Raw genomic sequence first — 56,356 nt, 5'->3', positions numbered from 1 at the left:
CGCGTTTGCAATGCGCGCGGCTGAATGGACCCTGCACACGCTGGTGCAAAGGCCATGCCAATCGGGGGCGGATTCGGCGCGAACCCGGCAGCGCCTTGACTGGCGTGCGCTGCGCGGCTTTTCCACGAATCCGGCCGACACAATCGGTCGGCTCCCGGCCAACAAGCGTCCATTTAAATAGGTGTAGGACCCAACACATTCAGGCGGGTCCTCTTACGTTTTCCATTCACGTTAATTAGCGCGCCACACCGCTCGCAAATGAGCGTTGCACGCCAACAGATCGGCGCGATTTCTGTTGGTCTCTTACTGACATCTGTCTGTTCAGAAAACCGCTCGATCGGCCGCGAAGCCCGTGAACACGGGCTTTCCGGCAGCTGGCCCAGATGATGCAAAAGCTGTCGCAACAGTGTTGGAAATGCGAACGAGGCCAGCCATGAACACCCAAACGCTCGATACCCGCGACGACGAACCGCAATCCGCAGCCGCTTGCGACACCACCTCATCGACGATCGATCTGCCGATCGGCGCGCATCTGGTTACGCAACGCAATGGCTACGAACATCACGGCATCTATGTCGGCAACGGCCGCGTCGTGCACTACTCGGGCTTTGCGGGGTCCGCGCATCCCGGCCCGGTCGAGGAAGTCGAACTGTCGCGCTTCGCCGCCGGCCATGCGATGTCGGTTCGGGCGACGCCGAGCGCGATCTACGTCGGTGCCGAAGCAGTGCGCCGCGCGCGCTCCCGCCTCGGCGAAAACCGCTATCGCCTGCTGACCAACAACTGCGAACACTTCTGCGCGTGGTGCCTGCTCGGCGAAAGCCGCAGCGAACAGGTGGATTGCTGCCTGCGCCATCCGAGCGCGGGCGTGCGCGCACTGCTGTGCCTCGTGAAGGCGTTTGTCGACAGCGGGGCGAGGAACGATCACCGCGTGGCGCAACTCGCGCAAGTCGCGTGATTGCAGCGCGCCGGGAACGGGACGATTCGAGGAGAACATCATGGTTGCCGCGGAAAAGAGCTTGCACTGGGCCGTCGACAAATGGCTCGCGCCCACGCCGTCGATGCCCGCGCGAGTCGTGCGGTTCTGCCATCGCGCGTCGCAACAGCAACGCTATGTATGCGTGCAGGCGTTGAAGCCGGAAGGATTGCTGTCGATCTTCTTCTTCCGCCACGGCGACGGTTCGTGGAACGTGTTCCCGCCGCAAGCCGAGCGGCCCGCGATGAACGGGCACGGCCGTACGGCCGGGTAAGAAGTCATGCGTGACCTGCCGTGGCCGCTTCCCTGGCGAGCCACTGACTGAACAGCAACATCGCCGGCGTCATCGGCTTGCCCTTCAGGCAGGTCAGCCAGTAGCTGCCCGCTTTCACCTCGACGTCGAACGGGCGCACCAGCCGCCCGGTATTGATCTCCCGTTCGAACATCAACGCGGGCGCGAGGGCGATGCCCGCGCCTTGTATCGCCGCCTCCACCATCAGCCGCGACGAATCGAACACCGGTCCGCGCACCGGACGCGGCGCGATGCCCGCGGCCGCGAACCAGTTCATCCAGTCGTCCATCCGGTACGAGCGCAGCAGCGTTTCGTTGGCGAGATCGTCGGGCCGCGTGAGGCGCGCGGCGATCTCGGGCGTGCAGAGCAGCGCGAGCGGCGCGTCGAGCAGTTTGGTGGCGAGCGAGCCGGGCCAGGTGCCGTCGCCGAAACGGATTGCGAAATCGAGGCCTTCGGTCGCGAGATCGACGAGGTTGTTGTTGGTCAGGAGCCGTAGTTCGACGAATGGATGCGCTTCGCGAAACGACTTCAGGCGCGGCATCAGCCAGCCTACCGCGAACGTGCCGACCACACCGACCGTCAGCACCTCGTGGAAATGCCCGCCGTCGAACTGCTTGAGTACCGCCTCGATACGATCGAACGCGTCGGACAGCACCGGCCGCAGTGCGAGTCCTTCATCGGTCATCGCGAGGCCGCGCGGCAAACGCTTGAATAGCGCGGTGCCGAGCCGCTCCTCCAGCGAGCGGACCTGCTGGCTGACCGCGGCCTGGGTCACGTTCAGCTCTTGCGCGGCGCGCGTGAAGCTCAGATGCCGCGCTGACGACTCGAACGCGCGCAGCGCGTTCAGCGGGAGATACGGTCTCATGGTGCAGATACAAGATTTTCTTGTGAGTGGGCTAACTTATCACCATCGGCCCACTTCGCCGACTCCCTGGCTGTTATTTCGCCAGTCGAATTGTGCGACACTAGGGCCACATCGACGGGGGCAATCGCACGCCCGGCGCCGCGCGAGGCGCGCGGCGCCGCGTCGGCAATCAAGGGCCGGCAACTGTGAGCAACGGTGAATGGCCGCCGCGGGTTGCCTCGATGTAGGTAGTGAGAAGTTGACTGTCCAGATGGAATGCTCGACATGTTCTGCCGACGTTCGTCCAGGTAAGCCGTCGGCTCGTACAACCTTGCATCAGTGCCCTCGATCGGGAGTCCGCTATGTCCGTGTATGTTCTGGCCTTGCTCATCGGCGTCGTCGCCGGCCTTCGCGCGATGATCGCCCCCACCGCCGTCAGCTGGGCAGCGCGCCTGGGATGGCTGCCGCTGCAAGGCACGTCGCTCGCGTTCCTCGGTGCCGCGGCCACGCCGTATATCTTCACCGTGCTGGCGGTCATCGAACTGATCACGGATCAATTGCCCGAAACGCCGAGCCGCAAGGTGCCGCTGCAGTTCGGCGCGCGCGTCGTGCTCGGTGCGCTGAGCGGCGCGGCGATCAGCGGCGCGCATGGCGGCCTTGCGGGCGGCATGATCGTCGGGGTGCTGGGCGCGGTGGTCGGTGCGGTAGGCGCGGTGATCGGCACGCTCGGCGGCGCGAAGGTGCGCAGTTCGCTCGCGAACATGTTCGGACGCGATGCACCCGCGGCGCTGATCGAGGACGTGGTGGCGATTCTCGCCGCTGCGTTGATCGTCGTGTCGATGCACGGCTTCTGATACTCCAAGCACAAACGCGAACGCGGCGGCACGCTCTGCGCGTCGCCGCCGCGTTCGGTCGCTGCCTGCCGCTTATTGAACCCGGGCGATTCGCGCGGCCGGCGCGACTTGCTTGACTGGCGCCGTCGCCGCCGTCGAACCTGCCGCCACCGGCGGGATCAGCTTGCCTTGCACGAGCAACTGAAGCGTCTTCACCACCAGAATCGCGATGATCGCGTTTGCCACCACGAACAGGACCGGCGCCGCGAACTCGATCGGACCGGTCGCGCCGCGTTCGACCAGACGCAGCGCCATCGTCGGCAATGCCGCTACGCCGAAGCTGAACGCCCAATAGCCGGGCACGAACGCCTGCTGGCGAATCCACGGCAGCAAACGCAGCAGCATCAGCGCTTGAAACAGGCCGTAGCCGAGCAGCGCGAAGGCGAACAGATCGGGCGTGCCGCTCGTGAGGCTCAGATACGCGACACCACCGACGACCGGCGGCGCCAGTTGCACGCCGAGGGTCGGGCGCAGCGCTTCGGGCAGCGGTTCATGCACCGCTGCGCGATGCAGGATCATCGATTCGAGCGCGAGCCACGCCAGCATGCCGCCGCCGAAAAACAGCTCGCCCAGTTGATGGAAGCCGAATGCGGCCGAGCTCGTCGCCGCGACGAAACCCGCACCGACCGTCGGCAGATAGATCGCCGGCGTGGTCAGTTCGGGCTTGCGGCCGCCTTGCCACAGCCGGCCATGTAGATAGACACCGAGCCCCAGTTGCGCGACCGCCGCGACGCCGTATAGCGTCAGCGCGAGGGTGTGCGCGTACGGCTGCAGCAGTTGCGCGGCGAGCAGCGTCGAGATCGGCGCGAGCGCGACGAACGACGACTGCACCGGATGGTCCAGTTCGGCGCGCGCGTCGGCGGTCTGCGCGAACCACTTGTGCGCGTAGGCGAACAGAATCACGACCCAGACGGCGAGCGCCGCCACCGTCACCACGCTGCCCGCTATGGCCGGCAAATGCCACAGGCGGATTGCCACGCGCCACAGGTTGGCAAGCGCCAACGAGCCCACCGCGATACTGAAGAAGCCAGCGGGAACCGCCCCACGATTGCTGTTCATGACGACCTCCGGAAGTTGCGTCGCGCTGCGCGTTGCTGGCTATGCGCGATCGATGGCGTACTGTAAAAGGCCTCGGAGATTCGCAGAACGCTGCAAACGCTCGACAAATGGCGCGAGCGTCTCAAGCTGTGTTTTTAGCGGGAAAAGAGGGAGAGAAGGCAGGCAGGGGAGCCTGCCGTCAACCGCCCATGCGCACCAGCATCGCCAGCAGCTGGTCGAACGAAAGCGGCTTGCGCGCGTAGGCGATATGCGGATTGGGCTGCACCGGAATGTCCGACGCGGCGCTGCACAGGATGATCGGAATGTCGCGCAACTCCGGGTCCTCATACAGCGCCGCGCACAACTGGATGCCCGACATGACCGGCATCATGCAATCGGACACGATGATGCCGGGCCGGCTCGAGCGGACCAGTTCGAGCGCGACGGCGCCGTTCGACGCGGTCCGCACCGCATAGCCGTGTCGTTCCAGCAGCAGCCGCCACACCGTGAGGATGTCGAACTCGTCGTCCACCACCAGAATGGTTTTCATGGCGGCTAGGTTTTTCGCCGCGATTGCAGCGTGGCCGACAGGCCCGGCGTCGATTGGATGCCGGCGGCGCCGGGCGAGCCCTCGATCACGTCGAGTCCTTGCGACGAAATCGACAGTTCGCGCAGTGACGTGTCGTGCGCGCTTTCGCGTTGCTTGACCACCGAAATCATGCGCCGCAGTCCTCCTTCTGTCTCGGCGTAGCGCAGCAGCACGAGGTTTTCGGTCAGCGCCGACACCCGCACGGCCTTCGCGTGGCCCGGCTCGCTGTACAGCGGCAGTTCCTCGGTGATGAGCGTCGTGACGGCCGCTTCGCGCAACTGATGCAGCAGTGCATTGAGGAACAGGCCGAAGCGCTCGGTGCGCAACGCCGAATCGCGAAAGCCCTCGACGCCGTCGATCACGATGCGCGTCGCGCCGGTCTGCTTGACGGTGGCGAGCGCTTTCGCCGCGATTTCGTCGATGGCGAGTTCGATCGCCGGCTGCCAATGCACGATCAGACGGCCGTCCTGCCACGCATCGGCAAGCGGAATCGACACCGCTTCGGCTTTGCCGACGAGCCGCTGCGGACCCTCGTAGAAGCCGAGATACACGCAGCGTTCGCCGCGTGCGAGCCCGGCCGCGAGGAACTGCAGGCACAGCAGCGTCTTGCCGACGCCCGACGGGCCGATCAGCGTGGTCGTCGAGCCTTGCGCGAAGCCGCCGCCGAGCAGATTGTCCAGATGCGGCAAGCCGAAGCCGAGCCGTGCTTTCAGATCGACGGGGCCCGGTTGCTGCGCGCAGTGTGCTTCGAGGCGCGGGAACATCAGCAGCCCGCTGCCGGCGATGCGAAAGAAGTGCTTGCCCATCCGGTGATCGCGCGCGCGCATCTTGTGCACTTCGATCTCGCGCGCGCGGCGCATGCCGTCGTGATAGCGGTTCAGCTCGATCAGACCATCCACCAGCGTGTGCTCGGGATGCGGCTCGTTTCCCGACAGCGGCGCGAGCAGCAGCGTCGTGCAGTCCATCGCGGCGACCAGCGCGTTCAGCTCGTGGATGAACTTCGACAGCGACAGCTCGGTTTCGCTGAATTCGCGCGCGCTGCGAAAGCCGTCGATGATCATCAGGCTCGGCCGGTAGTCGTAGATGCTCGACGCGATCAGCTTCAGGAAACCGTCGAGACCGTCCTGCATCAGCTCGTGATAGCCGGACACGAACAGCATCTGCTGCGCGACCGCGGTTTCGTCGAAGAAGCTCAGGCCTTTCAGGTGACCGAGCAGCTTGTCGTGCGATTCGGCGATCAGCGTCATGTACAGCACTTTCTCGCCTTGCCGTACCCGGTGAAAGCCGATCTGGCTCGACAGGATCGTCTTGCCGGCGCCAGCCATGCCCTCCAGCAGATAGACGCCGCCGCTCACCAGACCGCCGCCGAGGATTTCGTCGAAACCAGGCACGCCGGTTTCGACATTGCGTCGGGCCGCGTTAGGCCGGGCCGCGTCAGGTCGCGCCGCGTCAGACAGGCGAGAGGTGTTGGATGCGTCGGTAGTCATTGTCGAAGGGTCTTTCAAAGTGCAAGCGACGGCTGGTCGTGACGGTCCTGTGCTGAACCCCGTCGAGGCAGCAATCGCCGTTCCCGCTTGCGAGCGGCGACGCCTCACGGCCTGAGAGCCCCTTGCACGCGACATGACGGAGAGCACGTATACAATTCGGCAGCGCCTGATTCCCGCGGGCTTTCACCCGCCTATTTGCCAACCAGTCCAACCCATGCCGAATTCGACCCGGGCCTTTCTTCTCGGTCCGCTCCTTAAAGGCGTTTCACGCTCCTTCTATCTGACGCTGCGCGTGCTGCCCATCGGCATGCGCGATCCAATCGGCCTTGCATATTTGCTCGCGCGCGCCGCCGATACCATCGCCGACACCTCGCTGATCGCGCCGGGCCAACGCCTCGAATTGCTGCTTGCGTTGCGCGATCAGGTCAACGGCGTGGCCGTCGATAGCGCGCCGTTCCAGCGCATCGCCGCCGAAGTCGCGGGTCAGCAGACGCAGTCGGATGAAAAGCTGCTGCTCGAATCGTTGAACCCCGCGCTCGACGTGCTCGCGCAACTGAGCGAGTCCGACCGCCACGCGGTGCGCGCAATCGTCACGACGCTGACCGAAGGCATGGAATTCGATTTGCGCACGTTCCCCGACGAACGCTCCGGCCAGATCGCGGCGCTGCGCGAATACGACGAACTCGATCGCTATACGTATCTGGTCGCGGGCTGCGTCGGCGAGTTCTGGACCACGATGACTTACGCGCACATGCCGGGCACGCTGAAGGAACCGCCCGACACGATGACGCAGCGTGGCGTGCGTTTCGGCAAGGCACTGCAGATGACCAACGTGCTGCGCGATTGCGGAAAAGACTTGCGCATCGGCCGCTGCTATCTGCCGCAGAGCATGCTCGAGCGTCACGCTCTAAGCGCGCGCGATCTGCTGCAACCGGCCAATTCGATGCGCGCGCGGCCGCTGCTCGTCGAACTCCTGCGCAAGACGCTCGATCATTTCCGCGCGGCGCTCGACTATACGCTCGCGATTCCGGCGAGCGCGGTGCGCTTGCGGCTCGCCTGCCTGTGGCCGATCCTGATCGGCCTCGACACTTTGCTGCTGCTCGCGGATAACGACGCGTGGCTCGATCCGGCGAAAGTGTCGAAGGTGACGCGCGGTGACGTATATCGGATCATCGCGTCGTCGCTGCTGCTGGTGCCGTCGAATGCTTTGGTGCGCAATGCGATCAATAGCCGCATCGCGCGGATCGAGGCTCGTCTGCAGGCATAAACGATTTATTCTGGATCATTGAAACGTCAACAATCGGGAAAGCCCTAAGCCACTGCATTCGCGCTTCGCGTTAGTCTTTTCGAAAAGGAGACGAACCCATGCGACAAGCGTTCAATATTGCGTTGGTGCTTTTGCTTGGCTATTTGATGGCGGATCGGGCGTTGATGCGTGCGCAGGCGGGCGAGGTCGGCACGATTACGTGTCACCAGGGCGCGGCGCTCGTCAAATCGCAAGCGTTGAAAAAGGGCTTTGGCGACGCTGGCGCGAGCGCGCAGAGCGAGAGCTTCCTGTCGAGTTGCCTCGTGACCGGGCGTGGCCAGGTCGGCGATCTGATCGCACGCGAGTGAGCGCCGGCAGCTGAGGATTCGTCGCGGCGCACGCATAGCGCCGCGAAAAAGCGCCCAGACCGTGAAGGCCCGGGCGAAGTCATCGGGAGCCCGATGACGGAGGTAACACATATGAACTGGCCCGCGCTCGGAGATACCCGAGCAGCGGGCCAGTTCATTTGAATCGGGGCGCGCGTCGCAAGGACGCGCTATCGCTTACTGACCGAAGTAGACCGACTTCGGGCCACTCGTCGGAGCCGCACGGCTCGTTTGGGTCGTACCGCTCACTACACCACCGAAGCCGGTAGCGGCTTGGCCGACGCCGTTTTGCGCGTCGACGCGGGCTTGCGCAGCCTGGATGTCAGCCGGGTAGTGCGGGTCGGCGAGACCGGGTTGATAGCCGGCCTTTTCCAGCTGGACCAGCTCGGCGCGCACTTGAGCGCGGGTCACGGGCTGGTTGGCTTGCGCGAAAGCAGCGACCGGAGCGGCGACAGCGACAGCGATGACAACGGCTTGAATCAGCGATTTCATGATACTTACCTCCAGTTCAGGGTTTTTTGTCTTGCTGCGAACTTGCTTGTTCGTAGTCAGTGATTGCATTGTAATTTGGTGAACTTGGCAGAGTAAGTCACGATGCAGGTAATGTTTGTTGCGAGAATTGATACAAAAGTGCGGAACTTTCAGGGTTAACGCGTAGGCTTTCGTTGCGTCGCCGCCGCGGTGCGGAGTGCTACTTCTCCGACACAGGACTGACGGGCGAGGGCGTTGCCGTTGCCGGTGGCGCCGGATCGTTTCGCGCGCTGCCCGGCGTCGCGGCACGCACCGATTGCCGCAAGCGCGTGAACGCCTGGCTCGTGCGCGCATCACGCTGGTCGCGTGCGTCGTAGAAGTCTTTGCTGAGCCACTGGCCGAGACTCATCATCAGCGAGCCCAATGCGCTCTTGAAGCGCACCCACGCATTGCCGGTGCGCGCCAGTTGCGCGGCCGCGTCGACCGAGTCGGCGGCGAGCCGGTCCAGTTCCGCGTGCAGAAAGTCGGCGAAATGATGCAGGCCATGCTGATTGCCATTCGACGATTTGCGCTCCAGCTCGACGTGCTCGGCAATCAGCGATTGATTGGGCACGCGAATAAACGGCGGCGTATCGGCGCGCGCGCCGCCGTCATGGCGAATCGCCACACCGAGGTTCGCGGATGCCGCGGTGCGCTCGCCGAGCGGCGGCATTTGCCACTTGTCGCACAGGTACTTCAACAGGCTGCAATGATCGAATTGTTCGTTGCATACGCCGGCTTCGCACCACGGCGACACGAGGATCGCGGGAACGCGCACGCCGAGTCGTTTGAAATCGAAGCTCGTGGTATGGCCGTCGGGTGCGACTGCGTCGGCCGGCGGCGATACGTGGTCGTAGAAGCCGCCGTGCTCATCATAGAGGACCACCAATAACGTGCGCTCCCACAGCGCCTGATTCGAGCGCAGCGCATTGTAGGTATCGGCGATCAGCTTCTCCGCCTTCATGATGTTGTGCGGCGGATGATCGTCGTTCTGCGCTTCGCCGAAGTACTTCGGCTCGATCAGCACGAATTGCGGGAATTGGCTGGCGGGTCCCGCTGCGTCTTCGAAGAACTTGTCGAAAGAGCGGTAATTCGCGAGGTTTTCAGCGCGTCGCTGGTTCTTCAGCAGCAGTGACGCGGGGAAGTCGTAGAAATAGACGCTCCATGTTTTGCGCGCGACGTTCAAGCGATCGAAAATCGTGTCCTGATCCTGCTCGGTGTACCAGCGTGGATTGAGTCCGTCGAGTCCCGAAGGCATGTCGATCTCGCCTTTCGACGTACCCGTGAGCGCGAAAAAACGGTTCGGCCACGTCGGCCCCGGCAATGAAGAGAACCACCGGTCGCACACGGTGAATTGCGAACCGAGCGTGTGCAGCGCGGGCAGAAAGCCGAGCGGGTAATAGCCCATCACGTCTTGCCGCGCGACCAGGCTGCTCTTCGGATAGTCGTTGACGAACGAACGCACGAAGCCGCTGTTGTCGGCGGCGATCTGATCCATCACGGCCTTGTGCTCGTGATTCGGATCGTGCTTCATCTGCCGCTCGCGCGTCGCACGCGGATAGAAGGTATGGCCTTGACCGTCGGCGTTCGATTTGCCGGCCGCGTTGCGCACGCCGTCCAGTTTGTCGTGCACGGCGTCGAGGCAGCCGAGCATCTGGTCGAACGAGTGATTCTCCATCAGCAGCAGCACGACGTGTTCGATCGGATCGTGCTGCGCGTTCGGCTCGACGTCACTCATCTTTATCGCTCCACTCGGGACGGGATGGATTTCGCGTTGCCAACTTAGCGCAAAACGCGGACTGGCGAAAGAGCGCTGGTTTGCAACGGACCTGCACGCGACGCTCGGCGTACCTCGTCGCGTGCATGATTGGTTCAGCCTCGCATCGACTCAACTGCCGCCAGAGAAGATCGGACCTTGCCCGCCCGGCGCGAACGACGGGAAGTGGTCGCCGGACGGCGCGACCGCCGCCGGTGCATGCGCTCCCGGCTGTGATGCCGGTTCGCGCAAGGTCAACGCGCTATCGGCCGTGATCGGCACGCTCGGCTTCGCGAGCAGCTCGGTCTTGCGCATCGAGCCGACCGACGTGCCGAAGTAATAGCCGATGATGCTGATCCATGCGGTTCCCAGCGCACCGACGATCACGTTGACGAGATCCTTGTTGGTGCCCGGCAGCGGCTGAAACGCCATCAGCAGCAGAATGCCGAAGAAGCCGGTGGTGACGGCCATCGCGAGCACCTTCGGGACCCAGTCGCGATTGGCGACACCCATCGCGCGTGCGTTCGCGGTGTCGCTGGTGGCGATGCGGGCCATCTCGGCGTCGTGCGCGAGGCTCGACTGCGCGGCCGTCACCATCAACTGCTGCAATTGCAGCGAGTTCGCGGTTTCGGCCTGGCGAAGTTTTTCGAGTGCGCCGGGGTCGTTCAACGCGGGTTCCACGAAGGCCGGGTCGCTCGGCGTGCCGAGCGCGTGCGAGATGATCGCGGCGGCGGCGCTCACGCCGAGGCCGACCGGACCACCCACGAGCCCGGCGAGAAGCGGGGCGGTGCTGCTGATGTTCGTCGCTACTTTGGTCCAGTCCATCATGCTGCTCCCAGGAGAAGATTGGCTGCCATGCGTTCGGTCCAGCCGCGGCTGAAACTCGGCCACGAATGCAGGTTGCGCAGGTACCGCAGACGATACGCGGCGAAGCGCATCACGAACTTCATCGGATCGGCGTTCTTGACCGCATCGAGCGTGTCGGGGCCGAACTTGCCGTCTTCCTTCGCGCCGGACGCTTTCTGCATCCACAGCACGACGAGGCCGCCGTTGTAGTTCGCATCGAAAATCTGGAAGGCCACGCGCGGGTCGAGTTCGTCGAGATGCAACGGGTCCCAGTACCTGCGCTTGGCGATCTGATGGGCGGTTTCGAGCGGCAGGTCTTTCATCGCGCCGTTATAGCCCTCGCTGCGCGCGACGCGCGCCGTTACACCCCACATCGTTTCGCCGCCCGGATCGGCCGGATTGAAGCTGTACCCGCCTTCGTTTCCGATCAAGGCTTTGAATGCATCTTCGAAACTGTCCATCGAACTGTCTCCTGTTCGGCTGTGTTGCCAACTCAAATGGCGATGCGTGCGGCTCAGGCCGCTCGCATCGCCTGTCCTACGGCGTCGCGTACCGTGTCGAGCGAGGCTCGCAGCGAGTACGACGTCATCGGATTCGAAACGGGCTTGACGCGCGGCTCAGGCCTCGATGTCCGGGTGTCGGCTTCGTCGGGCGATGCGTCCGTCGACAGCGCCAGCTCGCGTTCGCGCGCCGACAGCGTGCCGGCGTCGAGCTGCAATGCCTGTGCATACTTGCGCGCGGCCTCGCGCAGAGCGCCTTTGTGTTCCAGCGCGCGGCCCCATTCCGCATAGGACGGCGCGAGATCGGGCCGCAACGCGACGGCGCGCGAGAGCTTGTCGATGGCTTCGTCGTAGTGGCCGGTCTTCACGAGCGCCTCGGCCCAGTCGTGCAGCGTGTCGACGGATTCCGGGTTCATCTCGGCGGCCCGCCTGAATGCGTCGAGCGCTTCGCGGTCGTGCCGGTTCGTATGCAACAGCACATCGCCGAGCAGCCGCAGGTTTTCAGCGGTGCGCGACTTTTCGTTCGCGCCGGCTCGCAGTTCCTTGAGCGCATCGTCGATGCGGTTCTGCTGTTCGAGCGCGATGCCGAGACTCGCGCGCAGCACCGCCGAGTCTTTGTACTGCGACAATGCTTCGCGGATCTGCTGCTCGGCTTCTTTCGAGCGCTGCTGACTGTCGAGCAACCACGCCTTGCCCGCGACTGCCCATTGGGCCTGCTCGGATGAGGGCAGCGCGAGGACTTCGTCATAGATCCCGACGATCTCGCGATAGTCGCATTGCGCGAGCGAACATTTGGTCTTCTGCACCTGGGTGAACAGATGACTGGCGAGGATGTTGGGTTCGGCGAGGCGCATCGCCGTGATGGCGATGTCGTGCACGAACTTTTCGAGGTCGCGCCCTTCGAACGGCACCGTGCTTTCGCGGCCGTTGAACGGGCCGTGTTCTATCTGCACGTGCGCGATATATGAATCCGCGCTGTTGTTGGTCTTCGTGATGCCGACGTGCACGGCGACATCTTCGCGCTGAAGCACGCCTTTGATGAAGCGCACCGTCGTCGCATACGACATCTCCTGACCCGGGATCTGGATGTCCTGCTGCGCGTCGTTGCTGGTCATCGTGTCGTGCGGAATCGATTCGGCGTCCCGCCCGATTTCCTTCATCGCCGACATGATCCGCTCGGCCAGAAAGTTCGACGAATAGCCGCGCTCGGTCAACGTTTGCGGCGTCTCCACCGGCGGCACCAGCAATTGACGCGTGAGCACGCCGCGCGCGACGAGGCAGATGGAACCGATCGTCAGCAAGATGACCAACCACGGCAACACATAGGGCCAGAGGCGCTTCGGCCCGCGACCGATCACACTGGCGGTATGCAAGCCGAACAGCACGAATCCGCTGGGATGATGACGATGGCGGCGATTCGCGGCGTTGGCGCGCAGGACCGCACCGCTGAACCCGTTCATCGACCGACGTTGACCCTGTGCACTCGACATGACCCACCTCGCTTCGATCGGCGATCAATGTTGGCGATCGCCCGACTTGCGCGGTGGGTATGCATTGAGCGTGCCATGCCGCGGGAAACGGACTTGCAGGCGGCCGTTGGCTTCTGGTGAGGGGATTGAAAGAAAGAAGTGTCGCGGGCTGGCCAACCTATCGGCAAAAACAGTTTGCCGGCGGGAGACAGGATGCGGGTTGGCAAACAAAAATGCCGCTCAGTCCAGAAGACCGAGCGGCATTGGTGAAGCGAACTACTGTTTGAGGACTTGCGCAGCGGTGGCTTAAACCGAACTCGGCCGCCATTTCAACAATCGATGCTCGACCGCGGTCAACAGGTAGTCGGCGGCAAGCGCGACCACCGCCAGCACGATCATCGCCGCGAACACGCCGCTCGCATTGAACGCGCCCTGCGCGGTGGAGATCAGCAAGCCGATGCCCTGCTTCGAGCCGAGAAACTCGCCGACCACCGCGCCGACCAGCGCGAAGCCGAAGCTCACGTGCAGGCTCGCGAGAATCCAGCTGAGCGCCGACGGAATCACGACCGAGGTCGTCACCTGACGGCGCGACGCGCCGAGGATCTGCGCATTCGCGATCATGTAGCGGTCCGCTTCGCGCACGCCCTGGAACGCGTTGGCGAACACCACGAAGAACACCATCACGACCGCGAGCGCGACTTTCGACGCCATGCCGAGCCCGAGCGCGATCACGAACACCGAGCCGAGCACGACGCGCGGAATCGAGTTGGCGATCTTGATGTAGAGGCTGAACACGTCGGAGAGCAGCTTGTTGCGGCCCAGTACGATGCCGCAGACGATGCCCGCGACCGAACCGATGATGAAGCCGAGGCCTGTCTCTTCGAGCGTGACCCACACCTGCGTGAGCAGCGGCCCTTGCGACGTGCCGTTCACGAACCAGTCGACGATCTGTTCGAAGATCGCGCTCGGCATCGAGAAGAAGAACGGGTCGATCCACTTCAGGCGCGCGGACAGCTCCCAGCCGCCGAGCACGACCACGAGCACCAGAATGCGCAGCGAAATCACCAGAACCTGGCGCTGGCGGATCTTCTTCTGCGCGATACGCTCGACGTGGGCGAGCGACGCGGCGTCGATGCCCGCGGGCATCATCTGTTGAGAGGGTGTAGACATGTTTGCCGTTCCTTGATTAACCGATCTGCACTTCTTCGCGCAGGTCATGCCAGATATCGCGCGAAATTTCGATGAAACGTGAGTCGTAGCGGATCTCCGACGTGACACGCGGTCGCGGCAGATCGATTTCGTAGACTTTCTTCAGCGTAGCGGGGCGCGCGGTCAGCACGAACACGCGGTCGGCGAGCGCAATCGCTTCCTCGAGGTCGTGCGTGACGAACACGACCGAGCCGACGCCGCCCCACAATTGCAGCAGCTCGTCCTGCATCAACGTGCGCGTCTGCATGTCGAGGGCCGAGAACGGCTCGTCCATCAGCAGGATTTCCGGCTTGTTGATGAAGGTCTGCGCAAGCGCGACGCGCTTGCGCATGCCGCCGGACAGTTGATGCGGATAGTGCTTGCCGAACTTGTCGAGGCCCACGCGGCGCAGCCATTCGTTCGCTTCGTCGTAGGCGGCCGATTTCGAACGGCCACGATAGAGCGGACCCGCCGCGACATTGTCGAGCACCGAGCGCCACGGAAACACCGCATCGGCCTGGAACACGAAGCCGATGCGCGGATCGATGCCGTCCACCGGCGCGCCCATCACGCGCACTTCCCCGGTGGTCGGCTTCAGCAAGCCGGTGATCATGCTGAGCGTGGTGGACTTGCCGCAGCCGGTCGGGCCGACCACCGCGACGAACTCGCCGCGTGCCACCGACATGCTGAAGTCGCGCAGCGCGATCGTGGCCTTGCCGTCCGGGGAAATGAAACGGCACGACACGTTGCGCATTTCGATCGCTGGCGTCTCGCGTGACATAGGTTGATTCATCGGCGGGTGCCTCGCAGTTCTGTGAATATGAATGAAGCGTTACTTCGACGCGGTCTTGACCGGCGCCGACAGGAAGTCGTTGGTGTAGGTCTTGGCGAGGTCGATATGCTTGCCCTTCACCGACGGATTGAATGCGGACAGCACCTTCAGCACCGTGTCCGGGCCGTCTGCGGGCATCTTGCCGTCCTTCGTGAACATCGGCAGCGACGCCTTCAGCGCGCCCACGTACAGGTCCTTGTTGTTGCCGTAGTAGTCCTTCGGCATTTTCGCGGCGATGTCCTCGGCGCTATGCGTCGCGATGAAGTTCAGCGTCTTCGCGAACGCGTGCGACAGCTTCGCCGCGTCGTCCTTGTGCGATTCGGCCCACGCGCGCTGCACGTAGAAGCTCGACGCGGGGTAGGTGCCGCCGAGTGCGGCGCGCGTGCCTTCCACGGTGCGCATATCGACCAGCACCTTCGCGTCGCCGGTCTTCAGCAGTTGCGAGACGGTCGGCTCCGTGGTCATGCCGGCGTCGATGCGGCTTTGCTTGACGGCGGCGATGAAGCTGTTGTCCGCGCCGACCGGCAACATCGTGTATTGCGTCGACGGCACGCCTGCGCGCTGCGCGAGGTACTGCGTGAGGAAGCTCGTCGACGAACCGAGGCCGGTCACGCCGAGCGTCTTGCCTTTGACGTCGGCCATGCTCTTCAGCGTATCGGCCGCCTTTGTCGAGACCATTTCGACTTCGCCCGGCACCTGGCCGAAGACGACCAGCGCCTGCACTTCCTTGCCCTTGCTCTGCAGGTCAATCGTGTGATCGTAGAAGCCGACCACGCCTTGCACCGCGCCCGCGAGCAGTTCGTTCTCCGCATCGACACCGGCCGGCTGCGACAGGATCTCGACGTCGAGGCCTTCGTCCTTGAAGTAGCCGAGCTGCTCGGTGAGCTTGGCCGGCAGATAGATGATCTTGGTGGCGCCGCCGACCATGATCGTGATCTTCTCGGCGTGAGCGGCGGCCGAAGCTGCGGCAAGGGCGAACGCAACTCCTGACACAACGGCAATCTGGCGCAAGGTACGCATGAAGCAGTCTCCTTAGGTGGGTCGCCGCAATCGGAGCGCGGCGCTTTTCTGGGTGAATGGCAGCGATTATAGAAACGCGAAACCTTCTGCCAGCTTTCGGGGTTTGGCGCAAAACATGGGTGTTAACCCGACGAGGCGCCGACGAGGCGCCGACGACGCGCCGACGCCGCGCCGACGCCGCGCCGACGCCGCGCCGAAATTTCGCGCCAATCGCCGCCGCACTCGCGGCAGCCACTGGACGTATGCTGTAAACCACACTTCACGCGCGCAGACCCCTTGTTTTAAGGCACAATCGACGACCTGACTTTTGCCGTTCCCGCCATGAAGCTGCTGCTGATCGAAGACAACCCCACGCTTGCACACTGGCTCGCGAAGATGCTGGAGCAGGAAGCCTTCGCGCTCGACGCCGTGCAGGACGGCGACGAAGCCGACCGCCTGCTGCGCACCAATCACTACGACGTGATCCTGCTCGACCTGAACCTGCCGAAGCTGTCCGGCAAGAACGTGCTGCGCCGGCTGCGTCAGCGCGGCGACGCGACGCCGGTGCTGATCCTGACCGCGAGCGGCTCGATCGACGAGAAGGTGGAACTGCTCGGCGCCGGCGCCGACGACTATCTGGTGAAGCCGTTCGAAGTGCGCGAGCTGATCGCGCGCATCAAGGTGGCGATCCGGCGGCAGTCGCCGTCCAAAGCGAGCGAGGTGGTGTGCGGCGACCTGTCGTTCGACATCGACACACGGCAGTTCACGCTGAAGGGCGCGCCGCTGAACGTGACGCCGCGCGAGCGTTCGGTGCTCGAAGCGCTGATCCTGCGCCTGGGCAAGACGGTGACGAAGCCCGCGCTCGTCGATGCGATCTTCACGCTCGCCGACGAGCCGAGCGAAGACGCGGTCGAAATCTACATTTCCCGTCTGCGCAAGAAGCTCGATGGCAGCTCGGCCGCGATCGTCACGCTGCGCGGGCTCGGCTATCTGCTGCGCAAGCGGGAAGACGACCAGTAACGATGTCCAATAGTCTGCGCATACGCCTGCTGTGGTGGCTGCTGGTGCCGCTCGCGCTCTATGTGTTCGTGACCGGCAAGACCGAGTACGACAACGCGCGGCACACCGCGAATCTGGTGCAGGACAACCAGCTGGTCGCGTCGGCGCGAATGATCGCGGGCGAGGTCGAATGGAGCGACGGTTTTCTGCGTGTCGATGTGCCGCCCGCCGCGCTCGAGATTTTCGCGTCGCCATATCGCGACCAGGTGTTCTACAGCGTACGTGTCGACGATGGGCGGCTGCTCGCGGGTACGCCTGATTTCCCGCCGCGCCCGCTGCGCGCGCCCGACGTGCCGGATTCGTACTACACCGAGTTGCACGGCCAGCAGGTGCGCGCGGTCGACATCGTGCGATTCATGTACGACAACGGCGCGACGCGCCCCGTACGCGTGACGGTCGGCAAGACCGTGCGCTCGCGCGACGCGATGACTCAACAACTGTGGCGGCCGCAACTCGTGCGCCAGCTCGAAATGATCGCGCTGGCAGTCGCACTCGTTTGCATCGGGCTCACGTTCGAGCTGCGCCCGTTGATGAAGGTGAAAGACGAAGTGGCCGACCGCGATCCGATGCAGCTCGAACCGATCCGCGTCGAGCGTCTGCATTCGGAACTGCGGCCCATCGTCGATGCGATCAATCAGTGCATCGCGCGGCTAGGCGTGCAGGTGGCGGCGCAGCGGCGCTTCATCGCGGATGCCGCGCATCAGTTGCGCACGCCGCTCACGCTGCTCGGCACGCAACTGCAATTCGCGCGGCAGCAGGAAGGCCTCAATCCCGCGCTCGACGAAGCGCTTGCCGCGATGCATCGAAGCAATCGTTCGATGGTCGGTCTCACCAACAAGCTGCTGTTGCTCGCGCAGGCCGAGGCCGCCGACAACTCGCAACTGGCGATGGAACGCGTCGATCTGGTGCCGCTCGCAATGGAGGTCGTCGAAGATCTCGGGCTGCTCGCGCAGGCGCGTGAAATCGATCTTGGCGCGGAATTGCACGGCGTGGCGCCGGTGCTCGGACATCGCGGCATGTTGCAGGCACTGATCGCGAATCTCGCCGAGAACGCGATTCGCTATACGGGCAGCGGTGGCCATGTGACGGTCGCCGTGAGTGCGGATACCGAGGCCAATACGGTGACGGTCAGGGTGACCGACAACGGTCCGGGCATTCCGGCCGAAGCGCGCAGCCGCGTGTTCGAGCCGTTCTTTCGCGCGTCGACGGATACGGAAGGCACGGGCCTCGGTCTGGCGATCGTGCGCGAAATCGCGGACGCGCATCACGGCGAGATCGTGCTGAAGGCGGGCGAGGGCGGCAAGGGCGTGGATATCGCCGTGACGTTTCCGCGCGCGACGCCGCAGTGATCGGGATAAACCCGAGGTTCGCGCAACAGATACGGCCCTGAAAGCATCGGGAAGGGTTCGCCCCTTCAGAATCACGGGCGGGCGACCCGCGCGGCGCCCAGAGCAAGATAACGGAGACACCCGCAATGAAGCTTTCCCCGACGCGTTTCTCGCGCGCGGCCTATGCCGCCGTCGCGGCGTCGCTCGTCTTGTGCGCGCTCGCGAGGCTCGCGACGCCTGCGCACGCCGCCGCGCCGGAGAAACTCGCGATCATGGTGGGCGGCACCAACAAGCTCATCTATCTGCCGGCGCGTCTTGCCGAACAGCTCGGCTATTTCAAGGCGGAAGGGCTCGACGTCGAACTGCTGTCGCAGCCGACTGGTATAGAGGGCGAGAATGAAATGCTCGCCGGCGCGGTGCAGGGCGTGGTCGGCTTTTACGATCACACGATCGATCTGCAGACACGCGGCAAGGAAGTGAAGACGATCGTCGTGTTCAGCCAGGTGCCGGGCGAAGTGCAACTGGTCGCGGCGAAGTCGGCCGCTTCGATCCGCAGCATGGCCGACGTGCGCGGCAAGACGCTCGGCGTGACCGGACTCGGTTCGTCGACGAGCTTCCTCACGCAATACCTCGCACAGCGCGCGGGCGTGCCGTCCACGCAATACACGCTGCTGCCGGTCGGCGCGGACAGCAGTTTCATCGCGGCGATGCGGGAAGGACGCATTCACGCGGGTATGACGACCGAGCCGACCGTCACGCAGCTATTGAAGGCGGGCGACGCCAAAGTACTCGTCGATATGCGCAACGTCGACGGCACGCGCGCCGCGCTCGGCGGCACGTATCCGGCGTCGAGCCTCTACGTGCAAAGCACGTGGCTCGACGCGCATCCGGACGAAGCCGCGAAACTCGCGCGCGCATTCGTCAGGACACTGCGCTATATGCATACCCACAGCGCGGAACAGATCGCCGCGCAGATGCCAAAAGAAGACATCGGCAACGACAAGGCGCTGTATATCAGCGCGTTGCAGGCTTCGCTGCCGATGTACACCGTCGACGGCAAGATGCCCGCCGACGGTCCGCAGACGGTGCTGAAGGTACTGTCGAGTTTCAATCCGGCGGTGAAGGGGCGGTATATCGATCTGTCGCGCACCTTCACCAACCAGTTCGTCTCTGACGTCAAGCCTTGAAAGCGGGCTGACCGCGTGGGTCGCATCGAGCACAAGAGGATCGGCACATCGTGTTTTCAGGCAGTTTGCGCGGACGCTTGTTGTGGTGGCTGCTGTTGCCGCTGGCGGCATTCGTCTCCATTTCAGTCGTCATTTCATACCGGTTCGCGCAGAACACCGCGGACCTGGTGCAGGACCATGCGCTGCTGTCGTCGATGCGGATCATCGGCGAGGATGTCGACTGGGACAACGGTTCGGTGTCGATCCAGATTCCGCCGGCCGCGCTCGAACTGTTCGAATCGCCGGAACAGGACACGGTTTTCTATCGCGTCGAGGCGGGCGGCCATCGTTTGCTCGCGGGCATCCCCGAGTTGCCGCTGCCGCCGCATGTGAGCGACAAGCCCACGCTTTATGCCACCCATTTCGCCGACGGCCGCGCGGCGCGCGCGGTCGCCTACGCGCGGCAGCTTTACGACTCGGGACATACCGAGGAAGTGATCGTCGCGGTCGCGAAGATGGAGGGCTCGCGCGACGCGATGGTGTGGCGTCTGCTGCGGCCGCAATTGTCCGGCGAAGTCCTGACGCTGGTGCTGGCGATGGTGTTCGTCTACCTCGGCCTGACCTTCGAACTGCTGCCGCTGATGAGGGTGAAGGACGACGTCGCCGATCGCAATGCGTCGCAACTCGAACCGATTCGCGTCGCGCGTCTGCACGTCGAGCTCAGGCCGATCGTCGATGCGATCAACCAGTGCATCGCGCGAATGGGCCAGCAGGCCGCGACGCAGCGTCAATTCATCTCCGATGCAGCACATCAGCTGCGCACGCCGCTCGCGCTCCTGGTCGCGCAGATCCAGTTCGCGCGGCAACGCGATAGCCGCGACGCCCCGCTCGACGAAGCGCTCGCGGGCATGCACAAGAGCAGCCGCAAGTTGACCACGCTGACCAACAAGCTGTTGTTGCTGGCACAGGCCGAGTCGGCCGCGCCGCTGAGCGTGCCGGAGCGGATCGATCTGAGCGCGTTGATCGCGGGCGTGCTGGAGGAGCTGATCGCGTTTGCGCAGTCGCGAGAAATCGATCTGGGCGCGGAGCTGGAAGACGGCCTGTACGTGACCGGCGACGAAGCATTGACCGCGGCCCTCGTGACCAATCTGGTCGACAACGCGCTGCGCTATACGCAGGCGGGCGGGCGCGTCACGGTGCAGACGCAGCGGCGCGACGCGATGGCGATCGTGCGCGTAATCGACAACGGACCCGGCATCAAGGCCGATGCGCGCGAGCGCGTTTTCGAGCGCTTCTATCGTGCGTCGAGTCATGCGGAAGGGACTGGTCTCGGCTTGCCGATCGTGCGCGAGATTGCGCATCGCCAGGGCGGCAGCGTGACGCTCGAATCGAACGCAGGCGGCGCGGGCCTCGTCGCGACCGTCGAGATGCGCTTATGGCTCGGCGCAACCTGAGCTCGCGCGACTCACCAATGAGAGGACAACGATGAAACTGCTGCTCGTGGAAGACGACGCGGACCTCGCGCGCTGGGTGATGAACCTGATGCAAGTCGAGCAATTCGCGATCGACTGGGCGCAAAACGGCGAATGCGCGGAGACGCTGCTCGGTCTGCAATGCTATGACGCGGTGCTGCTCGATCTGCGCCTGCCCGGCATGAGCGGCAAGGAGGTGCTCGCGAGGTTGCGCCGCAAGCGCGACAACGTGCCGGTGCTGATGCTGACCGCGAATGGCTCGACCGACGACAAGGTGGCCTGCTTTTCGGCCGGTGCCGACGACTATGTCGTCAAGCCCTTCGATGCGCGCGAACTGGTGGCGCGCATCAAGGCGCTGATTCGCCGTCAGGCCGCGGGAGACAGAGGGCAGTCGACCGAATGCGGCGATCTGCGTTATCTGTTCGATTCGCGCGAATTCGTGCTGCGGGACGAACGGCTGCCGTTGCGCCGCCGCGAACACGCGATCCTCGAAGCGCTGATTCTGAAGCAGGGCAAGACCGTCTCCAAAGCCACGCTGATGGACAAGATCTTCACGCTCGACGAAGAGCCGAGCGCCGACGCGATCGATATCTATATTCACCGGCTGCGCAAGCATCTCGCGGCATCGACCGCGAAGATCATGACGCTGCGCGGACTCGGCTATATCTTGCGTGAAGAAGAGCCGCGCGAGGCGTTTGCGTCTGGCTGAGACGACAGCGCGTTCTTGAACCGAGGTTTCGCTGGCTTCGGCGAGCAGTGCGCGCGCCGCGCTGCTGATGCTGACGGTGTATGACGACGACGTCGCACCGCTCGCCGAACCTGCCGATGATGAACTGCTCGTGGCCGTAAGTGGCTGTTAACGTTTGGCTCTCGCGTTGCTCTGCGCCGCGAGTTCCCCGACCATCTCACGCGCGGCCGTCTGCAACTCGGGCACGTAGCGCCGCTTCGCTTCCGCGAGCGACACCGCGCGCGACAGAAACACCACGTTCAAGCTCGCGAGCACACGCTGCTCGAACACGATCGCGACGGCGACCGCGCCGATCTTCCCCTGGTCCACCCAGTCGCCGTGATTCGAACCGAACCCATCCGCGCGCACGCGTCTTACGAGACTGCGGATCAACGCGTCGTTCGACGCGAGCGCCTTCTGCTCCTCGCCGCCCGCACCCGCGCGCAGCAGATCGAGAATGTCCTCGCGCTCTTCATCGGGGCACATCGCGAAGTACGCGCGGCCCGCTGCGGTCAACAGCATCGGCAAGCGGCGGCCGACCATCGCGCGATGAAACGACAGCGTACTGAAGCGGTGGGTGGTCTCGCGGATGATCATCGCGTCGCCGTCGGGCGTGGTCAGATCGGAAGGCCACGCAACGCGTTGCAGCAGACGCCCCATGACCGGCGGCGCGATGGTCGCGATGCGTTCGTCGTCCGTGAAGCCTTCGCTCAGTGCGCGCACTTTCAGCGTAAGCCGGAAGCTGTCGTCCGACGCGCTGCGCCGCACGAAGCCTTCTTCCATCAACGTCTCCAGAAGCCGCCGCGCGGTGGTGCGATGCAGGCCGGTCAGCTCGCTGATCTGCTGGCTGGTCGCGCGGCCGCTGTCCATCGAGTTGAGTGCTTGCAGCACCTGCAAGCCCCGCGACAGACCTCGCACATTCGTGTATTTGGTCACTTAAAACCTCAATAAAATCAACTATGTGCATTCTATGCACATTTTCCAGATTTTGTTGAGCGGGTAAGTGGCCAGTCCTAGACTGCCAACAAATCAACGAATTCATGGAGACGCGAGCTGTTGCCCGCAGGCGATTTTTTCGCCGTGGTTACCGCTGGTTCCCGCCGCCGCGCTCCGTGAATAGCTCGACCTGGTCACTTCGGTCGACATACGGAGACAACATGCCCCAACCGCTCGACCCGGTGGCCGCGCAAGGCCACAGCGGAACCGTCACCACCGACGTCGCGATCATCGGCGCCGGCCCGGTCGGTTTGATGATCGCCAATTATCTCGGCCTGCAAGGCGTACGCGTCGTGCTGATCGAAAAGCTCGACAGGATCATCGACTATCCGCGCGCAATTGGCCTCGATGACGAAGCACTGCGCGTGTTCCAGTCCGTCGGCCTCGCCGATGCGTTGCTGCCGCACACGACTCCCGATCACTGGATGCGCTTCGTCACCAGCAACGGTCACTGCTTCGCATCGATCGAACCGCGCACCGACGAATTCGGCTGGTCGCGCCGCAATGCGTTCATCCAGCCGCTGGCCGATCGCGTGCTGTACGACGGTCTGCAACGCTTCCCGCACGTCGAGGCGCTGTTCGGTCACACCGTCAACTCGTTCACGCAGGACGGCAGCGGCGTCACGATCGAAGCGCAACACGCGCAGAGCGGCCGCCGCACGATCCGCGCGTCGTACATGGTCGCCGCGGACGGCGGCAACAGCTTCGTGCGCCGCACGCTCGATGTGCCGTTCGAAGGCCGCACGAAGCCGAATCAGTGGATCGTCGTCGACGTACGCAACGACCCGATCGGCTCGCCGCACGTGTACATGCACTGCGATCCACGGCGCCCGTATGTGTCGGCCGCGCTGCCGCACGGCATTCGACGCTTCGAATTCATGGTGATGCCCGGTGAGACCGAGGAAGAGCTGTCGAAGCCGGAGAACATGGCCGCGCTGATCCGCAAGGTCGTCGCCGAGCCGGACAAGGTCGACTACATCCGCAAGCGTGTCTATACGCACAACGCACGCCTTGCGAGCAGCTTTCGCGTGAACCGCCTGCTGCTGGCCGGCGACGCCGCGCACATCATGCCGGTGTGGCAGGGCCAGGGCTACAACAGCGGCATTCGCGACGCGAGCAACCTCGGCTGGAAACTCGCGATGGTGGTCAAGGGAGTCGCCGGCGATGCGCTGCTCGATACCTATACCGCCGAGCGCCGTTCGCATGCGCGCTCGATGATCCACCTCTCCGAAGTGGCGGGCGACATCTTCGCGCCGACGAGCCGCTTCGGCATCAAGTTCCGCGACGCGTTCGTGCGTACGTTCAACTGGTTTCCGGCGGTCAAGCGCTACTTCGTCGAAATGCGTTTCAAGCCGATGCCGCGCTATGAAAGCGGCGTCGTGTTGCTCGCGCACACGCCGCGCAAGCGTGGCTGGCTCGCGCGCGTGCTCGAACGCTCGGGCCATTCCGCGCCGGGCCGCCTGCTCGGTCTGATGAGCGAGAAGCGCGAGTCGCGGCTCGGCCGTCTCGTGTATGGACGCGACCCGCATTGTCATTCGCCGGTCGGCCGCATGTTCATTCAGCCGCGCGTGCGTACGGCGAGCGGCGAGATCGTGCGACTCGACGATGTGCTCGGCAACCGCTTCGCGATCGTCGGCTGGGGCGCGGAACCGACGTTTGGTTTGTCTGATGAAGCGCGCGCGATCTGGCAGCGGCTCGGCGGCTGCTTCGTGGTCGCGAAGCCGGACACGCAACTGTCTTTCCATGACGACGTGCCAGAAGACGTGATCGCGATCGGCGATGTGAACACGCGGCTGAAGGACTGGTTCACGCGAATGCCGGAATCGGTCGTGCTGTTGCGTCCGGATCGTTTCGTCGCGGGCATGGGCTCGCCGCAGCAGGTGTCGCAACTGGTCGTCGAACTCGCGCGGAAGCTGCATCTCGCCGCGGCAACGCGTGCTGATGTGACGGATGCCTGCACCGAAGCAGCGTTCGCGCGCGATGCCGGTGCCACTCTCGCAACCGCTGCAACCGCCGGAGCCTGACATGCCGATGCTGCTCGAATGCCTGTCGCACACGCCGTTGCACGGCTATTACGATCCCGCGCCCGAAGTCGTCGCCGAAGTCGAGCGTGTGCATGCGGCGGCGCGTGCGCGCGTCGTCGAGTTCGATCCTCAACTGGTCGTCGTGTTCGCGCCCGATCATTACAACGGTTTCTTCTATGACGTGATGCCGCCGTTCTGCATCGGCGCATCGGCGAGCGCGGTCGGCGATTTCAAGAGCCTCGCTGGTCCGCTGAACGTGCCCGCCGATACCGCGCTCGAACTGGCCGAAGCGGTGCTCGCGAGCGATGTCGATGTCGCGGTCTCCTACCGCATGCAGGTCGATCACGGTTGCGCGCAAGCGCTGGAGATTCTGACCGGCGGACTCGATCGATATCCGGTCGTGCCGGTGTTCATCAATTCGGTGGCCGCGCCGATGGCTTCATGCCGCCGCGCGCGTCTGCTCGGCGATGCGTTGGGCCGCGCGCTCGCACGCTCGAACCAACGCGTGCTCGTGATCGGCTCGGGCGGCATTTCGCACGAACCGCCGGTGCCGGAGCTCGCGGGTGCGAGCGACGAAGTCGCCGAGCGTCTGATCGCGGGCCGCAATCCGTCGGCCGAGTCGCGCGCGGCGCGGCAGGCACGCACGATCGCGGCGGCGCGCGCGTTCACCGCGGGCGACAGCCGTCTGCATCCGCTCAATCCCGAATGGGACCGCGCGTTCCTGAAGCTGCTCGAGGACGGCGAGCTGACCGCGCTCGACGGCCTGACCAACAACGCAATCACGCGCGATGGCGGGAAGTCCGCGCATGAAATCCGCACGTGGATCGCCGCGTTCGGCGCACTGAACGCGAGCGGCCCGTATCGCGCGTCGCTCGATTACTACCGTCCGATCCCCGAATGGATCGCGGGCTTCGGCGCAATGCACGCGCGACCCGTGACGGCCCACGTCTAACTCAATCAGGAACCCGCTATGAGCACTCAAAGCAATGCCGACGCGCTGGCCCTGCGCCTGCGCGAATCGGAACGTGCGCGCGTGACCATCGCGCCGTTGCGCGACGACGCGCGTTTCACCGAACTTTCGAACCCTGCCGACACCGAGCAACTCGCGTACGCGGTGCAGCAGGCCAACGTGGCTGCGCGCGTCGCGGCGGGAGAGCGCATCGTCGGCCGCAAGATCGGACTCACGTCGCCGGCGGTGCAGCGTCAACTCGGTGTCGATCAGCCGGATTTTGGCGCGCTGTTCGCATCGATGGCGTATGGCGACAGCCAGCCGATTCCGCTCTGCGAACTGATTCAGCCGAAAGTCGAGGCGGAGATCGCGCTCGTGCTCGAGCACGATCTGCTGCACGAGCGCCACACGTATGCCGATCTGATGCGCGCAACCGCGTATGCGGTCGCGGCGATCGAAGTGGTGGACAGCCGCATCGAAGGCTGGAACATCCGCTTCGTCGATACGGTCGCGGACAACGCGTCGAGCGCGCGCTTCGTGCTCGGCAGCCGCCCGGTGTTGCTGCGCGATATCGATCTCGCGGCCTGCGCGATGACGCTGTCGAACGATGCCGAAGTCCTGTCGCGCGGCAATGGCGCCGCATGTCTCGGCAATCCGCTGAATGCCGCTGCCTGGCTCGCGGATCGCATGGTCCGGCTCGGCACGCCGCTGCGTGCCGGCGACGTGCTGATGACGGGCGCTTTGGGCCCGATGGTCGCGGTCAAGCAGCCGGGCAGCTTCAGCGCGCAGATCGACGGTCTCGGCAGCGTCCGCGCGACTTTCTCCGCATAAAGCAAGCACTCGCAAGCAATCGATTGGGAACTCATATGGCAAGCGAAAAACTCAGGGCCGCGATCATCGGCTCGGGCAATATCGGCACGGACCTGATGATCAAGATCATGCGCAACGGCCGGCATCTGGAGATGGCTGCGATGGTCGGCATCGATCCGAACTCCGACGGCCTCGCGCGCGCCGCGCGGCTTGGCGTTGCGACCACGCATGAAGGTGTCGAAGGTCTGACGCGTCTGCCCGGGTTCGAAGACATCGATTTCGTGTTCGACGCGACTTCGGCCGGCGCGCACGTGAAGAACGATGCGTTCCTGCGTGCTCGCAAGCCTGGCATTCGCCTGATCGACCTGACGCCGGCCGCAATCGGGCCGTACTGCGTGCCGGTCGTCAATCTCGACGCGCATATCGACGCGCCCAACGTGAACATGGTGACCTGCGGTGGTCAGGCGACGATTCCGATGGTCGCGGCCGTTTCGCGCGTCGCCAAGGTCCACTACGCGGAGATCGTTGCATCGATCAGCAGCAAGTCGGCCGGGCCCGGCACGCGCGCGAATATCGACGAATTCACCGAGACGACCTCGAAGGCGATCGAAGTGGTCGGCGGCGCGGCGAAAGGCAAGGCGATCATCGTGCTCAATCCGGCCGAACCGCCGGTGATGATGCGCGACACCGTCTATACGCTGTCGGAGATGGCCGACCTCGACAAGCTCGAGCAGTCGATCGAGGAGATGGTCGCGAAGGTTCACGCGTACGTGCCCGGCTATCGCCTGAAGCAGAAGGTGCAGTTCGATGTAATCCCGGCGAACGCGCCGCTCAATATTCCGGGCCTCGGCATGTTCAGCGGTTTGAAGACCTCGGTGTTTCTCGAAGTGGAAGGCGCCGCGCACTACCTCCCTGCCTATGCCGGCAATCTCGACATCATGACTTCGGCCGCGCTCGCGACCGCCGAGCGCATGGCGCAGGCGCTCATGCAGGCATCAGAGGCTTAAGGAGACTTCCCGCATGGACAAAAAACTCTATATCTCCGACGTGACGCTGCGCGACGGCAGCCACGCGATTCGTCACCAGTACTCGATCCAGAACGTGCAGGACATCGCGCGCGCATTGGACAAGGCGAAAGTCGATTCGATTGAAGTGGCGCACGGCGATGGCCTGCAAGGGTCGAGCTTCAACTACGGCTTCGGCGCGCATAGCGACCTTGAATGGATCGAAGCGGTGGCCGACGTGATCTCGCACGCGAAGATCGCGACGCTGCTGCTGCCCGGGATCGGCACGATTCACGACCTGAAGGCCGCGTACAACGCGGGCGCACGCGTGGTGCGCGTGGCGACGCACTGCACGGAAGCCGACATCTCGAAGCAGCACATCGAATACGCACGCGAACTCGGCATGGACACCGTGGGTTTCCTGATGATGAGCCACATGACCACGCCGGAGAATCTCGCGGTCGAAGCGAAGAAGATGGAAAGCTATGGCGCGACCACGATCTACGTGGTCGACTCGGGTGGCGCACTGACGATGAATGACGTGCGCGATCGCTTCCGCGCGATGAAGGCCGTGCTGAAACCCGAAACGCAGACCGGCATGCACGCGCACCACAACCTGTCGCTGGGCGTGGCGAACTCGATCGTCGCAGTGGAAGAAGGCTGCGACCGCATCGACGCATCGCTCGCGGGCATGGGCGCGGGTGCGGGCAATGCGCCACTCGAAGTGTTCATCGCGGCAGCGGAGCGCATGGGCTGGAATCACGGCACCGATCTCTACACGCTGATGGACGCCGCCGATGACATCGTGCGTCCGCTGCAGGACCGCCCGGTGCGCGTCGATCGCGAAACGCTGGCGCTCGGTTATGCGGGTGTGTATTCGAGCTTCCTGCGTCATTCGGAAGTGGCCGCGAACAAGTACGGCCTGAAGACCGTCGACATTCTGGTCGAACTGGGCAAGCGCCGCATGGTCGGCGGTCAGGAAGACATGATCGTCGACGTCGCACTGGATCTGAAGCGCGCACGCGCAACCGACGCAGTGGCTTCATGACCCAGACGCTGCTCGGCGGCGCCGCATGCCGCGCGCGCAGCGTTCATTTCATCCAGCAAGGTCGCCGCAAGAGCGACGCTGATTCAACATTGGAGACATTCATGCGGCAGTCAACACGAGCAACACCAACAACGCAGTCGACGAAACCTCTTGCCAGCGGCGCGCTGACGATCGGGCTCTGCCTGATCGTCGCGCTGCTCGAAGGCGTCGACCTGCAATCGACCGGCCTCGCCGCACCGCGCATGGCGCGCGAATTTCATCTCGCGGTCGCGCAGATGGGCTGGGCGTTCAGCATCGGCGCACTCGGGCTGCTGCCCGGAGCCGCGATCGGCGGACGTCTCGCCGACCGGCTCGGACGCAAGCGCGTGCTGATGTGGTCGGTCGCGCTGTTCGGCCTCTTTTCGCTCGCGACCGCGCAGGTATGGGATCTGAACAGCCTGCTCGCCGCGCGCTTTCTGACCGGCCTCGGTCTCGGTGCGGCGATGCCGAATCTGATCGCGCTGTGCTCGGAAGCGGCGCCGCCGCATCAGCGCAACACCGCGGTCGGCGCGATGTATTGCGGCATGCCGTTCGGCGCGGCGCTCGCGGCGGTGGTCGGCATCATCAGCCCGGGCGATGCGGGCTGGCGGCATATCTTCTACGTCGGCGGGTTAGGGCCGTTGCTGGTGCTGCCGCTGCTTGCGCTGTTCATGCGCGAGTCGGCGCAGTTCGTCGCGGCGCGCGCAACCACGGGCGCGCGCCGCGATGCGGCCGCCAGCGTGACGCGCGCGCTGTGGCAGGAAGGGCGCGCGGGCACGACGATCGCGTTGTGGATCAGCTATCTCGGCACGCTGATCGTGCTGTATTTCCTGATCAACTGGCTGCCGTCGCTCGTATTGACGCGCGGTCTGACGCGCGTGCAGTCGGGCGTCGTGCAGATGATGTTCAACATCGGCGGCGGCATCGGCGCGATCGTGATCGCCGGCATGATGGACCGGATGGGCCGGCGCCGCACGGTCGCGGGCATGTATGTCGGCATCGTCGTCGCACTTGGTGCGTTGCTGAGCGCGAACGGCGGCGCGTCGATGGCGTGGGGCGGTCTGCTCGCGGGCCTGTTCCTGGTCGGCGGCCAGTCGGTGCTGTATGCGCTGGCAAGCAGCCTGTACCCGACCGAAGTGCGTGGCACCGGCGTCGGCGCGGCCGTGGCGGTTGGCCGTCTCGGCTCGATCCTCGGACCGTTGATCGCGGGGCAACTGCTCGCGATCGGTCAGGGCGCGAGCGTGCTGCTCGGCGCGAGCATTCCGCTGATCGCAGTCGCCGCGATCGGTGCGTGGCTCGTCGTGAATCGCTCGACACTTCGATATACCGCGGCGGCCGCGCAGTAGTTTTGCGGCCTGAAATATGGAGCGGGCTTGCCGTCAGCGGCGGCCCGCAGTCACTCAACTCGTGAAACACAGGAATCCGACATGAGCAATACAAATACACAAGCAGTGGCGATCAGTGAAGAAGCGACCAGCAAATTCGTCCGGATCACTGAAGATGGCCGCGAGGTGCAACTGCACTACAACGACGTGGGGCAGGGCGCGGAAACGGTCGTGATGCTGCACGGCTCGGGACCGGGTGCGACCGGCTGGGCCAACTTCAATCGCAACGTCGAGCCGCTCGTCGCGGCGGGCTATCGCGTGATCCTGATGGACTGCCTCGGGTGGGGCAAGAGCGATCCGATCGTCTGCAAGGGTTCGCGCTCGGAACTCAACGCGCGCTGCCTGAAGGCGTTGCTCGATGCGCTCGATATCGAACGCGCGCATCTCATCGGCAACTCGATGGGCGGGCATAGCGCGGTTGCGTTCGCGCTCTTGGAACCGAAGCGCGTCGGCAAGCTCGTGCTGATGGGCGGCGGCACCGGCGGCCCGAGCCAGTTCGTGCCGATGCCGACCGAAGGCATCAAGCTGCTGCAAGGCCTGTACCGTAACCCGACCATCGAGAACCTGCAGCGCATGATGAGCGTCTTCGTGTTCGACACGAAGGCGTTGACCGAAGACCTGATGCAGGCGCGTCTCGCGAATATGCTGGCACGGCGCGACCATCTCGAGAACTTCGTCGCGAGCCTCGCCGCGAATCCGAAGCAGTTCAACGACTACGGGCCGCGCCTCGGCGAAGTGGCCGCGCCGACGCTGGTGATCTGGGGCCGCGACGATCGCTTCGTGCCGATGGACGTCGGCCTGCGGCTCGTTGCCGGGATGCCGAACGCCGATCTGCATGTGTTCGGCCGCTGCGGGCATTGGGCGCAGTGGGAGCATGCGGACAAGTTCAACCGGATGGTGGTCGAGTTCCTGGGGCGCGAGGGGTAAGGCGGGTTGTTGTTGCGGGCGACTGGCGCGCCGTTGCGGCGGCGGGCTAATGCGATCCATTCGCATTTAGCCAAAAATAATACGTCGCAAGTCATCTATAAGATATCTGTCTTAAGACCGGGTTAATCGGCCGCAAACCCTTGCCAGCCGGGGCTCGACCCTTTTCGGCAGGGTCTTGCGACCTGTTTGTTTACCCACATTTAGTGGAAAACGCGCATATACTCTCGGTCGTATCGCAAAACGAAGGTCGCGGGGTTGCGTCGTGCCGAACCGGCGCCGTCGCCATCGCGCCGCGATTTGCGCTGGCCTCGACTGCCAACGCTCTGTCTATCACTTCCTAGCAAAGCATTAATCATGTCCACACCGCCGAAGATCATCTACACCCTGACCGACGAAGCGCCCGCACTGGCGACGTACTCGCTGCTGCCGATCGTCAAGGCGTTCACGCGCTCGTCCGACGTGCTCGTCGAAACGCGTGACATCTCGCTCGCCGGCCGGATCATTGCCGCATTTCCTGACTACCTGAGCGCGGAACAGAAGGCTTCCGACGATCTGGCGGAGCTCGGTGGACTCACCACGCGCCCGGAAGCGAACATCATCAAGCTGCCGAACATCAGCGCGTCGGTGCCGCAACTGAAGGCCGCGATCGCCGAGTTGCGCGATCAGGGCTACAAGCTGCCGTCGTACCCGGACGTCGCGACGACCGACGCCGAGAAGGACGTCAAGGCCCGCTACGACAAGATCAAGGGCAGCGCGGTGAACCCGGTGCTGCGCGAAGGCAACTCGGACCGCCGCGCGCCGCTGTCGGTGAAGAACTACGCGCGCAAGCATCCGCACAAGATGGGCGCATGGAGCGCGGACTCGAAGTCGCACGTCTCGCACATGAGCGGAGGCGATTTCTACGGCAGCGAAAAGTCGGCGCTGATCGCGCAAGCCGGCAGCGTGAAGATCGAGCTGGCCGCCGCGGACGGCACGACCACGGTCCTGAAGGCGAAAACGCCGGTGCTGGCAGGCGAAATCATCGACGCGTCGGTGCTGAGCAAGAAGGCGCTGCGCAGCTTCATCGAAGCGCAGATCGCCGACGCGAAGGCGAACGGCGTGCTGTTCTCGGTGCACCTGAAGGCCACGATGATGAAGGTCTCGGACCCGATCATCTTCGGTCACGTGGTGTCGGTGTTCTACAAGGACGTGCTCGCGAAGCACGCGGAAGCGCTGGCCAAGGTCGGCTTCAACCCGAACAACGGTATCGGCGACCTGTACGCGCGTCTGAAGGATCTGCCGGCTGAAACGGCCGCGGCGATCGAAGCCGACATCAAGGCGCAGTACGAACAGCGTCCGCCGCTCGCGATGGTCAACTCGGACAAGGGCATCACGAGCCTGCACGTGCCGAGCGACGTGATCGTCGACGCGTCGATGCCGGCGATGATCCGCGAGTCGGGCAAGATGTGGGGCGCCGACGGCGCGCTGCACGACGCGAAGGCGGTGATTCCGGACCGTTGCTACGCCGGCGTGTACCAGGCTGTGATCGAAGACTGCAAGAAGCACGGCGCGTTCGATCCGGTCACGATGGGCACGGTGCCGAACGTCGGCCTGATGGCGCAAGCCGCGGAAGAATACGGTTCACACGACAAGACGTTCCAGATCCCGGCGAACGGCGTGGTCCGCGTGACCGACGAAGCCGGCGCGGTGCTGCTGGAGCAGCCGGTCGAGGAAGGCGACATCTTCCGTATGTGCCAGACCAAGGACGCGCCGATCCGCGACTGGGTCAAGCTCGCGGTGAACCGCGCCCGCGCGACCAACACGCCGGCAGTGTTCTGGCTCGACCCGGTGCGCGCGCACGATGCGCAGATCATCAAGAAGGTCGAACAGTACCTGAAGGATCACGACACCAATGGTCTCGACATCCGCGTGATGACGCCGGTCGACGCGACGAAGTTCTCGGTCGAGCGCATCCGTGCGGGCAAGGACACGATCTCGGTCACCGGCAACGTGCTGCGCGACTACCTGACCGACCTGTTCCCGATCATGGAACTGGGCACCAGCGCGAAGATGCTGTCGATCGTTCCGCTGATGGCCGGTGGCGGCATGTTCGAAACCGGCGCGGGCGGTTCGGCGCCGAAGCACGTGCAGCAGCTGGTCGAGGAAGGCTTCCTGCGTTGGGATTCGCTCGGTGAATTCCTGGCGCTGGCGGCATCGCTCGAACATCTGAGCACCGCGTATCACAACCCGAAGGCGCAGGTTCTCGCGAAGACGCTCGATCAGGCGACCGGCAAGTTCCTCGACAACGACAAGTCGCCGGCGCGCAAGGTCGGCGGCATCGACAATCGCGGCAGCCACTTCTACCTCGCGATGTACTGGGCCGAAGCACTGGCCGCGCAAACCGACGACGCGGCGCTGCAGGCGCAGTTCGCGGGCGTCGCGAAGGCGATGGCCGACAACGAGGCGAAGATCGTCGCGGAACTCGGCGCGGCGCAGGGCAAGCCGGTGGATATCGGCGGCTACTACCGTCCGAACGTCGAGCTGACCAGCAAGGCGATGCGCCCGAGCGCGACGCTGAACGCGATCGTCGATTCGGTGGCTTGAAGCCGCGCGGGCTGCTGATGCGGTAATCATCGCGGCCGCAACTGCGCTGCACCGGAAAGCCACGCGGTAAGTACGCAGCGCAACCGCGCACAAAGCCGCAAGCAGGACCGCAAATACGACAATGGCGCCTTCGGGCGCCATTGTCGTTTCTGCTTTCACTGCTACGTCGCCGTCGGTCATATCCGTCCTTATACGTGAACGATTTCCCAATCAGCGAGTTTCTCTGGAATTTCGAGCGTCGACGTGTCGAGCTCGGACAGATGCTCGCAACTCAGGCCGCGCGCGAGGTCGTCGGCGGCCTGTTGCGGGCTCGAGAATTCTCCGAGCGTTTCGTTGCCGTAGGTGGCTTCCCAGCCGTCCTGACCCGGCAGAATGTAGAACGCTCCCTGCGTCGAACCAAAGCGAAAGCCTTTCATTTTTAGTCTCCCAGTTACCAATAAAAAAGCCGCGATTCGTGACGGCTTCTGCGCAATCTCTGGGATTTGGGTGGCCATGTCGTGAGGCCCCTCGAATCCGACTGCGTGAAACGCGTGCTCTTGTGAAAGAGTCTACGTCAGCCAGTCGGCTCGCAAGCGGGCGTCAAACCGTTCTTTATCTTATAAATATTCTCGCAAAAACAATGGTTTAGGCGTTTCATTTTGCGATGTGCAACGCTGCCGGACATCGTGAAATGCCCGCTTTGTGCCGCGCACCATGGTTTTTTACGACGCGCGGCATCGTTTCAGATCGTGAAAATTAGGGCTCCCGCGACGTACAAATCGACGCCTGCGCCCCTATCACGCGTCGATCCGCTCGATCAACATCGCGACGAAGGTCTCGGTCACCGGCGGCAAGGTTCGGCCGCGCTTTCGGATCAGCGCGATGCGGCGCGTGAACGCGGCTTCGTCGATCGGCCGCGCGACCAACTCGGGCTCAGCGCGCACCTCGCGCGCCGACGCCGGCAGGATCGTGATGCCGAGCCCGGCGCGCGCCATCGCGACCGCGCTCATCATGTAGGTCGGCTCGCAGGCGATGCGCGGCTCACATTGCGCGTCGGCGAACGCGCTGTCGACCACCGCACGTACGCTCGTGCCCTGCGCGGTCAGCACGAGCGGCTCGTTGGCCAGATCGCCGAGCGTGACGGGCCGGCGCCGCCGCGCGAGTGCGTGCTGCTTCGGCAACACGGCGACGAGCCGGTCGATACCCTCGTGCAGCACCTCGAGCCCGCTGTCGTTCAGCTCGCCGCCGGTCAGCCCGACATCGACTTCCTCGTTGCGCACCAGCGTGTTGACCATGCTCGCGACGACGTCGCGCACCTCGAAGCCGACGCGCGGCACGGCTTTTCTCAGCGCCTGCACGAGCTCGGGCAGCACGCTCGCCGCGAAGGTCGGCAGGCAGGCGATGCGCACCGTACCGCTCGCGCCTTCGCCGAGCGCGCGTGCATCGAGTAGCACGTGCTCCATGTCGTGCAGCGATTTCTGCAGCACGGGCAGCAGCTCCCGGCCGGTCGGCGTCAGCGCGACATTGCGGCTGTTGCGATCGAACAGGCGCAGGCCGACCGTTTCCTCGAGCCGGCGAATCTGCACCGTCAACGCCGGTTGCGACAGATGCAGCCGCGCGGCCGCGCGCGTGAAGCTGCCCGTTTGGGCGACCGCGATAAACGCGCGGATGTCCCGCAGATTTAGATCCATGATGATTTGTGATTGCTGCAATCAATTCATTTCAATTGTTTTATTGCTGTGCAGAACTTACGCTCGATCACACTAAAAAACAACCTGGAGACAAGCTCATGCTGCCATTGCTGGGGCTGGCTACCATCGTCGTGCTGCTCGGCGCGATCCTGTCCAAACGCATGTCGCCGCTCGTCGCGTTGATCATCGTGCCGCTCGCGGCCTCGCTGCTCGGCGGCTTCGGCCTGCAGACCAGCAAGTTCGTGGTCGACGGTCTGAAAAGCCTCGCGCCGGTCGTCTGCATGTTCGTATTCGCGATCCTGTACTTCGGCACGATCACTGACGCCGGCACGCTCGACCCGATCATCGAGCGTATCCTGCGCGCGGTCGGCACGCGGCCCACGCGTATCGTGATGGGCACCACGCTGCTCGCGCTGCTGATCCACCTCGACGGCTCCGGCGCCGTCTGTTTCCTCGTCACGATTCCCGCGATGCTGCCGCTTTACGATCGCCTGAAGATGGACCGGCGCGTGCTCGCCGCGGCGGTATCGATGGCGGCCGGCATCAACTTCCTGCCGTGGACAGGGCCGATGATTCGCGCGTCGGCGTCGTTGCATCTGCCGATTTCGGCGCTATTCAATCCGCTGATTCCGGTGCAGGCGATCGGCCTCGTATTCGTGTTCTCGATGGCGTACTGGCTCGGGCGGTGCGAGGAAAAGCGCCTCGGCCTCACTGCCGCGAGCGGTTCCGTGCCGATGCCGCAACGCGAACTGACGCCAGAACAACAGGCGCTGCGCCGCCCGCAAAACTTCTGGTTCAACATCGTGTTGACGCTTGTCGTGCTGGGCACGATGGTCGTGATGGGCGAGAAGATTCCGCCGGCCGTCATGTTCATGGTGGGCCTGTGCATCGCGTTGATGGTCAACTATCCGAACGTCGACATGCAGCGCAAACGGATCGACGCGCATGCGCGCGCCGCGCTGATGATGGCCGGCATCTTGCTCGCGGCCGGCGTGTTCACCGGCGTGATGCAGGGCAGCGGGATGCTGAAGGCGATGGCGCAGGCGGCGGTCGGCTTCGTGCCGCCGGCGATGGCGAGCCATATTCCGATCGTGCTCGGCCTGCTGTCGATGCCGCTCAGCATGCTGTTCGATCCCGATTCATTTTATTTCGGCGTACTGCCGGTGATCGCGGAAGTGGCGGGCCAGCTCGGCGTGCCCGCAGTGCACGTCGGACAGGCCGCGTTGCTCGGACAAATGACCACCGGTTTTCCGGTCAGCCCGCTCACGCCCGCGACGTTCCTCGTGGTCGGCCTGTGCGGTATCGAGCTGGCCGATCATCAAAGATTCACGTTTCCCCTGCTGTTCGGCGCGTCGGTCGTGATGACGATCGCGTGCGTCGCGCTCGGGATCTTTCCACTGTGAGTTTCATTGAACGGACGGCAGCACCATGACAGCCATTGAATCTGAACGCGTCGTGCGCATCGGCGCGGGCGCGGGCTACTCGGGCGACCGCATCGAACCCGCGCTCGAACTCGCGGAACACGGCCAGCTCGACTATCTGGTCTTCGAATGCCTCGCCGAACGCACGATCGCGATCGCGCAGCAGGCGCGCAGCAAGGACGCGGAGCTCGGCTACGACCCGCTGCTCGAAGCGCGCATGCGCGCGGTGCTGCCCGTCGCGGCGCGCAACGGCGTGCGTATCGTGTCGAACATGGGCGCGGCCAATCCTCGCGCGGCGGCGCGCAGGACCGCACAGATCGCGCGCGAGCTCGGTCTCGGCGGGCTGAGGATTGCCGCCGTCACCGGCGACGACGTGCTCGACGTCGTGCGTGCGGGCGAGTTCCATTTCGTCGAATCGGGCGACGCGGTGGCCGCGTACGAGGACCGGCTGATATCGGCGAATGCGTATCTCGGCGCGAGCGGCATCGTCGACGCGCTCGCGGCCGGCGCGCAGATCGTACTGACCGGGCGCGTCGCCGATCCGTCGCTGTTCGTCGCGCCGCTGGTCCACGAATTCGGCTGGCGCATGGACGACTGGCCGATGCTCGGCCAGGCGACGGTAATCGGCCATCTGCTCGAATGCGCAGGGCAGATCACCGGCGGCTATTTCGCAGACCCCGGCTTCAAGGACGTGCCGAATCTCGCGCGGCTCGGCTTTCCGATCGCCGAAGTTGCGCGGGACGGTTCGGTGGTGATCACGAAGCTCGCGCGAAGTGGCGGGCTCGTGACCGAAGCGACGTGCAAGGAGCAGTTGCTGTACGAGATTCACGATCCTCGTCGCTATCTGCAACCCGACGTGGTCGCCGATTTCTCGCAGGTGCGCGTCGAACAGGAAGCCCCGGACCGTGTGCGCGTCACTGGCGGTGGCGGCACGGAGCGCACCGCGACGCTGAAAGTGTCGGTTGCATATTTCGACGGCTATATCGGCGAAGGGCAGATTTCGTACGGCGGACCGGGCGCGCTGGCGCGGGCGCGGCTCGCTCTCGATATCGTGCGAGAACGGCTCGCGCTGACCGGTGTAGAGGCGCGCGAACTGCGCTTCGATCTCATCGGCGTGAACGCACTGCATGGCGAGACGGTCGCGGCTGGCCATGGCGAGCCGTACGAAGTGCGCGCGCGGGTGGCGGGGCGCACGGCATCGCTCGCGGAAGCGGTGCGCATCGGCAACGAGGTCGAGACGTTGTACACGAACGGACCGGCGGGCGGGGGCGGAGTGACGAAGGCGGCGCGCGAGGTGGTCGCCGTGCAATCGGTGCTGCTGCCGCGCGAGCATGCGACGCCGGCTTTCTCGCTGGTGGAGGCTTGAGATGAAACTCCGTGAACTGGCTCATTCGCGCACCGGCGACAAGGGCAATACGCTCAACATCTCGGTGATCTGCTACGACGCGCGGCACTACGAGCGGTTACGCGATGTGTTGACGCCCCAGCGCGTCAGCGCGCATCTGCGGGATGTGGTGCGCGGTGACGTGGTGCGGCACGAGTTGCCGGGCCTTGCCGCGTTCAACTTCGTGCTCGGCGATGCGCTCGGCGGCGGCGTTACGCGTTCGCTCGCGCTCGATGCGCATGGCAAATCGCTGAGTTCGGCGTTGATGGATCTGGACGTGGGGGAGTGAGCGGGTGCTGCTGGCGGTGTGTCGTATTGCGGGGCGGTCGATCGGCCCCGCATGCGGTCACACGCCAGCCTTCGTCAAGTCATGCGCGCGGCGCAGACGTTCGCGGCTGTTGCTCAGATGCATGCGCATCGCGGCGCGCGCGTCGTCGGCGTCCTGACGCTCGATCGCGCGATAGATCATCAAGTGCTCGCCGAGCACGCTGCGCAGTATCTCGATATGGTCGAGCTCGGCGATCTCGGCCGAACCGAGCCGCGTGCGCGGGCTGACCGAGCGGCCGAGCTGGCTCAGCACGTCGAAGAAATAGCGGTTGCCGCTCGCACGTGCGATCTGCAGATGGAACTCGATGTCGTGTGCGAGCGTGTCGGTGCTGCCGCGCTCGAGTTCCGACTCGAAGCGGTCGAGCGCGGTGCGAATCTGCTTCAGGTTCTGCTCGGTGCGCCGCGATGCCGCGAGCGCGGCCGCGGCCGCTTCGACGTCGATCCGGAACTCGATGATCGCCATTACGTCGAGCATGCTGGTGAGATCGGCGGCGGGAAGCTGCATCGGCTTTTCCGCGGCGGGCGCGAGCACGAACGTGCCGATGCCGTGGCGTGTCTCGACGATCCTCGCTGCCTGAAGACGCGAAATCGCCTCGCGCACCACGGAGCGGCTCACGGACAACTGCTTCATCATCGCGACTTCGGTGGGGATGCGATCGCCTGGCCTCAGCGCCCCGCGGCGAATTTCATCGGAAAGGGTGGCCACCACCTTTTCAGTTAGGCTGCTCATTTTTGTGGCTGGTTGACTGATCCAACAGAGTATTGCACAGGACTGTACTCGATTCTGCCGGGTTCGGCGGCCTCGGTGCGGGCTATTTTTTCCGCGCCGGACGCGGGGTGGAGCGAGGATGAGGCGGGCGGTTGCGCAAGCGCATGAGCTGCTGGTAGGGAGCCTCCATTTAAAGACATCGGACGTCTTAGTCCGAGCTAGATTTCAGAAGTGGGTTGTAGCCCTAAAAGCCCTGAATCGGCCGATATCCCAAGGGAATCAATCAACGCGCGCAGGGTAAACACCCAACTGGATCTGGGAAAAATAACGCGGTAGACTGTCGTCAGACAACGTATCAGGCGCATCGGCGGCTCTCGTATCGAACCGTTGCGTCGCGCTGCGTTCCACCAGGCCACATGGCCCACAGGGGAGACAAAACTTGACATCAGTTCTCACTACCGCGCTCGACCCGCTGCAATCAGCGGTCGCGAAGGTGAAGCGCAACGTGTTGCCGCTTTTCCTGATCATGTTCATCGCGAACTACATCGACCGCGTGAACATCGGCTTCGTCAACGCGCACATGAAGACCGATCTAGGCATCGGCGCGGCCGCCTACGGGCTCGGCAGCGGGCTGTTCTTCATCGGCTACGCGCTGTTCGAAGTGCCGTCGAACGTGCTGATGCAGAAGTTCGGCGCGCGCGCGTGGCTCACGCGCATCATGGGCACGTGGGGGCTGGTGGCGGGCGCGATGGCGTTCGTCTGGAACGACACGTCGTTTTACGTGCTGCGGTTCCTGCTCGGCGTCGCCGAGGCGGGCTTCTTTCCCGGCGTCGTCTTTTACTTCACGCAGTGGCTGCCGCAAAAAGAGCGCGGCAAGGCGATGGCGATCTTTCTGTCGGGTTCGGCGCTCGCGTCGGTGCTGTCCGGTCCGATCACCGGTTCGCTGCTGTCGATTCGCGGCCTCGGCCTGCAGGGCTGGCAGTGGATGTTCCTGATCGAAGGCGGGTTCTCGATCGTGCTGTGCGTCGTCAGCTGGTTGCTGCTGAAGTCGCACATCCGCGACGCACACTGGCTCACCGCCGAAGAGCAGCGCGTGCTCGAACGATCGATCGCGGCCGAACAGGCTGAACGCGAAGCGCAGGGCGGCGCGCATCTGCCGACGATGAAGCTGCTGAAGGACCCGCAGATCGCGCTGTTCTGCTTCCTGTACTTCGCGATCCAACTGACGATCTACGCGGCCACTTTCTGGCTGCCGACGATCATCCGCAAGATGGGCGGCCTGTCCGACTTCGAGGTCGGCATGTTCAACGCGATTCCGTGGCTGATCGCGATGGTCGCGATGTATGGCTTCGCTGTGGTGTCGGCGAAATGGCGTCATCAACAGGGCTGGCTCGCGGTCGCGCTCGTCATCGCCGCGGTTGGCCTGTTTGCGTCGACGTCGGGCAACCCGGTGTTCTCGTTCGTCGCGATCTGTTTCTCGGCGATCGGCTTCAAGGCCGCGTCTTCGCTGTTCTGGCCGATTCCGCAGGGCTACCTCGACGCGCGCGTCGCCGCCGGCGTGCTTGCGCTGATCAACTCGCTCGGCAACCTCGGCGGCTTCTTCGCGCCGGCCACGTTCGGCTATCTGCAGCAGCACACGGGCTCGATCACGGGCGGCTTGTACGGCCTCGGCGTCGCGTCGCTGCTCGCGGCAGCGGCCGGCTTCCTGACGCGCAACAAGCCCGGCAATCGCCAGCCTTCGCCCGAGTCGTTGCGCGGCAACGCGCATTGACTACACTGACGGCTCGTATGCGGCCGTCAGTTCTTCTGTATTCGCGTTTTCATCCGGTCCGGTCGAACGCCCACGCAGCGCGCGGCGGCTTCCGCCGGCCGGCTTACTTCATCACACAGGTGCTTTTCCCATGTCCACCAAACCTACCGAATCGAACGCCACGCCGGTCGTCACCGAACTGCGCGTCGTGCCCGTCGCTGGCCGCGACAGCATGCTGATGAATCTGAGCGGCGCGCATGGTCCGTTCTTCACGCGCAACGTCGTGATCCTGCGCGACAGTGCGGGCCATACTGGTGTCGGCGAAGTGCCGGGCGGCGAGAACATCCGCAAGACGATCGACGACGCGCGGCCGTTCGTGGTCGGTCAGTCGATCGGCAATCTGCAGGCGATCCTGAACAAGGTGCGCACGCAATTCGCCGATCGCGACGCGGGCGGCCGCGGCCTCCAGACCTTCGACCTGCGCACGACGATTCACGCGGTCACCGCGCTCGAAGCGGCGCTGCTCGACCTGCTCGGTCAGCATCTCGGCGTGCCCGTCGCGGCACTGCTCGGCGAAGGCCAGCAGCGCGACGAGGTGGAAATGCTCGGCTATCTGTTCTATATCGGCGATCGCAACAAGACCGACTTGCCGTACGCGAACAACGCCGGTGCGCGCGATGACTGGGAGCGTGTGCGCACCGAAGAAGCGATGACGCCGGAAACGGTCGTGCGTCTCGCCGAGGCCGCGAAGGCGCGCTACGGTTTCAACGACTTCAAGCTGAAGGGCGGCGTGCTGCAAGGCGACGCGGAAATCGAAGCGGTGACGGCGCTGGCCGAGCGCTTCCCCGAAGCGCGCGTGACGCTCGACCCGAACGGCGCGTGGTCGCTCGCCGAAGCGGTGCGCCTGTGCCGTGACAAGCACGACGTGCTCGCTTATGCGGAAGATCCGTGCGGCGCGGAGAACGGCTATTCGGGCCGCGAAGTGATGGCCGAGTTCCGCCGCGCGACCGGCCTGCCGACAGCGACCAACATGATCGCGACCGACTGGCGCCAGATGGGTCACGCGATCCAGCTGCAATCGGTCGACATTCCGCTCGCCGATCCGCATTTCTGGACCATGCAGGGCTCGGTGCGCGTCGCGCAGATGTGCAACGACTGGGGCCTCACGTGGGGTTCGCATTCGAACAACCACTTCGACATTTCGCTCGCGATGTTCACGCACGTCGCGGCCGCGGCGCCGGGCAAGATCACCGCGATCGATACGCACTGGATCTGGCAGGACGGTCAGTTCCTGACGCGCGATCCGCTGCAGATCGTCGGCGGCAAGGTCAAGGTGCCGCAGAAGCCGGGTCTCGGCATCGAGCTCGATATGGACGAACTCGAAAAGGCGCACGCGCTGTATCAGCAGCACGGCCTCGGCGCGCGCGACGACGGCGTTGCCATGCAATATCTGATTCCGAACTGGAAGTTCGATAACAAGCGTCCGTGTCTCGTGCGTTAACGACGATTCAGCTCAATCGAAAGCCTGGCGGCCTGCACCAACGGTGCGGTCCGCCAGGCTTTTTTGTTTTCCGGCCGTGGACTTTCTCGCTCGCCTCTCTTCACTCATCAGACGTCCGTGCATGCAGTATAAGTGGTTGTTTTCATTGGCGTAACGTAAACCCTAGTCGTCTGATGACGATTAAATCATTACGATGGCTTCACTGGAAAGTGAATCATGTCCACGTTGAGGTGAGCGTCGGGGACGAGAAGTTTCCAGCCAGGCTTGCACGTCTTTTAGACTCGGGCCCGGAGCAGCAGCAAGCGGAAAACTGGCAATAAATCGAATCGCAGTCCTTCACATTAAAACGACCCATGCGCGTCTCGCGTTTGTGCATATAACAATTGAGGAAAGACATGTCTGTGAAATTCACTCAGAGGAGAACAGCCGCTGCCGCAAGTTTCGTATTCATTCTGGCGGCGTGCGGTGGCAGTGACAGTCCGAACACAACGGCGGCTTCAACGCCAGCCCCGACGCAGACATCCACCATGCCATGGATGAATACGTCACTGTCTCCCGAAGCACGCGCGGCACTGCTTGTCCCAGCCATGGCGCTTGCCGATAAGGAAGAGCAATTGGTCGGTTCGAATCCCGGCATCCTGCCTGAATTGCCGCAGTGCTACGGTGCGCGGCACATTCTCGGCCTGACGAAGTACGCTATTCCGACCTTGCGCATCACCAATGGGCCGGTGGGTATCGGCCAGAACGACTGCGTTTCTCCGTCCGTATCGGGCTTTGCCGCCTATACGGATTCCAGCTCCGCCAAGGCGACCGCTCTGCCTTCAGCCATCGCGATGGCGGCTTCGTTCGATCCTTCCGTCGCGACCCAGTTTGGCAACGTGGTCGGCGTCGAAGGAAGCAACCTGGCTCTGCACGTATTCGAAGCACCCGGTATGAACCTGGCAAGATTGCCGGTGGGCGGACGCAACTTCGAGTACATGGGCGAGGACCCCTATCTCACCGGCACGATGGGTGTCGCCGAAATCCAGGCCGTGCAAGCCCACGGCATGATCGCAATGGCGAAGCACCTCGTGGCGAATGAGCAGGAAACGAATCGCATGACGATTCAGGAAAGCGTCGACGACCAGACGTTGCACGAACTCTATATGCTGCCGTTCGAAATGGCGGTGAAGGCAGGCAACGTCGGCGCCGTCATGTGTTCGTACAACTCGGTGAACGGTTTTTCGATGTGCGAGCAGAAGCACATCCTGTCCGATGTGCTTCGCGGGCAATGGGGCTTCAAGGGCTACGTGCAGTCGGACTTCTTTGCGGCGCACAGTACCGCGCCGACGCTTCTGGCAGGCATGGACAACGAAATGCCGCTGCCGCAGAACTGGTCGCCGGCAAACCTGAATGCAGCTTTGGCTTCGGGACAGATTCAGACCTCGGATATCGACAATGCGCTGCTGCGCCGATACACGCAGATGTTCCGCGCGGGCATCTTCGATCGGCCTATTGCTCAGACCGCGATCAACGCGACGGCTGACGGTGCGGTCGCGAAGCAGATCGGTGAACAGTCGGCCGTGCTGCTGCAAAACAACGGGACCTTGCCGCTGAAGAAGACGGTTCGAAACGTCCTCGTGGTCGGCAAGACGACACAGGTCTATGCGCAGCAAGCGGTTGCCGGCGGCAGCTCGGTCGGCCACCCGATGGGTTCGGGCGGCGGCAGTTCCGACGTCGTCGCCTTGTACACCGTGACGCCGGTACAGGGCATCAAGGACACGCTTGCGAACCTCGGCAATACCGGTGCTCAGGTTCATCTGGCGCTCGTCGACGACAACAATTCGACTGGCACGATCGACGGCGCGGTCGCCACCATCTCCGACGTCACGTCAGCGGCGACCGGCGCCGACGCGGTGATCTTCATGGCCGGCTCCATGTCGGAGGAAGGTGCTGACCAGGCGACCTTTACCGACTCGACTGGCCTGACGCTCGACACCGGCAAGTACCTGAATACGCTCGACTGGTATTCGCCAAAGTCGAGCTCGATCACTACCTCGAGTACCGCAAAGAACAGCAACACGCTCGCGTTGCTGCAGACCATCGTCGCGGCAAACAGCAACACCGTGCTCGTTCTGAAGGACAGCGCCGCCGAAGCGCTCGATCCGTCGATCCTCACAGGCGGGACATCCGCCGCGAGCGCGATTCTCGAAACGTGGTTCCCCGGCCAGGAAGACGGGCATATCGTGGCGGATCTGCTGTGGGGTGTCGCGAATCCGTCCGGCAAGCTACCTGTGACGTTCCCGCAGGTCGGCCAGGGCTTCATGGATTCGATTACGGCTTACCAATACCCGGGTGTGTCGATCAACGGAAGCGCGACGGTCACCTACTCCGAAGCGCTCAATGTCGGCTACCGCTGGTACGACGCGATGGGCAAGACTCCGGCATTCCCGTTCGGTTATGGACTTTCGTACACGACCTTCACGATTACCAATCCGACCGTCAGTACCGGAGCAAACGGCACTTACACGGTTAGCGCGGTCGTGAAGAATACGGGTTCCGTCGCGGGCGCCGAAGTTCCGCAGGTGTACGTTGCGCTGCCGACGTCGGCGGGAGAGCCGCCCAGGCGTCTGGTGGGATTCCAGAAGGTCAGTCTGAATGCAGGCGCAACGCAGACGGTGTCGATCACGATCGATCCCGCCGCGCCGAATCATCCGCTCAGCACGTGGAGTAAGGATGCGCAGCAGTGGACGACGCCGACTGGTTCCTACTCGGTGTATATCGGGAACTCGTCGCGCAGCCTGACTCTCGCCGGAACTATTACCAAATAAAGTCGAATAAAGCGCCAGAGTCTGATCAGATTCGATCCCTGATCGGACCTGGCGTTACACACACCAACCAAAGTGGTCCGCTTAATGAAAGTACTATCACGACGGATGTTGGCACTTGTGCTCGGTGCAACGCTCTCGCTGGCGACGAGTGCGACAGAGAAGCCCTTTGTCACGGTCAATGGCGAACCGGTTTCTCAAGCCGACGCCGATTTGTACATCGGACAGGCGCATGCGCAAGGATTTTCTGATTCCCCACAATTGACCGACCATGTCCGGGACGAATTGATCCGGCGCGAAGTTCTGTTCCAGCAGGCGCAGAAAACTGGCTTCGACCGCAACCCGGAAGTCGCGGCACGTGCCGAGGCCGCGCGGCAAAAGATTCTCTCGCAGGCGCAGGCGACGTGGGAGATCGAGATCGTCAGAGCGTACATGCAGGACTTTCTGAAAAAGAATCCTGTCAGCGACGATCAATTGAAGGCGATGTACAACGACATGAAAGCAAAGGGCGGAAGCACGCAATATAAAGTCCGCCATATCCTCGTCAAGGATGAAGGTCAGGCAAAAGACATCATTGCGAAGCTGAACAAGGGAGCGTCATTCGGCGACCTCACAAAGGAATTGATCGATGCCGACACTCGATACAACGGCGGAGATCTGGGCTGGATAACTTCGAGCAAGGTGGTCAAACCGTTTGCTGACGCGGTTTCGCATTTGCACAAGGGCGAATACACGCGCACGCCGGTCAAGACCGGATACGGTTTTCATGTGATCGAAGTCGATGACACTCGCCCTTTGCAGGTTCCGTCGTTCGAAGACATGAAGCCGATGCTGTACCAGCAGGCGCAAGCGGAACTCGTCGACAGGATGGTGAAGGATCTTAGAGCGAAAGCCACCATTCAGTAAGCGGCCAAATCACGTTCGTCATACTTGGGATGCGATTGCGAGCCTGATGTGACGACGTCGGGTCTCTTCGTCCAACCCATTCGCTCCCCGGTCTTTCATTCGGATCGGGGAGCTTTTTTTATTTGCCGCTGATATTCCCGCACTCAGCTCTTGCGAAACACCACGTGCGAGATCCGTTGCACCAGCAGCGCGGCCGCGAGCGATGCCACCGCCGTCAGCCACACGCCCATATGAATGGACTGCACGAGCGCATCGCGCGCGCTATCGATCAGCGCAAGCGTATCGAGTCCCGACGTCTTCATATCCGCGATCAGCTGCGTGCGCGACGCATCGTCGATCAGGATGCGCAGATCGACGAAACGCGGCCGCCATTGCGATGAGGCCGGCTCGCCGAGCACGCTCATCGTGCGCGTGACGACGTCGCGATAGTGATGCTGCACGACCGTCGCGACGATGCTGGTGCCGAGCATGCCGCCGACCATACGGGTCGATTGCAGCAGCGCGGTCGTGATGCCGAAGCGCTCGCGTCCGGCGATCTCCTGGCCGAACACGTTCAGATTGTTCAGGATGAAGCCGAGGCCGATGCCGACGGCGCCCATCGGCAGCACGATGCGCAAGCGCGGCGTATCCGGATTCGCGAAAGCGAGCGCGATCGACGCGAACATCAGCAGCCCGAAACCGATGGTCAGAATGCGCGTGGGCTTCTTCATGTGAATCACGATGCGCGTGTTCAGCAGACTGCCGAGCGCGATGCACGCGGCGATCGGCGTCGCGAGCAAGCCGGCCTGCTGCGGCGACAGACCGAAGCCGCCTTGCAGCAGCAAAGGCGCGAAGAAGATCAGCGAGAACATCACGAAGCCGGACAGCATGCCGAGCGTGAATAGCGTGACGAGCTGCGCGTCCTTGAACAGATCGAGCGGAATGATCGGATGCGTGGCGCGCTTTTCGCACTTGAAGAGCGCGACCGCGCCGATCATCACGCACGCACCGAGCACGAGATTGCCCACCGTGAGGCCACTCTTCGGCACCGCTTCGATGAAGGCCTGCAACCCGCCGAGCACGCCCGCGACGAGCCCAGCGCCGAGCCAGTCGATCTTGACTTCGCCGTCCTGCGGCCGCCGGAAGTTCGGCAGATGGATCCAGACGAAATAGAGCGCGGCCGCGCCGACCGGCAGATTGATGAGAAACGTCGATCGCCAGCCGAGGTGCTCGCTCATCCAGCCGCCGAGCGACGGACCTGTCGCCGTGCCGATGCCGTAGGTCGCGGCCAGCACGACCTGCCAGCGCACGCGGGTACGCGGGTCGGGGAACAGATCGGGAATCGACGCGAACGCGGTGCCGACCATCATGCCGCCGCCGATGCCTTGCAGTCCGCGCGCGATCGCGAGAAACAGCATGCTGTTGGCGAGGCCGCACAACACCGACGCGACCGTGAATGTGATCACCGCGGCGATCACGAAGCGCTTGCGGCCGAAGTAGTCGCCGAGCCGCCCGAACACCGGCACCGTGACGACGGACGCGAGCAGGTACGCGCTCGCGATCCACGCGAAATATTCGAAGCCATGCAACTCGGCGACGATCGACGGCAGCGCGGTGCTGACGACGGTCTGGTCGAGTGCGACCAGCATATTGACGAGACCGATGCCGAGCATCGCGTAAAGCGCGTGGCGAAACGGCAGGGCGGGGGCGGCGGGAGCGGCGGCGGAACTGGCGGCGGGGGCGGTGGAATTCACGGATCGGGCAGAAGGCGGTTCGGGGTGGACGCTGCACGGCGTATCGCGGTCAGGCACCCGGCGATTGTACGCAAGTTGTCTGACGTCTTGAGGATTATACGGGTTTTCCCCTAGTCAAAGCCGTTCATCGCGCGAAAACCACACTGCGACCGACGCTGCCGCGCGCATGCTCTCGCCCGAACGTGGTAAGTTCGCTCGCGGAATATCCGATCGATGTGTTTGAGGAGGACTCATCCTGCGTCACGTCATGGCTTGCCTGCCGAACACAGTCCGCGAAGCCTTGACGACCAGAGGCGGCGTGACAGCGGCCTGGTTAGGTGGCGCGCTGCTGCTCTACGCGCACGGCGCAGGCGCCGTCACCGACATCGATACCGGCACCGGCGCCGCCTCCGCTTCCGGAATCAACGCCGGCTTCGTCTCGCTGTATGGCGTGATCGACACGAGCGTCGAAGTCACCGACCCCGGTTCGGGATGGGTCGCGCGCATGGACTCGGGCGCATATCGCGGTTCGCGCGTCGGGCTGCACGGCGCGGAGCCGCTCGGCGGCGGCAACGCGATCGTGTTCACGCTGGAAAACGGCTTCAGCTCGACCGACGGCAGCCCGCAGGTGCCCGGCTCGATCTTCAATCGCCAGGCATGGATCGGCGCGAGCGGCGGCTGGGGCGAACTGCGCTTCGGCCGTCAGTATTCGCCGATCTATATTCCGTTCAAGGGCGATCTCGACGCGTTCGGCGCCGGCACGATCGCTTCGGGGCTCAACAACCTGTCGAAAATCACCCCATACGCGAACAATGCGCTTGCGTATCTGTCGCCGCGCATTGCCGGCTTTAGCGCGACGCTGATGATGGCGATGCGCGATCCGTCCGAGAAGGACGGCAACGGTATCGACGGCTATTACGTGACCGCGTCGTACCGGTTCGACCAATTGCATCTGCTGTACGCGCGCCAGCAGACCCACGGTGCCGGCGCTCTGCGCGCGAATCTCGGCGGCGCGAACTACGCGTTCGGCAAACTGCGCGTATGGCTGTCCTTCTTCAATGGCGATGGCGGCGCGCCGGTCTATCACGGCGCGGGCGGCTCGCTGTCGGCGCAATACAGCTTCTCGACCAACGCGCGCGCGTCGCTCGGCTATGCGCACGTGCGCGACTACACGACGCCTGGTGGCAGCGCCGACCAGTTCAGCGCGGCATTCGAATACAGCATGTCGCCGACGCTGCTGCTCTACTTCAGCGCCGCGTATCTCGCGAATCACGACGACTCGAGCTTCACGCTGCGCGGCGTCAACGTGACCGGGCTGCCGGTCGCCTATCCGGGTGCGCCTGTGGCGGGTGTTCAATTCGGTGTGATCGAGCGTTTCTAGCGCGGATCGCAATACGTGATTAATTGGTATATGTCGAATGCACTTTAGATGCGACTGCGAATTGACGAGAGAGTCGCGCGAGTCGGAATTGCAAAAGCGTCGCGAATAAAAAAAAGCCGACACAGTGTGTCGGCCTAAAGATTCTGGCATCCGAGGATGATGGCCAGAACCTGAGAGACATGGACCCGCAGAGCAGCCCCAGTGCGGTATTTCGGGCCGCCGCGACGCGGGTCGATCTGCGTCGTACTTTAACGTTAGCTTTCAGCGCGAGAAGATTGAGAGCGCGTTCCGCTGATTGCTCTTCGTTCGAATGCCGATCCAGAAAGCATGGCGTGGAGTATAGCGTCGCCAATCGACTTTGTGGAACCGCACTTCGGCGAATGGGTTAATGAGGTTTTCCGGATGTTTAACGTCGTATGGTTGGATTTACATAATGCGCAGATTCAACCGGAGCACTCCCGCGCGCTGACACGGTTCCGATAGAACAGGAAACGGGGTAGTGGCGCTATGCTAGCGGTTTCGTCTACTCGAGGAGCGACCGATGACCCAACACGCAGGTTCGATGATCACGTTCAACCGTCCCGATGGCAAGCAGCTACAGGGCTATCTCGCGAAGCCGGAAAAAACCGCGGGCGCGCCCGCGATCGTCGTGATCCAGGAATGGTGGGGATTGAACGACCAGATTCGCGGCGTCGCCGATCGCCTCGCGAAAGCCGGCTACTTCGCGCTCGTGCCCGATCTGTATCGCGGCAAGTCGACGGTCGAAGAGGACGAGGCGCACCATCTGATGAGCGGCCTCGATTTCGGCGATGCCGCAACGCAGGACGTGCGCGGTGCGGTCCAGTATCTGCAGCAGCACGCTGCGAAGGTCGGTGTGACCGGCTATTGCATGGGCGGCGCGCTGACGTTCCTCGCGCTGTGCAATGTGCCCGAATTGGCGGCCGGCGTCGTCTGGTATGGCTTCCCGCCGCTCGACTATATCGATGCGTCGAAGATCAAGGTTCCGGTGATGGGCCACTGGGGTACGCAGGACGAGTTCTTCGCCGCCGACACCGTCGACGCGCTCGAAAAGAAACTCACCGACGCGAAGGTCGACATCGATTTTCATCGTTATCTGGCGCGTCACGCGTTCGCGAACGAAACGGCGGTTGGATCGGGCCGCATTGCGAGGACGCAATACGATCCGGTCTGGGCACAACAGGCCTGGGATCGTACGCTGACGTTCTTTGGCCGCACGCTGTGGAAATGAGTTAGTGAATGGCGGAAGTGGACGGCCGCGCTGTTTATTTGCAGCGCGGCCGTTTTCTTATGCAGCCTGTTCCGGGTTTGCGAGGTGCGCTTCAAACCCTGCGTGCTGAATGGCGTTGCCAAGCTGGCGGATGTGGACGGCCTGATTTTGCGCAAACATAGTGTTCCTTATCGGATGCGTCTATCTAGAATTGCATTTGAAAGCAAAGCCAACATAAAATGCTAAACGGTATTGGAATCATCGGTTAAGTTGTGGACAGCAGCACTTAACTCGGCAGACGGGTGTCAGTTCATTTCGCTGTTCTGGACCTGAAAGCGTCATTCCTCTCGTGGGGAACGGGCGACATCTTCGCTGACATTGTCTGACCGGTCGCGCAGCCGCTAATACAGTTAAGTACCTACCTAATATTCAAGCGAAATTCGCGAGTCCGAGGCAACACGCAGGGCGGCGGGCGTCCGTGGCCAAGGGCCGGCCACGACGTGTCGTTGACGGTTGCGTCGGGATATTCTGAGATATAATACGAAAATGAATACGATTGCGATGCTAGGCCGAGTGACTTCCGGCGAACTTCAGGAACTGGACGGCAGTGATTTCCCGGCTCAGGTGGCGGCAGAGACGCGCAAACTGATCAACCGGGGAGTGCTTGCGCCCGGCTTCCAACTACGACAGTCCGATCTTGCCGAGCGCTTCGGAATTAGCCGAGTGCCCGTGCGTGAGGCGCTGAAACTGCTGGCCGCTGAAGGCATCATTGAACACGATCCGAATCGTGGGTTCTTTGTCGCCCAACTGTCGAGCGACGAGGCACGGCAACTATATCGGATGCGGCAACTGCTCGAAGCCGAATTGCTGATGACCATCGAATGGCCGACGCCCGCGCAGATGAAGCAACTCAAGGCAATGCTCGCGGATCTGGAGCATTTGCTCGGTGCGGGTAATCGCGAAGGCTGGATCGAGCAGCACCGCGCATTCCACGACATGATTTTCGATCTGTCACCGAACAAGGTCCTTAAGCGCGAAGTGCTGCGATTGATGCGATTGACCGATCGCTATCGCGCATTGGCCGCGGATATCTCTGCGAACCCTGAGCACCGCAATGCGAATATCGAGGCGCGGTTGGTGAAGGCGTTGCAGAGTAAGGATAAGGACTTGCTGCTCGCGACCTACGAAAAGGGCCGATCGATTGTTTTGAGCGGCTTGATGGCGGTGCTTGCGGCCAGAGAGACCTGAATGATAGAAGGGGCACCCACGGTGCCCCTTTTTTTATCTACAGCCGGTTTCGCGCAACGTGTTTGTCGTTCGACGCCGACGCGAAGACGCCTGCCGAATTGCTAAATTAGTCGGAGCCCCAGTTCGAGATCCAAAGCATGTCGTGGAAATCGACGGCCTTATTGGTTTGAAATTCACCGTAAGAACCCTGCGAATACAGGAGCGGCGTCTTTGCGTCCGTATTAATGGCGGTTCCCAGCACGTGGCCAAAAATTACGGCATGCGTGCCGATTTCGACGATACGTTCGACGCTGCAATCAAAATTCACCATGGCCGTGGCCAACGCCGGGGCGCCGGTCCTAATGCGATTCCATGTGCCTGCCTGGAATTTCTCCTCAGGCGAGATAGGGCGAGAAAATCGTTGTGCCAATTCCTGCTCGCTGCGCGCTAGCACATTGACGACGAAATGACCGGTCGCCTGCACGTGTGCCAACGACGAATTCGCGCGATTGATGCAGACGAGCAGGATAGGGGGCGCCGCACTCACCGAGGTCACGGCGGTTGCTGTCATGCCAGCGAGTGGACCGTCAGCGTCAGAACCGGTGGTAATCAAACATACGTGCCCGGTGAGGCTGCGCATGGCGCGCCTAAATTCAGATTCTTCGATGCTCAATTGCGCCCCCAGGTCATCAAAATTTGGTGACACTAAAAGAAACACGGGTGGCGTCCCAAAGACGGCCGCCCGTGAGAGAGACTCGCACCTCTCAGCCGGTTACTGGTCCCAGCCGAAGATACTGAGCGTGCTTTCGCCGGCCTCTAGCCGTTTCAACTGCTGTGCTTCTGCGGCCTCGCGTGCTTCCGACGCTGCGATAGCGGTTGCGACTTGCTCGCGCGGAATGCAGACGACACCATCTTCGTCGCCGACGATCAGGTCACCTGCATTAACGGTTACGTCGTCGAGTCGGATCGGTGCGTTGATCCAGCCACGTGCGCCAAAGTCTTTTCCGGTGCCACGGATGCAGAGTCCTCGGGCGAAAACTGGGAAGCCGATCTCGGACAGCAGTCGCTGATCACGAACGCACCCGTTAATGACGAGCCCTGCAAGCCCGCGAACCTTTGAGGCCGTTGACATGATCTCGCCCCAGTACCCATGCTCATACGCTTCGCTGACCGATACGACCAGCACATCACCCGGCTGCGCTGCGTAGATCGCCCGGTGCAACCACAGGTTGTCGCCGCCCGGCGAATGGACGGTCACAGCAGGGCCACACAGCTTGAAACCCGGTGCCACAGGGTGGATTGCAGCCGGCAGCGCACCGATCTTTCCAGCCGCTTCATGCAGCGTGGCAGACGGCAGTTTGCCAGCGGCCTTGATCAGTTCGGCATCCGGACGTTGAATATCGAGGCGTGTCGTCTCTGCCGGGTTGAAGCGCGGACCGGTCATGCTTTGCTCCCGGTGGTGCGCGTTTGCAATTGATGGTACTTGAACTGCTTGCGCGCTTCGTCGAGGCGCATGCCCGACGCGACTGCTGCACGAATGGCTCTTTCTGCTGCGTCGATTTCTTCCGCAGCGGCGAGCACACGCTCTTCGTGTTCTTTGGGAATCGAAATCACGCCATCGGCATCACCGCGCAGCAGGTCACCCGGGGCAACACGTACGTCGCCGATGTTGACCGGCACATTCGTGGCTTCGACTTGCACGCGATCCTTGCCCGTGCGCATCCAGTTGTCCTTGGAGAACACCGGATAACCGAGCGACAGGCAGAGATGGACGTCGCGGTTGATGCCGTCGATCACCGTGCCGGCAATGCCGCGACGGTGTGCGATTTCAGTCAGGATGTCGCCCCAAACGGTGGCATCGGTGCGACCGCCGTTGTCGAGAACGATCACGCTGCCGGGCGGCACGTCGTCGATGAAGTCGCCGACCGTGCCTGCGGGAGAAGCAGCCGGGCCGTAAAGGATCGTGAATGCACGGCCAGCCATGCGGAAGGACGGATCACGGGGCTTGATACGGCTGCACTGGCCGTTGAGGCCCAGACGATCGAGAGCGTCGCTCAACGTCGCCGTTTCGAGTTTTGCCGCACGTGCGACGTTCTTGTCTTGTTCGATTTCGGACATGACTAATCCTTAAGCATGAATTCGTAGTTGCCGCCCATCACTTCGTGAATGGGGGTACCTGCCAGTACAGCCTTCGCCATCAGAGCTTCACGCGCCACGATCGACTCGGCGGTTTCGATCACGCGTACAACGTTGGCGGCGCTGATGAAGATCACGGCGCTGCTGTCGGCGATCACATAGTCACCAGCTTCGACGGCGGTACCGAAGACCTCGACCGGAACGTTGACGCCTTTCTCGACGATGCGACCGCGGGCAGTGCGGGCGGTGAACGCGTTCGCGAACACCGGCAGATCCATCTCGCGGGATTCGTCGATATCACGGACCGGGCCGTCGGCGATCACGCCAGCGATGCCGCGAACCTTGGCGCCCAACGAGAGGATGCCGCCCCACGAACCGGCTTCGACGCCCGTGCGCTGTTCGACGACGATCACGTCGTCGGCGCCGCCGAGTTCGATAGCGGTGGTGCCGAGGTGACGCGGCGGGCCCGGAGGCGGATCGCCAACACCAAGTTTCATCGTGATCACGCGACCTGCGATCCGGCTGGTGCCCGAAGCCTGCCGCACACCGCTGACGACGCCGCTCAGACCGAGTTTGTCCAGCGCATCCGAGACGGCGCAGCAGTCCAATCGCCGAAGGCGGTGGACGTATTCGTCTTTGCTTTTCATATCTTTGCTAATCCTTATTGCCGGTCCGGCGACTTCCAGTAAACGAAACCCATCGCGTTGCCGGTGCCGGCTTCGCTGCGATAGCACGGCACGTAATCGACCACCGTCATGTCGAAGCCGATTTCGTCCATCACGCCAGCGACCGGAATCCAGTTCTTGATTTCCGACGTGCCTGCCTGGAAGATCGCTTCATCGAGTTCGAAGACCGGCGAGAAATCATGGTTCTTCATTGCGCTCAGGACCAACTGATCGACGCGCTCGTCGATCACGAAGTGCGTCAGACCGCCCGAGGCGATGACGGCAACGCGTGCATCCGTGTCCCACGACTGGATAGCGCGACCGATCGAGCGGCCGAATGCGTGGCAGCGGGCAACGGTCGGTTGATTCGGCGGGTAGAACGTGTTGACGAGCACCGGCACGGTCGGTATCACCTGATCCTTCATCAACTGACGGAACACGAACCCGAACGCATGTGGTGTTTCGGTTTCCGACAGACGCTGAAGGGCTGCGACGTCGAACTGATCGTTCATCGCCGTCTTGATGATGTGCTTTGCGAGTTCGGGAACGCCGGAGTAACTCGCGGTATCCGGCATATAGCCAGGCATCGCGTGACGCACGCCCGGGGGCATCGTCTGAAGTTTCGCGTGGCTGATCATGTTGTTCACGATCGTCGGGCCACACATGACGCTGAGTGCGGGGATGCAGTCGGTATCGAAGATCTCCATCTGATCGTTGCCGACGATCACAACGACGTCCGGCTTCGCTTCGGCGAGAACCCGCGCCATCTCTTCGATAGCCGCGAGACACTGGGCGTGCCTGGCTTTCCAAACGTCGAGCGTAATCTGGTCCCCGAGGTTCTCGGCACGCCGATAACCGACGAGTTCATCGAAGGACCACTCACGGCCCTCGAAGTGATGCTTATTCAGTCGGTCATCGGGTACACGAGCGCCCCAGGTTTCAGGCGGCGTCACGAGCATGGGACCGTGCGACGTCCCCATTCCCAGTACGATTTTTGCCATGGTTTTCGAGTCCTGTGGGCGCTGGGAATTATTCGTAATCCGCGAGGTCGAGCTTGAAGAAGTCGCGAGCATTGCCGAAGAAGATCTTGTCCTTCTCTTCCTGCGACAGCCAGTCGAAGCCCTGGATGTACGGCTTGATGTCGTCGAACGTGCGGCCCGTATCTGGATTGATAGCCGAGCCGACGCCCGGGCACTCGGCGCCGAACAGGCAGCGATCGGCACCCACGGTCTTGATCAGCAGGCGCAGCGACTCTTCCGAATAGAGCACGGTGTCGTAATACAGGTTGCGCATACCTTCGAGGAAGTTGCGGCCGGCGCGTGCCGCACCCGACTGGAAGCGACCGATCTGATACGGGATCGAGCCGCCGCCGTGCGAGATCATGATCTTCAGCTTCGGGAAGTCCTTGAACACGTTCGAATTGACGAGGTTGAACACCGCGATCGTTTCTTCATTGATGAAGTGAACGGTGTAGGGCGAGCGAGCCGAGTGTGAACCCGTAGCGTGGATATGCGCCGGAATGTCCAGTTCGCACAGCTTTTCGTACAGCGGATACCAGTAGCGCTCACCCAACCCCGGAGCTTCGCTGCCGCTGTTTTCGAACGGATCCGGGTTGAGCAGCACGCCCTTGAAGCCGAGTTCCTTCACGCCGCGTTCGAGTTCCGGCAGCACGGTTTCGATCGGGTCACCCGCAACTTGCGGCAGGCCGCCCACACCGATGAAGCGCTTGGGCAGCAGCTTGACCGTGCGCGAGATGATGTTGTTCGTTTCTTCGGTGAACCAGTGGACGAGTTTGCCCGGCTTCTGGCTGTGCATCATCTGGAACGGACGCGGCGACAGCAGCTGGACGTTCGTGCCCACGCGATCGAGCATGTCGATGTGGCCGACCGGCGCCATTTCCTTCTTGTTCGCGTAGTGCAGGATCTCTTCGTCCGTCACTTCCGGCATCCTGCGACCATGTTCGCCGCGATGCGAGAGGATGTGTGCCTTGTAGACCCAGAGTTCGGCGGGCGCGCTGACGTGACCGTGGCAATCGATAATCACTTACTTGTCTCCTTGACTTAAGGCATTGCTGATCAAGTCCACCGCATAGCTACTCGGAGCGTTATAGAGCGGAGTGGATAAGGAAGGCAGAACAGGATGAAGCAGCAGACGCTGGCGATGGAAGCTGACGAAGGTGCGGGTTTCG

Annotated in this window: 51 protein-coding genes; 28 read left to right on the top strand and 23 right to left on the bottom strand. The window is 63.3% G+C overall.

Annotation, left to right across the window (positions count from 1 at the left end; translation table 11 throughout):
- Positions 1–433: 433 nt before the first annotated feature.
- Positions 434–955 carry a lecithin retinol acyltransferase family protein gene (locus tag ACLFKU_RS27230; protein WP_410851144.1) on the top strand — a complete coding sequence of 174 codons (522 nt, stop codon included), beginning with the start codon at positions 434–436 and terminating at the stop codon, positions 953–955.
- Positions 956–995: 40 nt separating this feature from the next.
- Positions 996–1,247: a hypothetical protein gene (locus ACLFKU_RS27225; RefSeq protein WP_410851143.1), complete on the top strand. Its 252-nt coding sequence runs from the start codon at positions 996–998 to the stop codon at positions 1,245–1,247.
- A gap of 4 nt (positions 1,248–1,251) precedes the next feature.
- On the opposite strand, the gene ACLFKU_RS27220 is transcribed toward ACLFKU_RS27225, so the two are convergent.
- Positions 1,252–2,130 (bottom strand): LysR family transcriptional regulator, encoded by an 879-nt coding sequence (locus tag ACLFKU_RS27220; protein ID WP_368582945.1) that lies wholly within the window; start codon positions 2,128–2,130, stop codon positions 1,252–1,254.
- A gap of 341 nt (positions 2,131–2,471) precedes the next feature.
- Between ACLFKU_RS27220 and ACLFKU_RS27215 the strand changes: the two genes are divergently transcribed.
- Positions 2,472–2,963: a DUF4126 family protein gene (locus tag ACLFKU_RS27215; RefSeq protein ID WP_368582943.1), complete on the top strand. Its 492-nt coding sequence runs from the start codon at positions 2,472–2,474 to the stop codon at positions 2,961–2,963.
- 72 nt (positions 2,964–3,035) lie between these two features.
- On the opposite strand, the gene tehA is transcribed toward ACLFKU_RS27215, so the two are convergent.
- The 3 genes from tehA to ACLFKU_RS27200 all read right to left on the bottom strand — a co-directional run bounded on the left by tehA (position 3,036) and on the right by ACLFKU_RS27200 (position 6,116).
- Positions 3,036–4,061 (bottom strand): dicarboxylate transporter/tellurite-resistance protein TehA, encoded by a 1,026-nt coding sequence (gene tehA, locus ACLFKU_RS27210; RefSeq protein ID WP_410851142.1) that lies wholly within the window; start codon positions 4,059–4,061, stop codon positions 3,036–3,038.
- Positions 4,062–4,239: 178 nt separating this feature from the next.
- The gene (locus ACLFKU_RS27205) at positions 4,240–4,590 is read right to left on the bottom strand and encodes a response regulator (RefSeq protein WP_368582940.1); all 351 of its coding nucleotides are present in this window, start codon (positions 4,588–4,590) and stop codon (positions 4,240–4,242) included.
- Positions 4,591–4,595: 5 nt separating this feature from the next.
- Entirely contained in the window at positions 4,596–6,116 is a 1,521-nt protein-coding gene (locus ACLFKU_RS27200; RefSeq protein WP_368582939.1) for an RAD55 family ATPase, read from the bottom strand.
- 214 nt (positions 6,117–6,330) lie between these two features.
- Here ACLFKU_RS27200 and ACLFKU_RS27195 point away from each other — a divergent pair, with 214 nt between their 5' ends.
- Positions 6,331–7,383, top strand: a complete 1,053-nt coding sequence (locus ACLFKU_RS27195) for a phytoene/squalene synthase family protein (protein ID WP_410851141.1) — start codon at positions 6,331–6,333, stop codon at positions 7,381–7,383.
- Between the two features lie 98 nt (positions 7,384–7,481).
- Positions 7,482–7,730, top strand: a complete 249-nt coding sequence (locus tag ACLFKU_RS27190; protein WP_410851140.1) for a hypothetical protein — start codon at positions 7,482–7,484, stop codon at positions 7,728–7,730.
- A 195-nt stretch (positions 7,731–7,925) separates the two neighbouring features.
- On the opposite strand, the gene ACLFKU_RS27185 is transcribed toward ACLFKU_RS27190, so the two are convergent.
- The 8 genes from ACLFKU_RS27185 to ACLFKU_RS27150 form a co-directional block, all read right to left on the bottom strand.
- A complete protein-coding gene (locus tag ACLFKU_RS27185) occupies positions 7,926–8,240 on the bottom strand; it encodes a DUF4148 domain-containing protein (protein ID WP_184129020.1) in 315 nt (104 codons plus the stop codon).
- A gap of 199 nt (positions 8,241–8,439) precedes the next feature.
- On the bottom strand, positions 8,440–9,996 hold the full coding sequence (locus ACLFKU_RS27180; RefSeq protein WP_410851139.1) for an alkaline phosphatase family protein: 1,557 nt from the start codon (positions 9,994–9,996) through the stop codon (positions 8,440–8,442).
- Between the two features lie 150 nt (positions 9,997–10,146).
- Positions 10,147–10,839, bottom strand: a complete 693-nt coding sequence (locus ACLFKU_RS27175) for a hypothetical protein (RefSeq protein WP_368582933.1) — start codon at positions 10,837–10,839, stop codon at positions 10,147–10,149.
- A complete protein-coding gene (locus ACLFKU_RS27170; RefSeq protein ID WP_013092495.1) occupies positions 10,839–11,321 on the bottom strand; it encodes a glycoside hydrolase family 108 protein in 483 nt (160 codons plus the stop codon). The genes ACLFKU_RS27175 and ACLFKU_RS27170 overlap by 1 nt, the downstream gene beginning before the upstream one ends.
- A 53-nt stretch (positions 11,322–11,374) precedes the next feature.
- On the bottom strand, positions 11,375–12,850 hold the full coding sequence (locus tag ACLFKU_RS27165) for a tetratricopeptide repeat protein (RefSeq protein WP_410851138.1): 1,476 nt from the start codon (positions 12,848–12,850) through the stop codon (positions 11,375–11,377).
- Positions 12,851–13,135: 285 nt separating this feature from the next.
- Complete coding sequence (locus ACLFKU_RS27160) at positions 13,136–13,999, bottom strand: ABC transporter permease (protein WP_026228639.1); 864 nt, start codon at positions 13,997–13,999, stop codon at positions 13,136–13,138.
- 16 nt (positions 14,000–14,015) lie between these two features.
- Complete coding sequence (locus ACLFKU_RS27155) at positions 14,016–14,810, bottom strand: ABC transporter ATP-binding protein (RefSeq protein WP_026228638.1); 795 nt, start codon at positions 14,808–14,810, stop codon at positions 14,016–14,018.
- Between the two features lie 39 nt (positions 14,811–14,849).
- Positions 14,850–15,869, bottom strand: coding sequence for an ABC transporter substrate-binding protein (locus ACLFKU_RS27150; protein WP_368582930.1), 1,020 nt, complete (start codon positions 15,867–15,869; stop codon positions 14,850–14,852).
- Between the two features lie 321 nt (positions 15,870–16,190).
- On the opposite strand from ACLFKU_RS27150, the gene ACLFKU_RS27145 reads away from it, so the two are divergent.
- The 5 genes from ACLFKU_RS27145 to ACLFKU_RS27125 all read left to right on the top strand — a co-directional run bounded on the left by ACLFKU_RS27145 (position 16,191) and on the right by ACLFKU_RS27125 (position 21,582).
- Positions 16,191–16,868, top strand: a complete 678-nt coding sequence (locus tag ACLFKU_RS27145; protein ID WP_013092490.1) for a response regulator — start codon at positions 16,191–16,193, stop codon at positions 16,866–16,868.
- 2 nt (positions 16,869–16,870) lie between these two features.
- A complete protein-coding gene (locus ACLFKU_RS27140; protein WP_368582927.1) occupies positions 16,871–18,256 on the top strand; it encodes a sensor histidine kinase in 1,386 nt (461 codons plus the stop codon).
- 125 nt (positions 18,257–18,381) lie between these two features.
- A complete protein-coding gene (locus tag ACLFKU_RS27135; RefSeq protein WP_410851137.1) occupies positions 18,382–19,422 on the top strand; it encodes an ABC transporter substrate-binding protein in 1,041 nt (346 codons plus the stop codon).
- Positions 19,423–19,472: 50 nt separating this feature from the next.
- Positions 19,473–20,855 (top strand): sensor histidine kinase, encoded by a 1,383-nt coding sequence (locus ACLFKU_RS27130; protein WP_410851136.1) that lies wholly within the window; start codon positions 19,473–19,475, stop codon positions 20,853–20,855.
- Between the two features lie 31 nt (positions 20,856–20,886).
- Positions 20,887–21,582 (top strand): response regulator, encoded by a 696-nt coding sequence (locus tag ACLFKU_RS27125; protein ID WP_368582922.1) that lies wholly within the window; start codon positions 20,887–20,889, stop codon positions 21,580–21,582.
- Positions 21,583–21,729: 147 nt separating this feature from the next.
- On the opposite strand, the gene ACLFKU_RS27120 is transcribed toward ACLFKU_RS27125, so the two are convergent.
- Positions 21,730–22,536: a DNA-binding transcriptional regulator gene (locus tag ACLFKU_RS27120; protein WP_410851135.1), complete on the bottom strand. Its 807-nt coding sequence runs from the start codon at positions 22,534–22,536 to the stop codon at positions 21,730–21,732.
- Between the two features lie 221 nt (positions 22,537–22,757).
- On the opposite strand from ACLFKU_RS27120, the gene ACLFKU_RS27115 reads away from it, so the two are divergent.
- The 8 genes from ACLFKU_RS27115 to ACLFKU_RS27080 all read left to right on the top strand — a co-directional run bounded on the left by ACLFKU_RS27115 (position 22,758) and on the right by ACLFKU_RS27080 (position 33,344).
- Complete coding sequence (locus tag ACLFKU_RS27115) at positions 22,758–24,620, top strand: bifunctional 3-(3-hydroxy-phenyl)propionate/3-hydroxycinnamic acid hydroxylase (protein ID WP_410851134.1); 1,863 nt, start codon at positions 22,758–22,760, stop codon at positions 24,618–24,620.
- 1 nt (position 24,621) lies between these two features.
- Positions 24,622–25,572, top strand: a complete 951-nt coding sequence (locus tag ACLFKU_RS27110; RefSeq protein ID WP_410851133.1) for a 3-carboxyethylcatechol 2,3-dioxygenase — start codon at positions 24,622–24,624, stop codon at positions 25,570–25,572.
- 18 nt (positions 25,573–25,590) lie between these two features.
- The gene (locus ACLFKU_RS27105) at positions 25,591–26,400 is read left to right on the top strand and encodes a 2-keto-4-pentenoate hydratase (protein ID WP_410851132.1); all 810 of its coding nucleotides are present in this window, start codon (positions 25,591–25,593) and stop codon (positions 26,398–26,400) included.
- 35 nt (positions 26,401–26,435) lie between these two features.
- Positions 26,436–27,386, top strand: coding sequence for an acetaldehyde dehydrogenase (acetylating) (locus ACLFKU_RS27100; RefSeq protein WP_410851131.1), 951 nt, complete (start codon positions 26,436–26,438; stop codon positions 27,384–27,386).
- Between the two features lie 13 nt (positions 27,387–27,399).
- A complete protein-coding gene (gene dmpG / locus ACLFKU_RS27095; RefSeq protein ID WP_368585451.1) occupies positions 27,400–28,431 on the top strand; it encodes a 4-hydroxy-2-oxovalerate aldolase in 1,032 nt (343 codons plus the stop codon).
- Between the two features lie 101 nt (positions 28,432–28,532).
- On the top strand, positions 28,533–29,795 hold the full coding sequence (mhpT, locus tag ACLFKU_RS27090) for a 3-(3-hydroxy-phenyl)propionate transporter MhpT (protein WP_368585532.1): 1,263 nt from the start codon (positions 28,533–28,535) through the stop codon (positions 29,793–29,795).
- 81 nt (positions 29,796–29,876) lie between these two features.
- A complete protein-coding gene (locus ACLFKU_RS27085; RefSeq protein ID WP_368585452.1) occupies positions 29,877–30,761 on the top strand; it encodes an alpha/beta fold hydrolase in 885 nt (294 codons plus the stop codon).
- A gap of 354 nt (positions 30,762–31,115) precedes the next feature.
- Complete coding sequence (locus ACLFKU_RS27080) at positions 31,116–33,344, top strand: NADP-dependent isocitrate dehydrogenase (protein ID WP_410851130.1); 2,229 nt, start codon at positions 31,116–31,118, stop codon at positions 33,342–33,344.
- 188 nt (positions 33,345–33,532) lie between these two features.
- On the opposite strand, the gene ACLFKU_RS27075 is transcribed toward ACLFKU_RS27080, so the two are convergent.
- Positions 33,533–33,760: a hypothetical protein gene (locus tag ACLFKU_RS27075; RefSeq protein WP_013092475.1), complete on the bottom strand. Its 228-nt coding sequence runs from the start codon at positions 33,758–33,760 to the stop codon at positions 33,533–33,535.
- Between the two features lie 360 nt (positions 33,761–34,120).
- The gene (locus ACLFKU_RS27070) at positions 34,121–35,014 is read right to left on the bottom strand and encodes a LysR family transcriptional regulator (protein WP_410851129.1); all 894 of its coding nucleotides are present in this window, start codon (positions 35,012–35,014) and stop codon (positions 34,121–34,123) included.
- A 98-nt stretch (positions 35,015–35,112) separates the two neighbouring features.
- On the opposite strand from ACLFKU_RS27070, the gene ACLFKU_RS27065 reads away from it, so the two are divergent.
- From ACLFKU_RS27065 to ACLFKU_RS27055, 3 genes are read left to right on the top strand one after another with little or no spacing between them, the layout of a single operon-like run.
- The gene (locus ACLFKU_RS27065; protein ID WP_410851128.1) at positions 35,113–36,417 is read left to right on the top strand and encodes a CitMHS family transporter; all 1,305 of its coding nucleotides are present in this window, start codon (positions 35,113–35,115) and stop codon (positions 36,415–36,417) included.
- 25 nt (positions 36,418–36,442) lie between these two features.
- On the top strand, positions 36,443–37,801 hold the full coding sequence (locus ACLFKU_RS27060) for an acyclic terpene utilization AtuA family protein (protein WP_410851127.1): 1,359 nt from the start codon (positions 36,443–36,445) through the stop codon (positions 37,799–37,801).
- Position 37,802: 1 nt separating this feature from the next.
- On the top strand, positions 37,803–38,108 hold the full coding sequence (locus ACLFKU_RS27055; protein ID WP_368585457.1) for a hypothetical protein: 306 nt from the start codon (positions 37,803–37,805) through the stop codon (positions 38,106–38,108).
- Positions 38,109–38,165: 57 nt separating this feature from the next.
- On the opposite strand, the gene ACLFKU_RS27050 is transcribed toward ACLFKU_RS27055, so the two are convergent.
- Complete coding sequence (locus ACLFKU_RS27050; RefSeq protein WP_368585458.1) at positions 38,166–38,876, bottom strand: FadR/GntR family transcriptional regulator; 711 nt, start codon at positions 38,874–38,876, stop codon at positions 38,166–38,168.
- A 418-nt stretch (positions 38,877–39,294) separates the two neighbouring features.
- On the opposite strand from ACLFKU_RS27050, the gene ACLFKU_RS27045 reads away from it, so the two are divergent.
- The 4 genes from ACLFKU_RS27045 to ACLFKU_RS27030 all read left to right on the top strand — a co-directional run bounded on the left by ACLFKU_RS27045 (position 39,295) and on the right by ACLFKU_RS27030 (position 45,819).
- Positions 39,295–40,626: an MFS transporter gene (locus ACLFKU_RS27045; protein WP_410851126.1), complete on the top strand. Its 1,332-nt coding sequence runs from the start codon at positions 39,295–39,297 to the stop codon at positions 40,624–40,626.
- Positions 40,627–40,756: 130 nt separating this feature from the next.
- Entirely contained in the window at positions 40,757–42,106 is a 1,350-nt protein-coding gene (gudD, locus tag ACLFKU_RS27040) for a glucarate dehydratase (protein ID WP_018434892.1), read from the top strand.
- A 536-nt stretch (positions 42,107–42,642) separates the two neighbouring features.
- On the top strand, positions 42,643–44,916 hold the full coding sequence (locus ACLFKU_RS27035; RefSeq protein ID WP_410851125.1) for a beta-glucosidase family protein: 2,274 nt from the start codon (positions 42,643–42,645) through the stop codon (positions 44,914–44,916).
- A gap of 105 nt (positions 44,917–45,021) precedes the next feature.
- Entirely contained in the window at positions 45,022–45,819 is a 798-nt protein-coding gene (locus ACLFKU_RS27030; protein WP_410851124.1) for a peptidylprolyl isomerase, read from the top strand.
- 143 nt (positions 45,820–45,962) lie between these two features.
- Here ACLFKU_RS27030 and ACLFKU_RS27025 read toward each other — a convergent pair whose 3' ends face one another.
- Entirely contained in the window at positions 45,963–47,471 is a 1,509-nt protein-coding gene (locus ACLFKU_RS27025) for an MFS transporter (protein WP_368585533.1), read from the bottom strand.
- Positions 47,472–47,799: 328 nt separating this feature from the next.
- On the opposite strand from ACLFKU_RS27025, the gene ACLFKU_RS27020 reads away from it, so the two are divergent.
- The 3 genes from ACLFKU_RS27020 (at position 47,800) to ACLFKU_RS27010 (ending at position 51,388) form a co-directional block, all read left to right on the top strand.
- Entirely contained in the window at positions 47,800–48,912 is a 1,113-nt protein-coding gene (locus tag ACLFKU_RS27020) for a porin (protein ID WP_410851123.1), read from the top strand.
- Positions 48,913–49,453: 541 nt separating this feature from the next.
- Positions 49,454–50,161: a dienelactone hydrolase family protein gene (locus ACLFKU_RS27015; protein ID WP_410851122.1), complete on the top strand. Its 708-nt coding sequence runs from the start codon at positions 49,454–49,456 to the stop codon at positions 50,159–50,161.
- Positions 50,162–50,686: 525 nt separating this feature from the next.
- Positions 50,687–51,388, top strand: a complete 702-nt coding sequence (locus ACLFKU_RS27010) for a GntR family transcriptional regulator (RefSeq protein ID WP_368585465.1) — start codon at positions 50,687–50,689, stop codon at positions 51,386–51,388.
- A gap of 106 nt (positions 51,389–51,494) precedes the next feature.
- On the opposite strand, the gene ACLFKU_RS27005 is transcribed toward ACLFKU_RS27010, so the two are convergent.
- From ACLFKU_RS27005 to ACLFKU_RS26980, 6 genes are all read right to left on the bottom strand, one after another.
- Positions 51,495–52,040, bottom strand: coding sequence for a flavin reductase family protein (locus ACLFKU_RS27005; RefSeq protein ID WP_246391938.1), 546 nt, complete (start codon positions 52,038–52,040; stop codon positions 51,495–51,497).
- A 99-nt stretch (positions 52,041–52,139) separates the two neighbouring features.
- Entirely contained in the window at positions 52,140–52,811 is a 672-nt protein-coding gene (locus tag ACLFKU_RS27000) for a 4-carboxy-4-hydroxy-2-oxoadipate aldolase/oxaloacetate decarboxylase (RefSeq protein WP_368585467.1), read from the bottom strand.
- Complete coding sequence (locus tag ACLFKU_RS26995; protein WP_176106756.1) at positions 52,808–53,485, bottom strand: RraA family protein; 678 nt, start codon at positions 53,483–53,485, stop codon at positions 52,808–52,810. Before ACLFKU_RS26995 ends, ACLFKU_RS27000 begins: the two co-directional genes overlap by 4 nt.
- Positions 53,486–53,487: 2 nt before the next feature.
- A complete protein-coding gene (locus tag ACLFKU_RS26990) occupies positions 53,488–54,150 on the bottom strand; it encodes an RraA family protein (protein ID WP_368585534.1) in 663 nt (220 codons plus the stop codon).
- A gap of 14 nt (positions 54,151–54,164) precedes the next feature.
- Positions 54,165–55,169 (bottom strand): protocatechuate 3,4-dioxygenase, encoded by a 1,005-nt coding sequence (locus ACLFKU_RS26985; RefSeq protein ID WP_410851121.1) that lies wholly within the window; start codon positions 55,167–55,169, stop codon positions 54,165–54,167.
- A gap of 28 nt (positions 55,170–55,197) precedes the next feature.
- On the bottom strand, positions 55,198–56,211 hold the full coding sequence (locus ACLFKU_RS26980) for an amidohydrolase family protein (RefSeq protein ID WP_368585469.1): 1,014 nt from the start codon (positions 56,209–56,211) through the stop codon (positions 55,198–55,200).
- Positions 56,212–56,356 lie beyond the last annotated feature (145 nt).

The organism is Paraburkholderia sp. EG304, assembly GCF_046543485.1.
Classification (GTDB): Bacteria; Pseudomonadota; Gammaproteobacteria; order Burkholderiales; family Burkholderiaceae; genus Paraburkholderia; species Paraburkholderia youngii.
The sequence above is the reverse complement of the archived record's forward strand: the minus strand, read 5'-3'. Positions and strand labels throughout refer to the sequence as shown.

Excerpts from the sequence above, each read along its gene's own strand:
- ACLFKU_RS27060 (WP_410851127.1), top strand. The coding sequence starts at position 36,443 with ATGACAGCCATTGAATCTGAACGCGTCGTGCGCATCGGCGCGGGCGCG.
- ACLFKU_RS27135 (WP_410851137.1), top strand. The coding sequence starts at position 18,382 with ATGAAGCTTTCCCCGACGCGTTTCTCGCGCGCGGCCTATGCCGCCGTC.
- ACLFKU_RS27075 (WP_013092475.1), bottom strand. The coding sequence starts at position 33,760 with ATGAAAGGCTTTCGCTTTGGTTCGACGCAGGGAGCGTTCTACATTCTG.
- ACLFKU_RS27050 (WP_368585458.1), bottom strand. The coding sequence starts at position 38,876 with ATGAGCAGCCTAACTGAAAAGGTGGTGGCCACCCTTTCCGATGAAATT.
- ACLFKU_RS27105 (WP_410851132.1), top strand. The coding sequence starts at position 25,591 with ATGAGCACTCAAAGCAATGCCGACGCGCTGGCCCTGCGCCTGCGCGAA.
- dmpG (WP_368585451.1), top strand. The coding sequence starts at position 27,400 with ATGGACAAAAAACTCTATATCTCCGACGTGACGCTGCGCGACGGCAGC.
- ACLFKU_RS27190 (WP_410851140.1), top strand. The coding sequence starts at position 7,482 with ATGCGACAAGCGTTCAATATTGCGTTGGTGCTTTTGCTTGGCTATTTG.
- ACLFKU_RS27010 (WP_368585465.1), top strand. The coding sequence starts at position 50,687 with ATGAATACGATTGCGATGCTAGGCCGAGTGACTTCCGGCGAACTTCAG.
- ACLFKU_RS27110 (WP_410851133.1), top strand. The coding sequence starts at position 24,622 with ATGCCGATGCTGCTCGAATGCCTGTCGCACACGCCGTTGCACGGCTAT.
- ACLFKU_RS27030 (WP_410851124.1), top strand. The coding sequence starts at position 45,022 with ATGTTGGCACTTGTGCTCGGTGCAACGCTCTCGCTGGCGACGAGTGCG.
- ACLFKU_RS27165 (WP_410851138.1), bottom strand. The coding sequence starts at position 12,850 with ATGTCGAGTGCACAGGGTCAACGTCGGTCGATGAACGGGTTCAGCGGT.
- ACLFKU_RS27025 (WP_368585533.1), bottom strand. The coding sequence starts at position 47,471 with ATGCTCGGCATCGGTCTCGTCAATATGCTGGTCGCACTCGACCAGACC.
- ACLFKU_RS27170 (WP_013092495.1), bottom strand. The coding sequence starts at position 11,321 with ATGGACAGTTTCGAAGATGCATTCAAAGCCTTGATCGGAAACGAAGGC.
- ACLFKU_RS27140 (WP_368582927.1), top strand. The coding sequence starts at position 16,871 with ATGTCCAATAGTCTGCGCATACGCCTGCTGTGGTGGCTGCTGGTGCCG.
- ACLFKU_RS27145 (WP_013092490.1), top strand. The coding sequence starts at position 16,191 with ATGAAGCTGCTGCTGATCGAAGACAACCCCACGCTTGCACACTGGCTC.
- ACLFKU_RS27230 (WP_410851144.1), top strand. The coding sequence starts at position 434 with ATGAACACCCAAACGCTCGATACCCGCGACGACGAACCGCAATCCGCA.
- ACLFKU_RS27180 (WP_410851139.1), bottom strand. The coding sequence starts at position 9,996 with ATGAGTGACGTCGAGCCGAACGCGCAGCACGATCCGATCGAACACGTC.
- ACLFKU_RS27155 (WP_026228638.1), bottom strand. The coding sequence starts at position 14,810 with ATGAATCAACCTATGTCACGCGAGACGCCAGCGATCGAAATGCGCAAC.
- ACLFKU_RS26990 (WP_368585534.1), bottom strand. The coding sequence starts at position 54,150 with ATGAAAAGCAAAGACGAATACGTCCACCGCCTTCGGCGATTGGACTGC.
- ACLFKU_RS26995 (WP_176106756.1), bottom strand. The coding sequence starts at position 53,485 with ATGTCCGAAATCGAACAAGACAAGAACGTCGCACGTGCGGCAAAACTC.
- gudD (WP_018434892.1), top strand. The coding sequence starts at position 40,757 with ATGTCCACCAAACCTACCGAATCGAACGCCACGCCGGTCGTCACCGAA.
- ACLFKU_RS27125 (WP_368582922.1), top strand. The coding sequence starts at position 20,887 with ATGAAACTGCTGCTCGTGGAAGACGACGCGGACCTCGCGCGCTGGGTG.
- ACLFKU_RS27225 (WP_410851143.1), top strand. The coding sequence starts at position 996 with ATGGTTGCCGCGGAAAAGAGCTTGCACTGGGCCGTCGACAAATGGCTC.
- ACLFKU_RS27215 (WP_368582943.1), top strand. The coding sequence starts at position 2,472 with ATGTCCGTGTATGTTCTGGCCTTGCTCATCGGCGTCGTCGCCGGCCTT.
- ACLFKU_RS27080 (WP_410851130.1), top strand. The coding sequence starts at position 31,116 with ATGTCCACACCGCCGAAGATCATCTACACCCTGACCGACGAAGCGCCC.
- ACLFKU_RS27175 (WP_368582933.1), bottom strand. The coding sequence starts at position 10,839 with ATGGACTGGACCAAAGTAGCGACGAACATCAGCAGCACCGCCCCGCTT.
- ACLFKU_RS27020 (WP_410851123.1), top strand. The coding sequence starts at position 47,800 with ATGGCTTGCCTGCCGAACACAGTCCGCGAAGCCTTGACGACCAGAGGC.
- ACLFKU_RS27220 (WP_368582945.1), bottom strand. The coding sequence starts at position 2,130 with ATGAGACCGTATCTCCCGCTGAACGCGCTGCGCGCGTTCGAGTCGTCA.
- tehA (WP_410851142.1), bottom strand. The coding sequence starts at position 4,061 with ATGAACAGCAATCGTGGGGCGGTTCCCGCTGGCTTCTTCAGTATCGCG.
- ACLFKU_RS27055 (WP_368585457.1), top strand. The coding sequence starts at position 37,803 with ATGAAACTCCGTGAACTGGCTCATTCGCGCACCGGCGACAAGGGCAAT.
- ACLFKU_RS27015 (WP_410851122.1), top strand. The coding sequence starts at position 49,454 with ATGACCCAACACGCAGGTTCGATGATCACGTTCAACCGTCCCGATGGC.
- ACLFKU_RS27065 (WP_410851128.1), top strand. The coding sequence starts at position 35,113 with ATGCTGCCATTGCTGGGGCTGGCTACCATCGTCGTGCTGCTCGGCGCG.
- ACLFKU_RS27200 (WP_368582939.1), bottom strand. The coding sequence starts at position 6,116 with ATGACTACCGACGCATCCAACACCTCTCGCCTGTCTGACGCGGCGCGA.
- ACLFKU_RS27070 (WP_410851129.1), bottom strand. The coding sequence starts at position 35,014 with ATGGATCTAAATCTGCGGGACATCCGCGCGTTTATCGCGGTCGCCCAA.
- ACLFKU_RS27100 (WP_410851131.1), top strand. The coding sequence starts at position 26,436 with ATGGCAAGCGAAAAACTCAGGGCCGCGATCATCGGCTCGGGCAATATC.
- ACLFKU_RS27185 (WP_184129020.1), bottom strand. The coding sequence starts at position 8,240 with ATGAAATCGCTGATTCAAGCCGTTGTCATCGCTGTCGCTGTCGCCGCT.
- ACLFKU_RS27150 (WP_368582930.1), bottom strand. The coding sequence starts at position 15,869 with ATGCGTACCTTGCGCCAGATTGCCGTTGTGTCAGGAGTTGCGTTCGCC.
- ACLFKU_RS27195 (WP_410851141.1), top strand. The coding sequence starts at position 6,331 with ATGCCGAATTCGACCCGGGCCTTTCTTCTCGGTCCGCTCCTTAAAGGC.
- ACLFKU_RS26985 (WP_410851121.1), bottom strand. The coding sequence starts at position 55,169 with ATGGCAAAAATCGTACTGGGAATGGGGACGTCGCACGGTCCCATGCTC.
- ACLFKU_RS27085 (WP_368585452.1), top strand. The coding sequence starts at position 29,877 with ATGAGCAATACAAATACACAAGCAGTGGCGATCAGTGAAGAAGCGACC.
- ACLFKU_RS27160 (WP_026228639.1), bottom strand. The coding sequence starts at position 13,999 with ATGTCTACACCCTCTCAACAGATGATGCCCGCGGGCATCGACGCCGCG.
- ACLFKU_RS27205 (WP_368582940.1), bottom strand. The coding sequence starts at position 4,590 with ATGAAAACCATTCTGGTGGTGGACGACGAGTTCGACATCCTCACGGTG.
- mhpT (WP_368585532.1), top strand. The coding sequence starts at position 28,533 with ATGCGGCAGTCAACACGAGCAACACCAACAACGCAGTCGACGAAACCT.
- ACLFKU_RS27000 (WP_368585467.1), bottom strand. The coding sequence starts at position 52,811 with ATGACCGGTCCGCGCTTCAACCCGGCAGAGACGACACGCCTCGATATT.
- ACLFKU_RS27115 (WP_410851134.1), top strand. The coding sequence starts at position 22,758 with ATGCCCCAACCGCTCGACCCGGTGGCCGCGCAAGGCCACAGCGGAACC.
- ACLFKU_RS27035 (WP_410851125.1), top strand. The coding sequence starts at position 42,643 with ATGAATACGTCACTGTCTCCCGAAGCACGCGCGGCACTGCTTGTCCCA.